59 protein-coding genes (1 of these 59 only partly in view) are annotated in these 54,104 nt (G+C 65.5%); 31 read left to right on the top strand and 28 right to left on the bottom strand.

Annotated features, from left to right (window positions below):
- The 13 genes from FHP89_RS07145 to FHP89_RS07085 all read left to right on the top strand — a co-directional run.
- Window positions 1-1,092, top strand: partial view of a carboxyl transferase domain-containing protein gene (locus FHP89_RS07145; RefSeq protein ID WP_144174818.1) — the 3' portion only. It extends 516 nt beyond the left edge of the window; only the last 1,092 of its 1,608 coding nucleotides appear in the window; its start codon lies off the left edge, out of view; the stop codon is at window positions 1,090-1,092.
- Between the two features lie 3 nt (window positions 1,093-1,095).
- Window positions 1,096-1,731 carry an FMN-binding negative transcriptional regulator gene (locus tag FHP89_RS07140; RefSeq protein ID WP_144174820.1) on the top strand — a complete coding sequence of 212 codons (636 nt, stop codon included), beginning with the start codon at window positions 1,096-1,098 and terminating at the stop codon, window positions 1,729-1,731.
- An 11-nt stretch (window positions 1,732-1,742) separates the two neighbouring features.
- A complete protein-coding gene (locus tag FHP89_RS07135) occupies window positions 1,743-2,531 on the top strand; it encodes an enoyl-CoA hydratase/isomerase family protein (protein ID WP_144174822.1) in 789 nt (262 codons plus the stop codon).
- A 12-nt stretch (window positions 2,532-2,543) separates the two neighbouring features.
- Window positions 2,544-3,200: a DUF4126 domain-containing protein gene (locus FHP89_RS07130; RefSeq protein WP_186300218.1), complete on the top strand. Its 657-nt coding sequence runs from the start codon at window positions 2,544-2,546 to the stop codon at window positions 3,198-3,200.
- Window positions 3,197-3,841 carry a VOC family protein gene (locus tag FHP89_RS07125; RefSeq protein WP_144174824.1) on the top strand — a complete coding sequence of 215 codons (645 nt, stop codon included), beginning with the start codon at window positions 3,197-3,199 and terminating at the stop codon, window positions 3,839-3,841. Before FHP89_RS07130 ends, FHP89_RS07125 begins: the two co-directional genes overlap by 4 nt.
- A gap of 21 nt (window positions 3,842-3,862) precedes the next feature.
- On the top strand, window positions 3,863-5,863 hold the full coding sequence (locus FHP89_RS07120) for an acetyl/propionyl/methylcrotonyl-CoA carboxylase subunit alpha (RefSeq protein ID WP_144174826.1): 2,001 nt from the start codon (window positions 3,863-3,865) through the stop codon (window positions 5,861-5,863).
- A gap of 102 nt (window positions 5,864-5,965) precedes the next feature.
- On the top strand, window positions 5,966-6,880 hold the full coding sequence (locus FHP89_RS07115) for a hydroxymethylglutaryl-CoA lyase (protein WP_186300219.1): 915 nt from the start codon (window positions 5,966-5,968) through the stop codon (window positions 6,878-6,880).
- Entirely contained in the window at window positions 6,877-7,068 is a 192-nt protein-coding gene (locus tag FHP89_RS07110) for a DUF1289 domain-containing protein (protein WP_144174830.1), read from the top strand. Before FHP89_RS07115 ends, FHP89_RS07110 begins: the two co-directional genes overlap by 4 nt.
- 96 nt (window positions 7,069-7,164) lie before the next feature.
- A complete protein-coding gene (locus tag FHP89_RS07105) occupies window positions 7,165-8,115 on the top strand; it encodes a sodium-dependent bicarbonate transport family permease (RefSeq protein ID WP_144174832.1) in 951 nt (316 codons plus the stop codon).
- A gap of 3 nt (window positions 8,116-8,118) precedes the next feature.
- Complete coding sequence (locus FHP89_RS07100; RefSeq protein ID WP_144174834.1) at window positions 8,119-8,430, top strand: P-II family nitrogen regulator; 312 nt, start codon at window positions 8,119-8,121, stop codon at window positions 8,428-8,430.
- A gap of 30 nt (window positions 8,431-8,460) precedes the next feature.
- Window positions 8,461-8,646, top strand: a complete 186-nt coding sequence (locus tag FHP89_RS07095) for a DUF1289 domain-containing protein (RefSeq protein WP_144174836.1) — start codon at window positions 8,461-8,463, stop codon at window positions 8,644-8,646.
- Window positions 8,643-9,554 carry an MBL fold metallo-hydrolase gene (locus tag FHP89_RS07090; RefSeq protein ID WP_144174838.1) on the top strand — a complete coding sequence of 304 codons (912 nt, stop codon included), beginning with the start codon at window positions 8,643-8,645 and terminating at the stop codon, window positions 9,552-9,554. The genes FHP89_RS07095 and FHP89_RS07090 overlap by 4 nt, the downstream gene beginning before the upstream one ends.
- Before the next feature lie 173 nt (window positions 9,555-9,727).
- Window positions 9,728-10,195, top strand: a complete 468-nt coding sequence (locus tag FHP89_RS07085; RefSeq protein WP_144174840.1) for a hypothetical protein — start codon at window positions 9,728-9,730, stop codon at window positions 10,193-10,195.
- Between the two features lie 286 nt (window positions 10,196-10,481).
- On the opposite strand, the gene FHP89_RS07080 is transcribed toward FHP89_RS07085, so the two are convergent.
- From FHP89_RS07080 to dctP, 3 genes are all read right to left on the bottom strand, one after another.
- Complete coding sequence (locus FHP89_RS07080; RefSeq protein ID WP_144224967.1) at window positions 10,482-12,014, bottom strand: TRAP transporter large permease; 1,533 nt, start codon at window positions 12,012-12,014, stop codon at window positions 10,482-10,484.
- Between the two features lie 3 nt (window positions 12,015-12,017).
- Window positions 12,018-12,707, bottom strand: coding sequence for a TRAP transporter small permease subunit (locus tag FHP89_RS07075; RefSeq protein WP_144224966.1), 690 nt, complete (start codon window positions 12,705-12,707; stop codon window positions 12,018-12,020).
- An 82-nt stretch (window positions 12,708-12,789) separates the two neighbouring features.
- A complete protein-coding gene (gene dctP / locus FHP89_RS07070; protein WP_222105330.1) occupies window positions 12,790-13,938 on the bottom strand; it encodes a TRAP transporter substrate-binding protein DctP in 1,149 nt (382 codons plus the stop codon).
- A gap of 298 nt (window positions 13,939-14,236) precedes the next feature.
- Between dctP and rapZ the strand changes: the two genes are divergently transcribed.
- From rapZ to FHP89_RS07050, 4 genes are all read left to right on the top strand, one after another.
- Window positions 14,237-15,106, top strand: a complete 870-nt coding sequence (rapZ, locus tag FHP89_RS07065) for an RNase adapter RapZ (RefSeq protein ID WP_144174844.1) — start codon at window positions 14,237-14,239, stop codon at window positions 15,104-15,106.
- Window positions 15,103-15,492 (top strand): NusG domain II-containing protein, encoded by a 390-nt coding sequence (locus FHP89_RS07060; RefSeq protein WP_144174846.1) that lies wholly within the window; start codon window positions 15,103-15,105, stop codon window positions 15,490-15,492. Before rapZ ends, FHP89_RS07060 begins: the two co-directional genes overlap by 4 nt.
- Window positions 15,473-16,009, top strand: a complete 537-nt coding sequence (locus tag FHP89_RS07055; protein ID WP_144174848.1) for a Gx transporter family protein — start codon at window positions 15,473-15,475, stop codon at window positions 16,007-16,009. Before FHP89_RS07060 ends, FHP89_RS07055 begins: the two co-directional genes overlap by 20 nt.
- Window positions 16,010-16,086: 77 nt before the next feature.
- Window positions 16,087-18,153 (top strand): AsmA family protein, encoded by a 2,067-nt coding sequence (locus FHP89_RS07050; protein ID WP_144174850.1) that lies wholly within the window; start codon window positions 16,087-16,089, stop codon window positions 18,151-18,153.
- A gap of 2 nt (window positions 18,154-18,155) precedes the next feature.
- Here FHP89_RS07050 and FHP89_RS07045 read toward each other — a convergent pair whose 3' ends face one another.
- Both FHP89_RS07045 and prpF read right to left on the bottom strand, forming a co-directional pair.
- On the bottom strand, window positions 18,156-19,022 hold the full coding sequence (locus FHP89_RS07045) for a dienelactone hydrolase family protein (protein ID WP_144174852.1): 867 nt from the start codon (window positions 19,020-19,022) through the stop codon (window positions 18,156-18,158).
- A gap of 81 nt (window positions 19,023-19,103) precedes the next feature.
- Window positions 19,104-20,246, bottom strand: coding sequence for a 2-methylaconitate cis-trans isomerase PrpF (gene prpF / locus FHP89_RS07040; protein WP_144174854.1), 1,143 nt, complete (start codon window positions 20,244-20,246; stop codon window positions 19,104-19,106).
- Window positions 20,247-20,451: 205 nt separating this feature from the next.
- Between prpF and FHP89_RS07035 the strand changes: the two genes are divergently transcribed.
- Window positions 20,452-21,159: a mobilization protein gene (locus FHP89_RS07035; RefSeq protein WP_144174857.1), complete on the top strand. Its 708-nt coding sequence runs from the start codon at window positions 20,452-20,454 to the stop codon at window positions 21,157-21,159.
- Here the strand turns inward: FHP89_RS07035 and FHP89_RS07030 are convergent.
- Together FHP89_RS07030 and FHP89_RS07025 are read right to left on the bottom strand one after the other, a co-directional pair.
- Window positions 21,129-21,584 (bottom strand): hypothetical protein, encoded by a 456-nt coding sequence (locus tag FHP89_RS07030; protein WP_144174859.1) that lies wholly within the window; start codon window positions 21,582-21,584, stop codon window positions 21,129-21,131. The two genes, FHP89_RS07035 and FHP89_RS07030, sit on opposite strands and share 31 nt — an antisense overlap.
- Before the next feature lie 9 nt (window positions 21,585-21,593).
- Window positions 21,594-21,869: a hypothetical protein gene (locus FHP89_RS07025; protein ID WP_144174861.1), complete on the bottom strand. Its 276-nt coding sequence runs from the start codon at window positions 21,867-21,869 to the stop codon at window positions 21,594-21,596.
- Window positions 21,870-22,026: 157 nt separating this feature from the next.
- Between FHP89_RS07025 and FHP89_RS07020 the strand changes: the two genes are divergently transcribed.
- Together FHP89_RS07020 and fghA are read left to right on the top strand one after the other, a co-directional pair.
- The gene (locus FHP89_RS07020; RefSeq protein WP_144174863.1) at window positions 22,027-23,142 is read left to right on the top strand and encodes an S-(hydroxymethyl)glutathione dehydrogenase/class III alcohol dehydrogenase; all 1,116 of its coding nucleotides are present in this window, start codon (window positions 22,027-22,029) and stop codon (window positions 23,140-23,142) included.
- Window positions 23,143-23,155: 13 nt separating this feature from the next.
- Window positions 23,156-24,016 carry an S-formylglutathione hydrolase gene (fghA, locus tag FHP89_RS07015; protein ID WP_144174865.1) on the top strand — a complete coding sequence of 287 codons (861 nt, stop codon included), beginning with the start codon at window positions 23,156-23,158 and terminating at the stop codon, window positions 24,014-24,016.
- Here the strand turns inward: fghA and arfB are convergent.
- Window positions 24,006-24,410: an alternative ribosome rescue aminoacyl-tRNA hydrolase ArfB gene (gene arfB / locus FHP89_RS07010; protein ID WP_144174867.1), complete on the bottom strand. Its 405-nt coding sequence runs from the start codon at window positions 24,408-24,410 to the stop codon at window positions 24,006-24,008. The genes fghA and arfB overlap by 11 nt on opposite strands.
- A 129-nt stretch (window positions 24,411-24,539) precedes the next feature.
- Here arfB and FHP89_RS07005 point away from each other — a divergent pair, with 129 nt between their 5' ends.
- Entirely contained in the window at window positions 24,540-25,271 is a 732-nt protein-coding gene (locus FHP89_RS07005) for a S1 family peptidase (protein WP_144174869.1), read from the top strand.
- 34 nt (window positions 25,272-25,305) lie between these two features.
- On the opposite strand, the gene FHP89_RS07000 is transcribed toward FHP89_RS07005, so the two are convergent.
- From FHP89_RS07000 to FHP89_RS06985, 4 genes are all read right to left on the bottom strand, one after another.
- Entirely contained in the window at window positions 25,306-25,491 is a 186-nt protein-coding gene (locus tag FHP89_RS07000) for a hypothetical protein (protein ID WP_144174871.1), read from the bottom strand.
- A gap of 102 nt (window positions 25,492-25,593) precedes the next feature.
- Window positions 25,594-25,956, bottom strand: a complete 363-nt coding sequence (locus FHP89_RS06995; RefSeq protein WP_144174873.1) for an RNA recognition motif domain-containing protein — start codon at window positions 25,954-25,956, stop codon at window positions 25,594-25,596.
- A 360-nt stretch (window positions 25,957-26,316) separates the two neighbouring features.
- The gene (locus FHP89_RS06990) at window positions 26,317-26,514 is read right to left on the bottom strand and encodes a hypothetical protein (RefSeq protein ID WP_144174875.1); all 198 of its coding nucleotides are present in this window, start codon (window positions 26,512-26,514) and stop codon (window positions 26,317-26,319) included.
- Window positions 26,515-26,526: 12 nt separating this feature from the next.
- On the bottom strand, window positions 26,527-26,766 hold the full coding sequence (locus tag FHP89_RS06985) for a VF530 family protein (RefSeq protein ID WP_144174877.1): 240 nt from the start codon (window positions 26,764-26,766) through the stop codon (window positions 26,527-26,529).
- Between the two features lie 92 nt (window positions 26,767-26,858).
- Here FHP89_RS06985 and FHP89_RS06980 point away from each other — a divergent pair, with 92 nt between their 5' ends.
- Window positions 26,859-27,200, top strand: coding sequence for a zinc ribbon domain-containing protein YjdM (locus FHP89_RS06980; protein WP_144174880.1), 342 nt, complete (start codon window positions 26,859-26,861; stop codon window positions 27,198-27,200).
- Between the two features lie 43 nt (window positions 27,201-27,243).
- Here FHP89_RS06980 and FHP89_RS06975 read toward each other — a convergent pair whose 3' ends face one another.
- The 7 genes from FHP89_RS06975 to FHP89_RS06945 all read right to left on the bottom strand — a co-directional run bounded on the left by FHP89_RS06975 (window position 27,244) and on the right by FHP89_RS06945 (window position 35,550).
- Window positions 27,244-27,918 carry an FKBP-type peptidyl-prolyl cis-trans isomerase gene (locus FHP89_RS06975; RefSeq protein WP_144174882.1) on the bottom strand — a complete coding sequence of 225 codons (675 nt, stop codon included), beginning with the start codon at window positions 27,916-27,918 and terminating at the stop codon, window positions 27,244-27,246.
- 146 nt (window positions 27,919-28,064) lie between these two features.
- A complete protein-coding gene (locus FHP89_RS06970) occupies window positions 28,065-29,966 on the bottom strand; it encodes a sigma-54-dependent Fis family transcriptional regulator (RefSeq protein WP_186300220.1) in 1,902 nt (633 codons plus the stop codon).
- 215 nt (window positions 29,967-30,181) lie between these two features.
- On the bottom strand, window positions 30,182-31,621 hold the full coding sequence (aldA, locus tag FHP89_RS06965) for an aldehyde dehydrogenase (protein ID WP_144174886.1): 1,440 nt from the start codon (window positions 31,619-31,621) through the stop codon (window positions 30,182-30,184).
- Window positions 31,622-31,698: 77 nt separating this feature from the next.
- The gene (locus tag FHP89_RS06960) at window positions 31,699-32,166 is read right to left on the bottom strand and encodes a DUF1097 domain-containing protein (RefSeq protein ID WP_144174894.1); all 468 of its coding nucleotides are present in this window, start codon (window positions 32,164-32,166) and stop codon (window positions 31,699-31,701) included.
- A gap of 53 nt (window positions 32,167-32,219) precedes the next feature.
- Entirely contained in the window at window positions 32,220-33,068 is an 849-nt protein-coding gene (locus tag FHP89_RS06955) for a transporter (RefSeq protein ID WP_144174899.1), read from the bottom strand.
- 96 nt (window positions 33,069-33,164) lie between these two features.
- On the bottom strand, window positions 33,165-34,886 hold the full coding sequence (locus FHP89_RS06950; RefSeq protein ID WP_144174901.1) for a methanol/ethanol family PQQ-dependent dehydrogenase: 1,722 nt from the start codon (window positions 34,884-34,886) through the stop codon (window positions 33,165-33,167).
- 55 nt (window positions 34,887-34,941) lie between these two features.
- Window positions 34,942-35,550 (bottom strand): QcrA and Rieske domain-containing protein, encoded by a 609-nt coding sequence (locus FHP89_RS06945; RefSeq protein WP_144174903.1) that lies wholly within the window; start codon window positions 35,548-35,550, stop codon window positions 34,942-34,944.
- A 405-nt stretch (window positions 35,551-35,955) separates the two neighbouring features.
- On the opposite strand from FHP89_RS06945, the gene acuR reads away from it, so the two are divergent.
- The 8 genes from acuR (at window position 35,956) to putA (ending at window position 45,991) form a co-directional block, all read left to right on the top strand.
- Entirely contained in the window at window positions 35,956-36,591 is a 636-nt protein-coding gene (acuR, locus tag FHP89_RS06940; protein ID WP_144174905.1) for an acrylate utilization transcriptional regulator AcuR, read from the top strand.
- Window positions 36,592-36,670: 79 nt separating this feature from the next.
- Window positions 36,671-37,654 (top strand): acrylyl-CoA reductase (NADPH), encoded by a 984-nt coding sequence (acuI, locus tag FHP89_RS06935; protein WP_144174907.1) that lies wholly within the window; start codon window positions 36,671-36,673, stop codon window positions 37,652-37,654.
- 60 nt (window positions 37,655-37,714) lie between these two features.
- Window positions 37,715-38,296 (top strand): peroxidase-related enzyme, encoded by a 582-nt coding sequence (locus tag FHP89_RS06930; RefSeq protein ID WP_144174909.1) that lies wholly within the window; start codon window positions 37,715-37,717, stop codon window positions 38,294-38,296.
- 81 nt (window positions 38,297-38,377) lie between these two features.
- Entirely contained in the window at window positions 38,378-39,265 is an 888-nt protein-coding gene (locus tag FHP89_RS06925) for a LysR substrate-binding domain-containing protein (RefSeq protein WP_260851511.1), read from the top strand.
- Window positions 39,262-39,855, top strand: a complete 594-nt coding sequence (locus FHP89_RS06920) for an acyl carrier protein phosphodiesterase (RefSeq protein ID WP_144174914.1) — start codon at window positions 39,262-39,264, stop codon at window positions 39,853-39,855. The genes FHP89_RS06925 and FHP89_RS06920 overlap by 4 nt, the downstream gene beginning before the upstream one ends.
- A 387-nt stretch (window positions 39,856-40,242) precedes the next feature.
- Window positions 40,243-40,674 carry a universal stress protein gene (locus tag FHP89_RS06915; protein WP_144174916.1) on the top strand — a complete coding sequence of 144 codons (432 nt, stop codon included), beginning with the start codon at window positions 40,243-40,245 and terminating at the stop codon, window positions 40,672-40,674.
- A gap of 56 nt (window positions 40,675-40,730) precedes the next feature.
- Window positions 40,731-42,242, top strand: coding sequence for an alanine/glycine:cation symporter family protein (locus FHP89_RS06910; RefSeq protein ID WP_144174918.1), 1,512 nt, complete (start codon window positions 40,731-40,733; stop codon window positions 42,240-42,242).
- A gap of 71 nt (window positions 42,243-42,313) precedes the next feature.
- Complete coding sequence (gene putA, locus FHP89_RS06905; protein WP_144174919.1) at window positions 42,314-45,991, top strand: trifunctional transcriptional regulator/proline dehydrogenase/L-glutamate gamma-semialdehyde dehydrogenase; 3,678 nt, start codon at window positions 42,314-42,316, stop codon at window positions 45,989-45,991.
- A gap of 50 nt (window positions 45,992-46,041) precedes the next feature.
- On the opposite strand, the gene FHP89_RS06900 is transcribed toward putA, so the two are convergent.
- The 3 genes from FHP89_RS06900 to FHP89_RS06890 form a co-directional block, all read right to left on the bottom strand.
- Window positions 46,042-46,494, bottom strand: coding sequence for an Lrp/AsnC family transcriptional regulator (locus FHP89_RS06900; RefSeq protein WP_144174926.1), 453 nt, complete (start codon window positions 46,492-46,494; stop codon window positions 46,042-46,044).
- Between the two features lie 287 nt (window positions 46,495-46,781).
- Window positions 46,782-47,774 (bottom strand): aldo/keto reductase, encoded by a 993-nt coding sequence (locus FHP89_RS06895; RefSeq protein ID WP_222105329.1) that lies wholly within the window; start codon window positions 47,772-47,774, stop codon window positions 46,782-46,784.
- Window positions 47,771-48,547, bottom strand: a complete 777-nt coding sequence (locus tag FHP89_RS06890) for a GDSL-type esterase/lipase family protein (protein WP_186300221.1) — start codon at window positions 48,545-48,547, stop codon at window positions 47,771-47,773. The genes FHP89_RS06895 and FHP89_RS06890 overlap by 4 nt, the downstream gene beginning before the upstream one ends.
- 100 nt (window positions 48,548-48,647) lie before the next feature.
- Between FHP89_RS06890 and FHP89_RS06885 the strand changes: the two genes are divergently transcribed.
- A complete protein-coding gene (locus tag FHP89_RS06885) occupies window positions 48,648-49,538 on the top strand; it encodes a LysR family transcriptional regulator (RefSeq protein WP_144174930.1) in 891 nt (296 codons plus the stop codon).
- Between the two features lie 164 nt (window positions 49,539-49,702).
- Here FHP89_RS06885 and FHP89_RS06880 read toward each other — a convergent pair whose 3' ends face one another.
- The 6 genes from FHP89_RS06880 to FHP89_RS06855 all read right to left on the bottom strand — a co-directional run bounded on the left by FHP89_RS06880 (window position 49,703) and on the right by FHP89_RS06855 (window position 54,090).
- Window positions 49,703-50,347, bottom strand: coding sequence for a LutC/YkgG family protein (locus FHP89_RS06880; RefSeq protein WP_144174932.1), 645 nt, complete (start codon window positions 50,345-50,347; stop codon window positions 49,703-49,705).
- A complete protein-coding gene (locus FHP89_RS06875) occupies window positions 50,344-51,753 on the bottom strand; it encodes a LutB/LldF family L-lactate oxidation iron-sulfur protein (protein ID WP_144174934.1) in 1,410 nt (469 codons plus the stop codon). The genes FHP89_RS06880 and FHP89_RS06875 overlap by 4 nt, the downstream gene beginning before the upstream one ends.
- Window positions 51,753-52,532, bottom strand: coding sequence for a (Fe-S)-binding protein (locus FHP89_RS06870; protein WP_144174936.1), 780 nt, complete (start codon window positions 52,530-52,532; stop codon window positions 51,753-51,755). Before FHP89_RS06870 ends, FHP89_RS06875 begins: the two co-directional genes overlap by 1 nt.
- A gap of 116 nt (window positions 52,533-52,648) precedes the next feature.
- Complete coding sequence (ruvC, locus tag FHP89_RS06865; protein WP_144174938.1) at window positions 52,649-53,203, bottom strand: crossover junction endodeoxyribonuclease RuvC; 555 nt, start codon at window positions 53,201-53,203, stop codon at window positions 52,649-52,651.
- A complete protein-coding gene (locus tag FHP89_RS06860) occupies window positions 53,200-53,757 on the bottom strand; it encodes a DinB family protein (RefSeq protein ID WP_144174940.1) in 558 nt (185 codons plus the stop codon). The genes ruvC and FHP89_RS06860 overlap by 4 nt, the downstream gene beginning before the upstream one ends.
- A 12-nt stretch (window positions 53,758-53,769) precedes the next feature.
- Window positions 53,770-54,090: a heavy metal-binding domain-containing protein gene (locus FHP89_RS06855; protein WP_144174942.1), complete on the bottom strand. Its 321-nt coding sequence runs from the start codon at window positions 54,088-54,090 to the stop codon at window positions 53,770-53,772.
- Between the last annotated feature and the right edge of the window lie 14 nt (window positions 54,091-54,104).

Below are 54,104 nucleotides of genomic sequence, written 5' to 3'. Positions count from 1 at the left end.
ATGTCGGCCAAGGGCATCCCGCAGATCGCCGTGGTGATGGGTTCGTGCACCGCCGGCGGCGCTTACGTGCCGGCCATGAGTGACGAGACCATCATCGTCAAGAACCAGGGCACCATCTTCCTCGGCGGCCCGCCGCTGGTGAAGGCGGCCACCGGCGAAGTGGTGACGGCCGAAGACCTCGGCGGTGGCGATGTGCACACCCGTATCTCCGGCGTGGCTGACCACCTGGCCGAGAACGACAGCCACGCGCTGAACATCGCGCGGCGCATCGTCGGCAATCTCAACCGCGTCAAGCCGGTCAGCCTCGCGCTGGGTGGCGGCGAAGAGCCGATCTACGATCCGTCCGAAATCTACGGCATCGTGCCCTCCGACACCCGCAAGCCCTACGATGTGCGCGAGATCATCGCCCGCGTGGTCGACGGTTCGCGCTTCGACGAATTCAAGGCGCGCTATGGCAGCACGCTGGTGTGCGGCTTCGCCCAGCTCTACGGCTACCCGGTTGGCATTGTCGCCAATAACGGCATCCTGTTCGGCGAGTCGGCACAGAAGGGCGCCCACTTCATCGAGCTGTGCGCCCAGCGCGGCATTCCGCTGCTGTTCTTGCAGAACATCACCGGCTTCATGGTCGGCCGCAAATACGAAAACGGCGGCATCGCCAAGGACGGCGCCAAGATGGTCACCGCCGTGGCGACCGCGCAAGTGCCCAAGATCACCGTGCTCATCGGCGGCAGCTTCGGCGCCGGCAACTACGGCATGTGCGGCCGCGCCTACAGCCCGCGCTTCCTGTGGATGTGGCCCAACAGCCGCATCTCGGTGATGGGCGGCGAGCAGGCAGCCGGTGTGCTGTCCACCGTGCGTCGCGACGGCATCGAAGCCAAGGGCGGCCAGTGGAGCGCGGCGGACGAAGAAGCCTTCAAGGCACCGATCCGCGACCAGTACGAACTGCAAGGCCACCCCTATTACGCCACCGCTCGCATGTGGGACGACGGCGTGGTCGACCCCGCCCAGACGCGCCGCATGCTCGGCCTGTCGCTGTCCGCCTCGCTCAACGCCCCGATCCAGCCGACCAAGTTCGGTCTGTTCCGGATGTAAGCCATGTATTCGCCCGCGCATTTCACCGAGACCGACGTGGCCCGGATGCATGCCCTGATGGGCGAGTATCCGTTGGCGGCCATCGTCACGCTCGGCGCCAACGGCCTCGACGCCAACCACATCCCGCTTCAGCTCGCCGAAGGGGCGTCGCCGTTTGGCGTTTTGCAAGGGCACGTTGCGCGCGCGAACCCGCTGGCAAAGGCAGCGGCGGATCTGGATGTGCTGGTGATCTTTCGGGGGGCTAACTGCTACATCAGCCCGTCGGGCTATGCCAGCAAAGCCGAGCATGGCCGGGTGGTGCCGACCTGGAACTACGCGGCGGTCCATGCGCACGGCCGTCTGCGTGTGATCGAGGATCCGCAGTGGCTGGCGCGGCAGATCGAAGCGCTGACGACTCGGCATGAAGCCGGGCAGGCGACGCCCTGGTCGGTCAGTGACGCGCCGGACGACTACATCGAGAAGATGCGCTCGGCCATCGTGGGGATCGAGATCGAGATCACCCGGCTTGCGGGCAAATGGAAAACCAGCCAGAACCAGCCCGCGGCAAACCGGCTCAGCCTGTCTGCCACCCTTGAGGCCCGGGGGGATGACGAGGCAAAGACAATGGCCGCGCTGATTCGTCAGCACGATGCCAAATAAGAGGAAGAGACATGTACGAAACCCTTGAAATCGAACGCGACGGCGCCATCGCCACGCTGTGGATGAACCGCCCCGATGTGCACAACGCCTTCAACGCGCAGCTCATCGCCGACCTCACCGCCGCCTGCCAGCAGCTCGATACGGATGCGTCGGTGCGGGTGGTGGTGTTGGCCGGGCGGGGCAAGAGCTTCTCCGCCGGCGCCGACCTGAACTGGATGAAAGCCGCCGGCGAGGCAAGTATCGAAGCCAACGTGGCCGATGCGCGCAAGCTCGCCGGCATGCTGCGGGTGCTCTCCGAAATGAATACCCCGACCATTGCCCGCGTGCAGGGCGCCGCGCTGGGCGGCGGCATGGGTCTGGCCTCGGCCTGCGATATCTGCGTGGCCAGCGAGAAGGCCATTTTTGCGACCTCCGAGGTCAAGTTCGGCATCATCCCCTCGGCGATCAGCCCCTATGTGATCCGCGCCATTGGCGAGCGTCAGAGCTACCGTTATTTCCAGACCGCCGAGCGCATCAGCGCCGCCCGGGCCGGCGAGCTGGGGCTGGCGCATGAAGTGGTCGCGCCCGAGGCGCTGGATGACAAGGTCGCCGAGATCGTCGCCGCGCTGATGCAGGGCGGCCCCAAATCGCAGGCCGCGGCCAAGGACTTGATCCGTGCGGTGGCCAACAAGCCGGTCTCCGACGCGGTGGTCGAAGACACCTCACAACGCATTGCCCAGCTGCGCAGCACGCCCGAAGCCAGGGAAGGCCTGAGCGCCTTCCTCGACAAGCGCCCGGCCGCCTGGGTGCCGCAGGCCTGATCGGCCACCGCCATGGATGAACTGAGCACCCTGCTCACCAACGTGCAGCCCATGCTCGACTGGCGCGACCTGCCGGTCGACATGGCCTCGCTCGCCGCGCTGGCGGCCGGGCTGGGCTGGGCGAGCGGTTTGCGCCTGTATGCGCTGGTGTTCGTGCTCGGTGCGGTGGGGCGTTTCGGTGGCGTGCAACTGCCGGGTGAGCTCGATGTGCTTACGCATCCGCTGGTGCTGGGCCTGTCGGGCCTGATGCTGCTGGCCGAATTTTTTGCCGACAAGCTGCCCTGGCTCGATTCGGTGTGGGACGCGGTGCACACCTTCATCCGCATTCCGGCCGGTGCCGCCTTGGCGGCAGCGGTGATGGGTGATCAGTCGGGCAGTGCGCAGATGCTTGCCGCCTTGCTCGGCGGTTCGCTGGCGGCGGGCACTCACCTTGCCAAAGCCGGCGCGCGGGCCGCCATCAACACCTCACCCGAACCGGTGAGCAATGTGGTGACCTCTTTTGGCGAAGACGCGTTGTTCGCCGGGGGCGTGTGGACCTTGTTCAACTACCCGCTGGTCTTTCTGGCGGCGCTGGTGGTGTTCATGGTGCTGGCGCTGTGGCTGATCGTGAGTCTGTGGCGCTTCGTGCGGCGTCTGCTGCGGCCGCGTTCGGGCCAGGTGGCGGCATGAAGCGTATTGATCATCTGGTGATCACCGCGCCTACGCGAGCCGCCGGTGTGGCGTGGCTTGAGGCGCAGTTGGGCGTCAGCTTGCAGACCGGTGGCGAGCATGCGCGCATGGGCACACACAACGCTTTGCTGTCTTTGGGCGAGGGCGTGTATCTCGAAGTGATTGCGGTTGATCCGGCCGCGCCCGCACCGGGGCGACCCCGCTGGTTCGGGCTGGATGTGGTCGCGGCCGACGCTGCGCCACGGCTCGCCACCTGGGCAGCCCGCAGCGACGACATCGCGCGCGACGCGGCTTTGGGTGGCGCGGCGATGGGCGAGGTGATCGCCATGTCGCGTGGCGCGCTGGACTGGCGCATTACGGTGCCGGCCGATGGACAGCCGGGTTTTGGCGGCGTGCTGCCGGCGCTTATTCAGTGGTCGGGCAACACCCACCCGGCGGCGCAGTTGGTCGATGTGGGCTGCCGCTTGAAGCGCTTGCGCGGTGCGCATGCCGAGTTGGTCGCGCTGCGTGCGCTGATGGCGTCGCTCGGGCTCGACGACAGTATCGAATGGCAAGAACTCAGCCGGGGCGAGGCCCCGTGGCTGAGCGCGGAAATCGAAACACCGACCGGCACTGTGGTGCTCGGCGGACAAGAACAATGAACGAAATCGTGGAGAAGAGACATGTTTGACAAGATTCTGATTGCGAACCGTGGCGAGATCGCCTGCCGCGTCATCAAAACCGCGCGGCGCATGGGTATCAAGACCGTGGCCGTGTATTCGGAAGCCGACGCCAACGCCCGCCATGTGCGCATGGCCGACGAGGCGGTGCTGATCGGGCCGGCAGCGGTCAAGGAAAGCTATCTGGTGATCGACAAGATCATCGGCGCGGCCAAGCAGACCGGCGCGCAGGCGATCCACCCGGGCTACGGTTTTTTGTCTGAAAACGAAGATTTCTGCCACGCCTGCGACGAGGCTGGCATCGTCTTCATCGGCCCGCCGGTGGCGGCGATACACGCCATGGGCTCCAAGTCTGAAGCCAAGAAGATCATGGGCGCGGCCGGTGTGCCGCTGACCCCGGGCTATCACGGCGACGATCAGGACCCCGACCTGCTCAAGCGCGAGGCCGACGGCATCGGTTACCCGGTGCTGATCAAGGCCGCTGCGGGCGGTGGCGGCAAGGGCATGCGTCTGGTTGAGAAGAGCGAAGACTTTCTCGATTTGCTCGGCTCGTGCAAGCGCGAGGCCATCTCCAGCTTTGGCGACGAGCATGTGCTGATCGAGAAGTATCTGACGCGCCCGCGCCACATCGAGATCCAGGTGTTTGGCGACACCCAGGGCAACTGCGTGTATCTGTTCGAACGCGACTGCTCGGTGCAGCGCCGCCACCAGAAAGTGCTCGAAGAAGCCCCCGCGCCGGGCATGACGCCCGAGCGTCGTGCGGCCATGGGCAAGGCGGCGGTCGATGCGGCCAAGGCGGTCGGCTATGTCGGCGCCGGCACGGTCGAGTTCATCGCCAACCAGGACGGCACCTTCTACTTCATGGAGATGAACACCCGTCTGCAGGTGGAACACCCGGTCACCGAGATGATCACCGGCCTCGACCTGGTCGAGTGGCAATTGCGTGTCGCCTCGGGTGAGCCGCTGCCGCTGGCCCAGGAGCAGTTGCAGATTCGCGGTCACGCGCTCGAAGCGCGGATCTACGCCGAAGACCCGGACAAGGGCTTTTTGCCCTCTACCGGCAAGCTGCTGCACCTCTCGCCGCCGGCCGAGAACCTGCATGTGCGGGTCGATACCGGCGTCGAAGAGGGCGACGAGATCAGCCCGCATTACGACCCGATGATCGCCAAGCTCATCGTCTGGGACCAGAACCGCGACCGCGCGCTGGCGCGCATGCTGCAGGCGCTGGCCGAGTATCGCGTGGCCGGCGTGTCGAACAACATCAGCTTCCTGTCGCGGCTCACCGCCTGCCCGGCTTTTTCGGGCGCCGACCTCGACACCGGCCTGATCGAGCGCGAAAAGGCCTATCTTTTCCCCGAAGCCAAGGCCACGCCGATCGAGGTCTGGCAGGTGGCGGCACTCGCCGAGCTGCTGCGCGAAGCCAATCGCGGCGCGGCCAAAGCCCGCCGTGACGAAGACCCGCTCTCGCCCTGGCATGCCCGCGACGGCTGGCGTCTGAACGCCTCCGCCAAGCGCGACCTGATCTTCCGCCACGGCGAAGAACAGCAGACGGTGAACGTGGCCTACCGCGCCGACGGCTACACGCTGACGGTGAACGGCCAGTCGGTCGAAGCGCGCGGCGAGCTGAATGATCGCGGCCTGCTGCGCGTCGAACTCGACGGCATGCGCATGGACGCCACCGTGGTGGCCGCCAACGAGAAGCGCCACGTGTTCTCCCATGGTCGCGCCTGGCAGCTGTCGAATGTCGACCCGCTGCATTACTCGGGTGAAGGCGGCGGTGCCGAAGGTGGCCTGCTGGCACCGATGCCGGGCAAGGTGATTTCGCTCATCGCAGCGGAAGGTGCGGCGGTCGAGAAGGGCGCACCGCTGCTGATTCTCGAAGCCATGAAAATGGAGCACACCATCAACGCGCCGGCCGCTGGCACGGTCAAGGCCTTCCGCTTCATGGTGGGCGACCAGGTCGGCGATGGCGACGAGTTGGTCGAGTTCGAGGTGAAGGCGTAGGGCCGGATTCATCCGGCCGCGGTAGCTGCAAGCGTCGCGGCGGGTTGAAACCCGCCCTACGTCCGACTGAATGGATTGGATGAGATGACAAAGGAAAAACCGATGACCATGCCAACCCAGGTTCGCATCGTTGATGTCGGCCCGCGCGACGGGCTGCAAAATGAAAAGCAGATCATCTCGACCGAGGTCAAGGTCGAGCTGATCGCCCGCCTTGGTGCGGCCGGCCTCAAAACCATCGAGGCCGCCTCGTTTGTGTCGCCCAAATGGGTGCCGCAGATGGCCGACAACAGCGAGGTGATGGCGCGCATCAATCGCCTGTCGGGCGTCGGCTACCCGGTGCTCACGCCCAACCTCAAAGGTTTCGAGGCCGCGCTGGCGGCCGGAGCCACCGAGGTGGCGGTGTTTGGCGCGGCCTCCGAGTCCTTCAGCCAGAAGAACATCAACTGCTCCATCGCCGAATCGCTGGCCCGTTTTGAGCCGGTGATGGCCGCGGCCCAGGCGGCGGGCGTGAAGGTGCGCGGCTATGTCTCCTGCGTGCTCGGCTGTCCCTACGAAGGCGAGATTGCCCCGGCTGCCGTGGCCGAGGTGGCCGCCACGCTGTTCGACATGGGCTGCTATGAAATCAGCCTGGGCGACACCATCGGCACCGGCACGCCGGGCAAGACGCAACGCATGCTCGAGGCGGTCGCCGCGCGCGTGGCGATCGACAAGCTGGCCGGTCACTATCACGACACCTACGGTCAGGCGCTGGCCAACATCTACGCTTCGCTGGAGATGGGTGTGGCGGTGTTCGACGCCTCGGTCGGCGGGCTGGGCGGCTGCCCCTACGCGGCCGGCGCCTCGGGTAACGTGGCGACCGAAGACGTGGTCTATATGCTCAACGGCCTCGGTCTGGAGACCGGCATTGATCTGAACACGCTGGTCGACACCGCGGCCTGGATCAGCGCGCAACTGAACCGCGAGCCGTCGTCCAAAGTGGCGCGCGCGGTGCTGGCCAAGCGGGGCGCTTGCGTATGAGTGTGGCGTCACCGTGCATCGACATCTGTAAAATGGACCCCCGCACCGGCCTGTGCGAGGGCTGTACCCGCACGATCGACGAGATCACCGCCTGGAGTCGCATCGGCGATGACGAGAAGCGGGCGATCCTGGCGCGGGTCGCCGAGCGCGAAGCGGCGCTCGATGGGTTCGAGTCCGGCGAGCGATAGAACCTTTTCGCCAGAACGCAGTCTGTTCGCCGGGCTGTATCGCGCTCGCGCGGTGTGGCCCGGGGGCGTCTCGCCCCACCTTGCCTGAGAGCGACCATGAATCCGATCGATCCGATCATCCTGTTCTTCCTGCTCGGGCTGTTTGCCGGGCTGGCGCGTGCAGAGCTGCGTCTGCCCGCCGCGATCTACGATTTTGTGAGCATCCTGCTGCTGCTGGCCATCGGTCTGAAGGGCGGCATCGAGCTGGCCAAGCAACCCTTTGGCGATCTGTTGCCGCAGATCTTGGCGGTGCTGGCCATGGGCTTCTTGCTGCCGCTGGTGGCGTTTCCGGTGCTGCGCTACCTCGGCCGATTCAAGCGCGCTGACGCCGCGTCGATCGCCGCGCACTACGGCTCGGTCAGCGTCGGCACCTACGCCGTGGCGGTGGCCTATTTCGGCACCCGCGAGATCTTTTTCGAAGCGCACATGCCGTTGCTGCTGGTGGTGCTCGAAGTGCCGGCCATTCTGGTCGGCATCGTGCTGGCGCGTGGTATCTCGAACGAGACGCGCTGGGGCGCGGTGATGCACGAGGTCTTCCTCGGCAAGGGCATCGTGCTGCTGCTCGGCGGTCTGCTGATTGGCTGGATTGCCGGGCCGGAAGGCGTGGTCTCCATCAAGCCGCTGTTCTTCGATCTGTTCAAGGGCATCCTCGCCATCTTCCTGCTCGAAATGGGTCTGATCACCGCCGCGCAGGTCGGCTCGCTGCGCCAGTACGGCCTGTTCCTGCTCGGCTTCGGCGTGGTCATGCCGGTGTTTTCGGCGGTGATCGGCGCGGTGCTGGGTTGGGCGCTCGGCCTGTCGGTCGGCGGCACGGCGGTGCTCACCACGCTGGCGGCCTCGGCCTCGTACATCGCGGTGCCGGCGGCCATGCGGGTGTCGGTGCCCGAGGCCAACCCCACGCTGTCGCTCACTGCCGCGCTGGGCATTACCTTTCCGTTCAATGTGCTGGTCGGCGTGCCGCTTTATCATGTGATGGCCGAGCGCACCCACGCCTTCTTTGGAGCCTGAGCCATGAGCCTGGCCAACGACCATCTCCGCAAGCTGCTCACCATCGTCACCGAAGCGGCGATCGAGAGCGTGCTGGTGCGCGATCTTGACCGCCTCGGTGCACACGGCTACACCATCACCGAGGCGCGCGGCAAAGGCAATCGCGGGGTGCGCAACGCCGGCTGGGACGCCAGTAGCAACATCCGCATCGAAGTGGTGTGCAACGACGACACCGCCGCCGCCATCTCCGCCCACTTGCAGGCGCAGTACTACGACAACTACGCGATGATCATGTGGGTCAGCGAGGTCGAGGTGCTGCGGCCCGAAAAATTTTGAGCCCCAGCGGCTCGCCATACAGGAGCGCGCATGTCTGAATGCATCGGCATCTGCGAGATCGACCCCGATTCCGAAACCTGCACCGGCTGTGGCCGCTCGGCCGACGAGATCTTCGGCAACGACCACACTGACGACCCGACCGACGCCGAGGCCCAGCCGCCCGCGGCAGACCATGTCGCGATCACGCCGGACGACGACCTGCCGGACGCGACATGAGCCGCCTGCCCGCGTCCATCCATGTCCTCGAGCGGGGCTGGCTGTCGTCCAACAACATCCTGCTCTTCGAGGGCGACAGCGCCGTGCTGGTCGACACCGGCTATGTCAGCCACGCCGATCAGACCGTCGCCCTGGTGCGCAGCGCGCTCGACGGCTGCCCGCTCACCGACATCGTCAACACCCACTCGCACTCCGACCACATCGGCGGCAACGCCGCGGTGCAGCGCGCCTTCGGCTGCCGCATCACCGTGCCCGCCGGCATGCACGACGCCGTGCAGCAATGGGACGAAAACGCCTTGCTGCTCTCCGTCGCCAAGCAGACCGGTGAGCGCTTTTCCGCCGACGCCAAGATCCACCCCGGCTTTGAGCGCGACATGGGCGGCATGCACTGGCAGGCGCTCGCCGCGCCCGGCCACGACATGGACGCGCTGATGTTCTTCAATCGCGAGCATGGCGTGCTCATCTCCGGCGACGCCCTGTGGCGCGAGGGCTTCGGCATTCTGTTTGCCGACGTGCTCGGCACCGGCGACGGCATCGGCGAAGCCCGTCGCACGCTCGACGTCATCGCCCGCCTGCCGGTGCGCCATGTCATCCCCGGCCACGGCGCGCCGTTTGTTGAAGTCGACGAAGCCCTCGCCGCCGCCTACGCCCGCCTGCGCGCCTTCGAAGAAGACGGCAGCCGCATGGCCCGCAACGCCATCCGCGGCTGCGTCACCTTCTCACTCCTCGACATGCGCCGCATGCCCCTCGCCGACCTGCCCGGCTGGCTCGACAGCACCCCGCTGTTCCGCATCGCCAACCAACGCTTCCTCAACGAAACCCCCGAACGCCTCGCCGACTGGCTGGTCGACAGCCTCGTCAAAGCCGGCGTGGCCCGCCGCGAGGGTGAATGGCTGGTCGCGGCCTGACGATTACCTCGGCCGCCGCAGACCCGTAGCCCGGAAAAGCGCAGCGCATCCGGGAGCAGTCGCTGTGCGCGCAACATGCAATGCGGGTCGGTCAAACACCCATCCCGGATTCCGGCCTTGGGCCTGTATCCGGGCTACACTCGCTAGCATCCCTCGTTCTGATAGGTATCTCCATGGCCACACTCGACTTTCACCTCGTACGAAAGCGCATACGTATCAAGTCGATAGAGACTCGCTTTGACACGACGATTTCATTTGAAATACGCATGCCGAGGCGAGAATCTCTGCTAACGGTGGCAGGTGAAGAGGTGAGGCAAGGCTACGTAGAGTTCACAGAGGAGAATTCAAAATTTCCAAGACCGGAGCTGCACTTCATTGGGGCGTGGCTCGATAGTGAGACCAAAGAGCAGGTTCGCCCGTCCATCACTTTTTATGCGGATCTTCCTGCCCAACTGTTTGAGCTTATCCGTGATCTAGATCCTGCCGTTGAGATACGTATTCGGATCTTTACCCAAGATGTTGTTGGGTCTATCCGCTACGGCGACGACCCAGACGGATACGTAAAAATTTGGGATACAACAAGCGAAAATCCAGTTTTCCCTGTTTCATTTGAGCTTGATGTGTCTTATTCGAGTGGATGAGAGCGCGGTAGGTTGGGTTGAGCAACGCGAAGCCCAACATCCACCTCTCAAAAAATAGGACTTCGCTTCACCCACCCCAGATCACATGGCGCGCATCGCCATGGCAGCGGCAGTCTCCCGGATGCCGCGCGCGTAATCTGGGCGCAGTCCGTAGGCGTAGGGTGGTCAGCTTTGCTGCCCACCATTCATCGGCCGTTTTGGGTGTCGATGGTGGGCAGGCAAGCCGCCCACCCTACGGCGCCAAGCGGTGAAGTGGCGGAGTAATGCGTCACTTGTTGTATCCCTATCACCCATAAACCAACCCCGGCAAAAACGTCACGATCCCCGGCAGCAAAATGCACAGCGTCAGGCCGAGTATCTGCAGGCCAAGAAAGACCAGCGCCGAGCGAAAGATGGTGGCCATGCTGATGGAGTCGGGGGTGACGCCGCGCATGTAGAACAGGGCGTAGCCGAAGGGTGGGCTGAGGAAGCTCATCTGCATGTTGACCAGGTAGATCACGCCGAACCACAGCGCCACCTTGTCGCCGGGCACCGGGGGCAGGCCGAGCAGGCCGTCGAAGGTGAGTGACTTGATGATGGGCACGAAGATGGGCACGGCGAGCAGCAGGATGCCGACCCAGTCGAGGAACATGCCGAGGATGACAAGCAGCACCATCATCAGGAACAGGATGCCGTAGGGCGACAGGCCCGTGCCGAGGATGGCGTCGTTGATGAAGGCCTGGCCGCCTTGCAGGATGTAGAAGCCGACGAAGATCGAGGCGCCGAAGATGATCCACAGCACCATGGCCGAGGCCTTGACGGTGCTGACCGAGGCCTCGCGCAGCGCGATGAGGTTGAAGCGCTTGTGCATGATGGCGACGATGATGGCGCCAAACGAGCCGATGCCGGCGGCCTCGACCGGTGTGGCGATGCCGGCGAAGAGCAGGCCGAGCACCAGCACCACCAGAATGAGCGGCGCGACCAGCTTGAGCAAAAGGCGCAGCTTCTGGCCGAGGTTGAGGCGCTCTTCGCGCGGCACGGCGGGGCCGAGTTCGGGCCGCAGCCAGGTGCGCAGCAGCACGTAGGCCACATACAGGCCGGAGAGCATCAGCCCCGGCAGCAGCGAGCCCAGGTACAGCTCGCCGACCGATTGCTGCGCCACCACGGCGTACAGAATGGCCAGAATCGACGGCGGGATCAGAATGCCCAGCGTGCCGCCGGCCATGATCGAGCCGATGGCGATTTCGGGGTCGTAATTGCGCTTGAGCATCGCCGGCAGGGCGATGATGCCCATGGTGACCACGGCCGCGCCGATGACGCCGACCATGGCGGCGAGAATGGTGGAGGCGATGATGGTGGCCGCCGCCAGGCCGCCACGCAGGCCGCCCATCCACTGGTAGATGACGTCGAACATCTCCTCGATCAGCCCGGCGCGTTCGAGCATGGAGGCCATGAAGATGAACAGCGGAATGGCCGCCAGATCGGAGTTGGTCATCATCGGGAAGATGCGCGAGGGGATGATGTTGACCATCACCTGACCGCCGATGAGGTAGATGAACACCACCCCCAGCCCGCCGGTCACGAAGGCCAGCGGCAGCCCGAGCATGAGCAGCACCAGCAGGGAGCCGAACATGATGTAGGTGAGCTCCTTGATCTCCACGTCTTCGAGCAGGCCGGCGGTGGTGAACAGGAAGTGTTCGTCGCCCCAGGGGTCGTAGAACAGCACGTTGATCAGCTCGATGCCGAAGATGAACAGCGCGGTGCCGGTGGCGAGGATGAGTGCGGCGGTGCCGAGGCGGCCGCTGAGCGAGGGGTTGCGTTTAGCGTTTGAGGTGGTCATGGGTCAGCCCTCCCGACCCATGCGCTGGAACAGCACAATGTCTTTGGCCAGTTTGGAGATGCCCGCCAGCAGCAGCAGGATCGCGCCCAGCACCATCATGCCCTTGACCGGCCAGTACTGGATGCCCCAGGTCTCGACCGTGGTTTCGCCCATGCCGTAGGACGACATGAAGAAGCCCCAGGAGGTGCCGAGCAGGGCGATGGCGAAGATGAAGAAGAACACCGAGGTGAAGATGTCCATGCCCACCCGGCCGCGCGGCGGCAGCTTGATGTAGAGCACGTCGACCCGCACATGGCCGCCGGTGAGCAGGGTGTAGGCGCCCGCCAGCAGGTATTGCATGCCGAACAGCAAGAAGCACGACTCATGCACCCAGATGGTCGGCTGGTTGAAGATGTAGCGCATGATCACCTCGTAGAAGTAGGCGACCACGGCATTGACCGTCCAGAACGCAACGAAGATGCCCGACCATTTGCTGATGGTGTCGAGCACGCGGGTGAGGCCGTTTTCGACATGCAGCGCGGGGTCTTCCTCGGCCAGCAGGCTGGCGGCGAGTTCTTCGTCGGGCGTGGTGGCGGGGGGCTGGCCGTGTTCCTGCCAGCGCGCCCAGAAGATGAAGATCAGCGGCATGATCGCCAGCCAGCCCCAATACACCATATGGGGCAGCACGAAGCCAAAATCGGGTTCTGTGTTCATGGGCACATCTCCTTGGCGCTGCGCATGCAAACCGCACCGCGCGGTCGGGCCGGGCGGTGCGGAGGCGCTTGCTGGATGGCGGTTAGAGGCTCAGGCCCTTGATGTCGGCCGCCGAGACGTAGCCCATGATCGGATTCATCATGTAGTCGAGCTGCATCTTGAACACCTCGGCCGCCGCCTGATCCTTTTTCGCCCACTTGAACCAGATCGGGATGGCCGCCTTGCGGAACTGATCCAGATCGTCCTGACTCATGCGGTTGATGATGCTGCCGGCCTTTTCGAACTTGACCAGCGCCTCGACGTTGCGCTTCTGGATCGACACGAAGTGCTTCACCGAATAGGTCTTTACCCGGTCTTCGACCATCTGCTGCATCAGCGGCGACAGGCTCTTCCAGGCGCGCATGTTGACCGTGAAGTCCATCAGGTCGACCGGCTGGTAGACCGACATCAGGCCCGGCGGGCCAAACAGGATGTACTTGGTCACCTGCGCAAAGCCCAGGTCCCAGTTGACCGCCGGCCCCACATAGTCGGCCGCGTCGATGGTGCCTTTTTCGAGCGCGGGGAAAATGTCCGATCCTGGCAGGCTCACCGTGCTCGCACCAAAGGCCTGGAACACTTCCGACACCATGCCGCCGGGCACGCGCAGCTTGAGGCCCTGGAAGTCGGCCACGCTCTGCACCGGCTTTTTCGAGTGGATGATGTTGGCGTCATGCTGGATCGGGCCGACATACACCAGGCCGAACTTGGCGTAGATCTCGCGCACCTTCTCGAGCAGGCCGAGGCCGTAGAACATGGTGTCCCATTGCGCTGGCTGGTCTGGCCCGACCGGGTAGGACGACAGGAACACGCTGGCCGGCATCTTGCCCGCCCAGTACAGGGTGAAGGGGTTCATGCCATCGAGCACGCCGGTCTGCACCGACTCGAACAGCGCGTTGTTGTCGGCCGCCACGGCCTTGGCGCCAAAGGGCTTGATGCTCAGCTCACCGCCGGTGGCCTCCTGAAAGCCGTTGCACCATTCTTCGAACAAGGCGTAGCCGGTGGTGCCAGCGTCCCAGGTCGATTGCACTTTCCAGGTTTTGCCCTTGGCCGCCTGGGCATTGCTGATGAAGGGCGCGCCGGCGATCAGCGCGCCGCCCGCGGCGGCGGATTTCAGGAAGTGGCGTCGTGTCGGCGGGTGGTCGGTGGTGGATGTGGATTGCCGTGATGCCATGGACTGGTCTTCTTTTTTCACAAAGGTCTCCTCCAGATCTGTCACGAAACCGGACGCGTCGTGAGTGCACCCGCCCGGCGGCCGTGGCGATGTTTGCCGCAGCCGGGGGTTGATCGAACACCTCGCGTGGGTCGTTGCCCACGTCAGGGTATTCGCAGCATCAACTTCTTAAGGTTAGAACGAGAATGCGCTTTTTGCTGATGCGATTTTTCTAATATGCCGCGCCAGTGCTGCGTTGCAGCGCAGCACGGGGTGGGCGGTGGGTGTCATCAAACGGCCGTTCGCTATACACTCGACGCATTCAGTTACGAGCCAGACCATGCAGATCGTCCTCATCAGCGGCTTGTCCGGATCGGGCAAGAGTGTCGCGCTCAATGTGCTCGAAGACGCCGGCTACTACGTGGTCGACAATCTGCCGGCCACGCTGCTGCCGCAGTTGGTGACGAACCTGCGCGGTGCGGGTTACCGGCGGGTGGCGGTGGCGGTGGATGTGCGCTCGGGCATGTCGATTGCCGCCTTGCCGGGCGAGGTTGAACGCCTGCGCGGCATGATTGCCGATGTGCGCTTCATCTTCCTCGATGCGCGTGATGACACCTTGATTGCCCGCTTCTCCGAAACCCGTCGGCGGCATCCGCTCGCGGAGGACAACGTGACTTTGGCCGAGGCGATCGCCCGTGAGCGCGAGGCGCTCGACCCGATCGCGCGGCTGGGTTACCGCATGGACACCAGCGACACCCAGGCCAACACCTTGCGCGCGTGGATCAAGGACTACATGCAACTGGAGGCCACCGACGGCCTCACCTTGCTGTTCCAGTCCTTCGGCTTCAAGTACGGCATTCCGGTCGATGCCGATCTGGTCTTCGATGTGCGCTGCCTGCCCAACCCGCATTACGACCCCAAGCTGCGTCCGCTCACTGGCAAGGACCAGCCGGTGATCGATTTTCTCGAGCGCATCCCCGAGGTCGGTCGCATGGCGGAAGACATCCGCGTCTTTGTGGCCAACTGGCTGCCGGCCTACATCCGCGACAATCGCAGCTATCTCACGGTGGCCATCGGCTGTACCGGGGGGCAGCATCGCTCGGTGTATTTCGCCGAATGGCTGGCCAAGGCGTTTGGCGACAACGTGCGCGTCATGGTTCGGCATCGCGCTTCGGCGCGTCGTTCGCGGGACGGTCAGAGCGCTTCATGAAGCTGGCCTGGCACGAATGGCGGGCCGGCTTTCGTCCGGGCGATGTGTTGGTGATTCTTGGCGGGCTGGCCACCTGCGTTTTCTTTGCACTGAGCTTCTGGCAAGGCGGCGTCGCGCGCTGGGCCGAGGTGCGCGCCGGCGGCAAGGTGGTCGCCCGGCTGAGCCTCGACCGCCCCGCGGCGGTCGACGTCGATGGCCCGCTGGGGCAGACCCGGGTGCAGGTCGAACCGGGCCGCGCGCGGGTATTCAGCGACCCCGGTCCGCGCCAGTATTGCGTGCTGCAAGGCTGGCTGACCCGCGCCGGCGCGGTCGCCATCTGCGCGCCTAACGAAGTCAGCCTGCGCCTGCTCGGCGACAGCAGCGCCTATGACACGCTCAACTACTGAACTGCCGGTCACCAACGCCGACGTGCGCATTGCCCGCTATGCGGCGGCGGCCATCGCGCTGTCGGTGGCTGAGGCGGCGATTCCGCTGCCGCTGCCGGGGGTCAAGCCGGGGCTGGGCAACATCATCACCCTGGTGGTGCTGGCGCGCTGGGGCTGGCGCGAGGCGGCCTGGGTGGCCTTGCTGCGGGTGTTTGCGGCGTCCCTGGTGCTCGGCCAGTTTCTGGCGCCGGGCTTCTTTTTGAGCCTCAGCGGGGCGCTGATCAGTCTGGTCGTCTTGGCTTTGGCGCAGCACTTGCCCAAACGCTGGTTCGGCCCGGTCAGCCATAGCGTGCTGGCGGCCTTCGGCCATTTTGCCGGCCAGATTTTGATTGCCCGGCTTTGGCTGGTGCCGCATGACGGCATTTTCTATCTGGTGCCGGTGTTCGCGCTGGCGGCGGTGGTGTTTGGTACGGTCAACGGACTGGTGGCCGACTACCTGTTGCGTCACTCGCCACCGCGCGCCACCTCGTCCAACTGAGCCCGGATCGGCCAGACGCTGCGCCCGTATTGGCGCTAAGATGACGGCGTATCCACGCAATCCCTCCCGGATCGGTCATGCGCCTGTTCAAAAACCTCGCCATTTTTCTGTTGTGCCTGCTTTTGCTGGCCGCGGGGGCGATCTGGTATCTGACCGAAACCTTCGATAGCGACCGGGTCAAAGCCGAGCTGGTTCAAGCCGTCGCCGAGCGACACGACCGCGCGCTGCGCATCGATGGCGAACTCACCCTGTCCTTCTGGCCGCGGCTGGCGCTCGACGCCAGCCAGGTCAGCCTGTCGGCGCGCGGTGCGCCGGCGCAGCTCGCCGCGCACATGGCGCGGGTGCGGGTGCATGTCGGCTTGCTGCCCTTGCTGTCGCGGCAGGTGGATGTTCAGGAGATGCGCTTCGAGGGCTTGAATATTCACCTCACGCGGGATGTCCTCAAAACTCTCGAATCGCTGGATGGTCTGCGCGATGCGACCTCGATCAAGGACCGCAAGGTGGCCTTCAACGTGCGTCGGGTGACGGTCACCGGCGGCGCGCTTGAGGTGGTCGACCCGATCAATGGCGTGACGCTGCAGTTGTCGGATGTGACCGCCTTCCTTGGCCCGGTGGGTAAGGGCGTGCGCGGCGGCCTTGGGGTCGAGGGCGATGCCAGGGCGGTCGGCGCCTTGCCAGCCGCCGGGCGCTTCCGGATGACCGCCGGTTTCGACATCAATGGCGACGGCGTGGTCAGTCTGAATATTGCCGGCGTGGATTTTTCCGGCGAGGCGCTGGGCTATCAGCAAGCGGGCCTGGGGCTCAGTCTGGGGGGCGTGACGGCCGACGCGCAAGGCCGCTGGCAAGGGCGGGACGTGGCACTGCGCATGACCGGAAAGGGGCGTAGCGGCACCAGCGAGATTGCCGCCGACGTGGCCGAGTGGCAGTGGCAGGACGGCCTGCATCTGGCGCTGGCCACGGCGAGCTTCAAGCGCGACGGCGAGCGCGGTGGCGCCTTGGCCGGACGCGTGAGCAATCTGCGCACGGGGGGCGAGGGCTGGACGGCCGACAGCCTGGCGCTGGAGGGCAACCTGCGTCGTGACGGCCGCAGCCATGGCGTGAGCGTGCAGGCGGTGCCGGCCTGGCGCAGCGAACCCGCCGAACTCATGCTCAATGGTCTGGATGCCCAAGTCGGCTGGCCGCGCGCCGACGCGGCGCCGGCCCGCAAGCTGCAGATCACCGGGCAGCTCGCCTGGCAGCCGCTGGCCGGTGTGCTCGCGTCGGAGCTGGCATTCAGTGATGGCACGCACCGGCTGGCCGGTGCGGTGAGCGTTCGTCCCGAGACCACGCCGGCGCTGGAGTTTGATCTGCATACGCCGCTGTTGTCGCTGGCGGCCTACCGCGCGGAGCTGAGGGCGCTGTGGTCCGCGCCCACATTGCCGCCGTTTGCGGGGCGACTCCGGGCCGATCGGCTGGAGGCCGATGGCTGGCGCTTTGAGTCGCTGGTGCTGCCCGTGGCGAGCGATGGCTCAGACTTGCGGTTGGGGCCGTTTGATGGGGCGGTGTTCAATGGCCGGGTGTCCGGACAGCTCGCGCGCGATGCGGCGGGTGCGGGCACGCTCAGTCTCAAGGCGACCGGCGTGGCGATCGAGCAATGGCCGATGGCGGCCGAGGCGACGCCGATGCTCGGCGGTGGTCTGAATGCCGATGTGCGCCTCGAGTTTGATGCCCGCGCGGCCGACCCGCTGGCGACGGCACAGGGGCCGATGCGCTTTCAACTCAACGGTGGCGCCTGGCGCGGCACCGCGCTGATCGACGCGCTGCGGGCGCAGGATAGCGTGCTGGCGGCGGCGCTGCCGGGCGACGCGGTGGCAGACAATCTGCCCATTCGCGCGGCCAGCGCCGAGGTGCAGGTGGCCGCGGGCGTTGCGCAGGTCGAGACGCTGTCGATTCGCGGTGCGTGGCTGCAGCTGAGTGGTCAGGGTCAGATCGGGCTGGGCGACGGTGCGCTCGATCTGTCACTGACGGCGGCGTTGGCCGAGGCGCCCAAAGGCATGAGCCGCAAGCTGTACCGAAAACTGAAGACGCAGACCCAGTCGATCCGCCTGGGCGGCAGTGTCGCCGCGCCGGTGTGGCGCACCGAGGCGGCGAGCGCCGCCCCCTGACACTACACTCCGTTGGCCTTGAGCCAGGCCTGAAGCCGCTGCCAGCCATCCTGCGCCGGGCCTTCGCGATAGCTGGGTCGGTAGTCGGCATGGAAGGCATGGCCGGCGTCGGGGTAGATCACCACTTCAGCTTTTTTACCCGCCGCGTTGACTGCGTCCCGCATGGATTCAACGTCGGCGGCCGGAATGCCTTGATCCTGCGCGCCGTACAGCCCAAGCACCGGCGCCTTGACTTCGCCGGCGAGGTCGATGGGGTGGCGCGGTTGCAGACTGGTGGCTTCGCCGCGAATCCGGCCATACCAGGCGATGCCGGCCTTGAGCTTTGGGTTGTGCGCGGCGTACAGCCACACGATGCGTCCGCCCCAGCAGAAGCCGGTGATGCCGAGTCGGGCAGTGTCGCCGCCGTGGCCGGCCGCCCAGGCGACGCTCATGTCGAGGTCTGACATGACTTGCTCGTCAGGCACCTTCGAGACGATCTCCTTGAGCAGCGTGGGGATGTTGTCGTACGTGCCCGGGTCGCCCTGACGGAAATACAGCTCGGGGGCGATGGCCAGATAGCCGAGTCGGGCGAGGCGGCGGCACACATCGCGGATGTGCTCGTGCACGCCAAAGATTTCCTGCACCACCAGCACCACCGGGTGCGGCCCGCCCTGGGCGGGCGCGGCGTAGTAGAGCGGCAGGGGGCCGGTGCCGGTGTCGAGCCTGTCGGTGCCGGTGCGCAGGCCGGCGTCATCGGTATGGATCATGGTTTGAGCACTCACGGGATGGGTGGCCAGGGCAAAACCGGCGGCGGTGGCGGTGAGCAGAAAGCCGCGGCGATCGAGTCGGTTGGCGGGGAGCAGGCTGTCGAAATCGAGATCGCTTTGCATCGCAAGTCTCCAGGGGCAGGGGCCGGCGGACGGCTGTCCGCCGGAATATCATCGCGTGTGACCGTTGCCCGGCGGTCGCGTTCAACCCGGCAGACAGGTCCAGCCATCCATCAGCATCCGGGCGCTGCGCCGCAGCACAGCGGCCTCCAGCATCCATTGGCCCTGCCGGGTGTGGGTGGTGGCGCCGACTTCGCTACGGCCCGAGGGGTGGCCGATGCGCAGTGGGCCGACCGGGTCATTGAGCAGTTGGCGTGACACCAGCGAGCCGGGCACGCCGGCTGCGGCCGCCACGGCGATGGCCGCGGTGCCGGGGATGGCGTGATGGAAGCTGCCCATGGATAGCACGCGGGTGAGCAGATCGAGATCGCTGGCGGCAAAGCGTTTGCCGTCGACGGACTGGCACTGGGCCGGCGGGGCGACAAGGGCAAGCTTGGGCGTGTGCTGGCGGCGCGCAGCGGCCTCGGCCGAGTCGGCCAGGCCCATGGCCAGCGCGCCGGCGATGCGCAGTTGCTCGCAGCGTGCGCGCAGTGCTGCATCGGCGTTGAGTTCGGCCTGCGAGGCGGTGCAGTCGGCGCCGAGCGCATGGGCCGAGACAAACACCATCGGGTTGCCGGCGCTGACCAGGGAGGCGTCGACCGGGGTGCCGTCATCCAGCGTGAGTGTGTCGACCGGGTTGCCGGTGGGCAGAATGCCGCCGCCCTCGGCGCTGCCGGGGTCGAGAAAGGTGAGGGTGATCGGCGCCGACGGGAAGGCCACGCCATCGAGCACGAACTTGCCGGCCTCAAGCGGCAAGCCGTCGAGTACCGGTACGCGGGCGTGAATCCGCTTGCCCACGTTGGCTTGCCACAGGCGGATGTTGGCTTCGCCATTGGCCGGTGCCGGCACCAGCTCGCGCCACAGCGCAAAGGGGCCGACGGCGGCGGTGAGGTTGCCGCAGTTGCCCGACCAGTCGATGGCGGGCTGGTCGATCAGTACCTGGCCGAAGAGATAGCTCACATCGCACTCGGCTTCGCTGGCGGGCGAGACGATGACTACCTTGCTGGTGCTGGAAGTGGCGCCGCCCAGGCCGTCGATCTGCTTGCCGTAGGGGTCGGGGCTGCCGAGCAGGCGCACCAACAGGGCGTCGCGTTCGGTGGGGTCGGCGGGCAGGTCGCTGGCGAGGAAGAACACGCCTTTGCTGGTGCCGCCACGCATCCACGCGGCGGGAATTCGGGTCTGGGGCATGGATACGCGCTTGTCGATCGAGAAAGGAGCGGTGACGTCGCAGAAGCGGGCCGGTGCAGAGTGTTCTTTATAGCGGCCTTGCTTGCGCCTGTCATTGTCCAGGCTTAGTCTGGCGGCTCGGTTGGTGCACGGTTTTTGTTATGTTGTTGGCTCATTCCCGGATAATCAGTCGTTTGGCTGGATCATCGAACCACAGGACAGACTCATGAGTTCTCTCAATCTCATCGGCGGCGAGAAAGGCGGTGTTGGCAAATCCGTGACGGCACGGGTGTTGGCGCAGTATTTCATCGACAAGGGGCGGCCGTTTACCGGTTTCGACACCGACCGTTCGCACACCTCCTTCACCCGTTTCTATGCCGATTACGCGTCGCCGGTGATCGTCGACACTTACGAGGGCCTGGACCTGATCGCCACCGTCTTCGACGAGCCGCCGCCGGACGAGGGCGAGGCGCCGAGCGTGATCGTCGACCTGGCCGCGCAAACCGCCGCACCGCTGGCACGCTGGATCAAGGATTCTGACCTGCTCCCGCTGCTGGCCGAGATGGGCATTACGGTCAATTACTGGCACCTGGCCGACGCCGGCGCCGACTCGGTGAGCCTGCTCAATCGCCTGATCAACACCTATGGCGCCGAGCTGAATTACTTTGTGGTGAAGAACCTCGGTCGTGGCACGGACTTCACCCAGCTTGAAGCCTCGTCGGCCCTGCAGGGCGCCAAGGCCCTGGGCGCCCGCGTCATCAGCTTGCCGGAGTTGCATGAAGCGAGCATGCGCAAGATCGACCGTCAGAGCGCCAGCTTCTGGGCGGCCAGCAATACGCGTGGCGGCCCCGACGCGCTCGGCATGCTGGAGCGTCAGCGGGTCAAGACCTGGCTGCGCGCGATCTACGCGAGCTTCGACGAGCTGCCGCTGTAAGGCGACCTGAGCCGGTGGACGAGGGGTGGCGCAATCGCCACCCACAGCGGAATCAGCGGCCACAGGCGGCCGGCGGCGAGATTGTAGTTGGCCAGCAGCGCCGACCACGAGTGGCCGGCGACGAAGTGGCCGAACAGGAACTCAAACGCGAGCGTCATCGCCAGCCACAGGCCGCCGAGCGCGGCGGCCTGGCGCGCTGAGTGTGGCCGCAATCGCGGCATCACCCACCAGATATAGACGCCAAATAAAGCGATGGCGCTCAGCGTCGAGACTTGCTGCGCGCGCGCTTCGCCCAGTGGCGCGAGCAGCCAGGCTTCGCGTGCCACGCCATTGACGATGGCGATGAGCACCATCGGCAGCCAGGCGATGGCCCAGCCGGCGAGTGCGGCAGGGCGTATCGGCGAGGCAGGTGTTACGCCGGGCATGGCCGCGGTTTACTTCTCGGCGAGCGCCTGGCCCAGCAACTCGGTCATCAGGCCATTCAGCCCGCCTTCATGCGCGGCACCGCGTTCCTGCAGTTGCTTGACCAGCGTGATCGGCAGTTTGCAGGCGAAAGGCACCACGCCGAGGGCGCGCTCTTGCTGGCGTTGTTCGCGCTTGTCGGCGCCTTGCTCCGCGCTGCCAAAGCGTGCGGGGTTGGCGGCTGCACCGAGCTTGTTGTTGATCTTGAGCCCGCGGCTTTTCGCGAGGTCGGAGGGTTTCATCGTCATGGGTGTTCCTTGTGGCCCGATGCCGGCATGGACGCCGGCGCGGCATTATCGCGCAATGTTGCCTGTGTGGCGCGTCGCGCGCCGAATGGCCGTTCACGAAGCGTTTGAAAATGATTCTCTATACTGTCGACTCATCGTCAGTCCGGAGTGAAATGTCATGACCATCAAGTCGCGCGCCGCCGTCGCTTTTGCCGCTGGCAAGCCCCTGCAAATCGTTGAAGTGGACGTGGCGCCGCCCCAGGCTGGCGAGGTGCGGGTGCGCATCGTCGCCAGCGGGGTCTGTCACACCGACGCCTTCACCTTGTCGGGCGACGACCCCGAGGGTATTTTTCCGGCGATTCTCGGTCACGAGGGCGGCGGCATTGTCGAGTCGGTGGGCGAGGGCGTGACCTCGCTGGCGGTGGGCGATCATGTGATTCCGCTCTACACGGCCGAATGCCGCGAGTGCAAGTTCTGCAAGTCGGGCAAGACCAATCTGTGCCAGGCGGTGCGCGCCACTCAGGGCAAGGGCCTGATGCCGGACGGCACCACGCGCTTCTCTTATCAGGGCAAGCCGATCTACCACTACATGGGCACCTCGACCTTCTCCGAATACACCGTGGTGCCGGAGATTTCGCTGGCCAAGATCCCCAAGGAGGCGCCGCTCGAGAAGGTGTGCCTGCTCGGTTGCGGCGTGACCACCGGTATCGGCGCGGTGCTCAACACCGCCAAGGTCGAGGCGGGTGCGACGGTGGCCATCTTCGGCCTCGGCGGCATCGGCCTGGCGGCGATCATCGGCGCGACCATGGCCAAGGCCGGGCGCATCATCGCCATCGACATCAATCCGTCCAAGTTCGAGATCGCCCGTGCGCTGGGCGCGACTGACTGCGTGAACCCGAAAGACTTCGACAAGCCGATTCAGGACGTCATCGTCGAGATGACCGATGGCGGGGTGGACTACTCTTTTGAGTGCGTCGGGAATGTGAATCTGATGCGCGCCGCGCTGGAGTGCTGCCACAAGGGCTGGGGCGAATCGACCATCATTGGCGTGGCCGGCGCGGGGCAGGAGATCTCCACCCGCCCCTTCCAGCTCGTCACCGGCCGGGTGTGGCGCGGCTCGGCCTTTGGTGGGGTGCGCGGGCGCACCGAGCTGCCGGGTTATGTGGCCAAGGCGCAGCGCGGCGAGATTCCGCTCGACACCTTCATCACCCACACCATGGGGCTGGACGAGATCAACACCGCCTTCGAGCTGATGCATGAAGGCAAGAGCATCCGCAGCGTGATCCATTTCTGAGCGGGGCGCGCGCATGTCAATCGAATGCCTCTCCAGCCAGCGCAGCTTCGGCGGCTGGCACAAGCGCTATCGTCACCGCGCCGCCAGCCTTGGCTGCGACATGGTGTTTGCGGTGTATCTGCCGCCACAGGCCGAATCCGGGCAGCGCCTGCCGGTGGTCTATTGGCTCTCGGGCCTGACCTGCACGGATGAAAACTTCATGCAGAAGGCCGGCGCGCATCGCGTGGCGGCCGAACTCGGCATGATTGTTGTGGCACCCGACACCAGCCCGCGCGGCGAGGATGTGCCGGGCGACCCCGACGGCGGCTGGGACTTCGGCCACGGCGCCGGTTTCTATGTGAACGCCGCCGAAGCGCCCTGGGCCGAGCACTACCGCATGTACGACTATGTGGTGGACGAGTTGCCGGCGCTGATCGAGGCCAACTTTCCGGCGTCTGATCAGCGCGGGATCAGCGGGCATTCGATGGGGGGGCATGGCGCCTTGATCTGCGCGCTGAAGAACCCCGGCCGCTACCGATCGGTGTCGGCGTTTTCGCCGATCTGCCATCCCATGGACTGCCCCTGGGGCGAGAAGGCGCTGTCGCGCTACCTGGGCGCCGACCGGGCGGCGTGGCGCGCGTGGGATGCGACCGAACTGATTGCCGACGCGCCCGAGCGCTTGCCGATCCTCATCGATCAGGGTGAGGCCGACGGCTTTCTGGCCGAGCAGCTTAAGCCCGAGGCCTTGCAGGCGGCGGCCGACGCGGCGGGGTATCCGTTGACGCTGCGCCTGCAGCCGGGCTACGACCACAGCTACTACTTCATCGCCAGTTTCATCGAATCGCATTTGCGCCATCACGCGCAGGCCATGGCGGTGTCGGTGGCTATTCGCTGACCCGGCCGCGGCCGGCCTTGATGGCGCTGCGCCGGGTCTTGCTCTCCAGGCGTTTTCTGACCGCGCTGCGGGTGGGCCGTGTGGCGCGGCGGGTCTTGGGCTCGACCGCCGCACTGGCGATCAGGTCTTCGAGCCGGCGTATGGCTTCGGCGCGGTTCTTTTCCAGGCTGCGGAACGCCTGCGCCTTGATGATCACCACGCCGTCCTTGCTGATGCGCTGGTCGCCGCGCGCCAGCAAGCGCGCCTTGACGGCATCGGGCAGCGATGAGGCGCCGATGTCGAAGCGCAGATGCACTGCGTTCGAGACCTTGTTGACGTTCTGCCCCCCCGAGCCTTGCGCGCGGATGGCGGTGATTTCGATCTCGTCGGGCGGAATCTGGATGGGTGGGTGCATGCGCGGAATGAGTGGGGGGCGAGGTGCTATTGTAGAAAGGATTCGCCATGCGATGCGTCCTGCATTGCATGGGTTGCTTCGACGCCGTGTTGTTCGGGCCGAATGCAGGACGTTCTTTCGGGTGTCACCATGATCGAAACCATTCTTCTGACCACCCCGCGCATTCTGACGTTCGACGGAGATTGCGGTCTGACCAATGCCACCGGTTTCTACTTTGAACGCGACGACCGCCTGTTCCTGGTGACCAGCCGCCATGTGATGTTCGACGAGCCGAGCGGGCATTTTCCGAACCGCATCGAGATCGAACTGCACACCAACGCGGCCAACAACGCGGAGTCGACCGGCTTCTCGATGCTGCTCTACCGCGATGGCAAGAGCGCCTGGCGGCAGGCCGAGGACTCGGCCGGGGAGGTGGATGTGGCGGTGCTTGAAATCGACCGCGCCGCCCTGCCGAAAACCACCTCGTTCAGAGCCTTCACGCCCAAACACCTGCTGAGCCAGCTCGATCAGGTCGAGGTCGGCTCATCCTTGCTGGTGGTGGGGTTCCCGCTGGGCTTTCACGACACGCTGAACCACATGCCGGTGGTGCGTCAGGCGATCATCGCCTCGTCCTTCGGCTTGCGCTTTCAGGGCAAGGGCTATTTTTTGACCGATGCCCGCACCCATCGCGGCACCAGCGGCGCGCCGGTCGTCATGCGGGTGGCTAAACCCGCCGCCGAACTCGGCGATCTGCCGTGGATGCTGCTCGGCGTGCACTCGGCCCGGCTTGATGTGGGCGAGCGTGATCTCGAAGTGGACGAGGCGCTAGGGCTCAACTGCGCCTGGTACGCCGACATCCTGATGACGCTGACCCAAGACTGAGCGCCGCTCGCCACGCGTGCGCCACGAGTCAGGGTCAGGCGTTCGGCGGGTTCGTGTCGCCTGCGTTGGCGCCAGCGTTGTCGTCCGGGCCATTCTGATCGTTGTTGCTACCGTCGCCGGCGGCCTTGTTGGCCAGCTTTGCCTGGCGCTTTTCGTCTTGCTTGCGCTTCTTGGCCAGATCGCGCTGGCGCTTTTCGAATTGATAATTGGGTTTTGCCAAGAGGTCATTCTCCTTGTGTCGGCCGGATGGCCGGTGAGTGATAGGGAATCAGAACACACGCTGGCGGCTGCTCGGCGCACCGAGACCGCCAGCCTGTCAGGCTCAGTAGCGGTTGCCACCACCGCCGCTGCGGCCAAAGCCACCGCCGCCGTTGCGACCACCACCGCCGCCACCCGGGCCGCGGCCACCAAAGCCGCCGCCACCGCCGGTACGCGGCGCTTGCGGGCGCGCTTCGTTCACGATCAGGCTGCGGCCGCCGGCATCCTTGCCGTTGAGCGCCGCAATCGCTGCTTCTGCTTCCTGGTCCGAATTCATTTCGACGAAGCCGAAGCCCTTGGAGCGGCCGGAGTCGCGATCCATGATGACCTGGGCCGAGCTGGTGGCGCCAAAGGGCGCAAACATTTCTTCGAGGTCGGTATTGGTGACCGAGTAGGCCAGGTTGCCGACATAAAGCTTCTTGCTCAAGGGAGTTCTCCACAAATAGAAAAGGCATGACACCCGGCTTGACCATGGGAGGATTCCCGCGGGCGAATGGCACGACAAAGGTCAAGCACTCGAGGGCCGCGCGGGGCGGTGTCACATGCCTCGTTCTTTTGCGCCAGGCTGGAACATGAAACCGGTTCTGGCCTTGGTGCTACACCTCGGAGCAGACATTGGATCAGAGGGGCCGGGCTTTGGCAAGGCGAGCCGCTTGGCGAATGTCTCGCCCATGTGCAGGCCTGGGCCCGCGGGCCGACATGCCGCGAGCGCGGCGGTGCGTTGTGGGGAGTCGTCGCCTCAGGCGCCGGGCGGGTATCGGCTCGCCACGGTTGGCCGGCGCTGAGCCTATTGATACTTGGCGAAGATGGCTTTGGCGTCCTGGTGGGCGCGGTCCAGCGTGCAGATCGATTCATCGTCGTCATGGCCGACAAAGAATTCGTCGTCCTGGGCGCGCATCACCATCGCGATGGCCGCCTCGTCTTCGAGTTCGTATTTTTCGACGATCAGCGTCGTGACTTCATCCAGGTGTTCTTCGTAGGTCATGCTGTCAATCTCTTATCTGTCCGAGGTGTTCTGGTCGCGCAGCATATCCACATACAGCGCCTCGACCTGCTCACGCGCCCATGGCGTGCGGCGCAAAAATTTCAGGCTCGACGCAATGCTCGGGTCGTGCGTAAAGCATCGGATGCTCACCGCCTGGCCGAGCTGGGCCCAGCCATAATAGGCCTCCAGTTCGGTCACGATGCGTTCGAGGGTGATGCCGTGCAGCGGGTTGTTGGCCTGGGTGTCTGCCATTGTGCTTACTCTTCAAGGGCGGGCGGCGCTTGCCCTGTGCCGTGCCAGCGCCTACCCTGTCGGCCAATTCTACCTTTTCGCCGGACGCCGCCATGAACGAACTGCCCCCTTGCCCACAATGCGCCAGCGCGCATACCTACCCTGATCGCGAGTTTCTGGTCTGCCCCGAGTGCGGCCACGAATGGTCGCCGGATGAGGCCGCAACGGCCGAGGCGAGCGGCGATGGCGAGGTCAAGGATGCCAACGGCACCGTGCTGGCCGATGGCGACTCGGTGGTGCTGATCAAGGATTTGAAGGTGAAGGGCTCCTCCACCACGCTCAAGGTCGGCACCAAGATCAAAAAAATCCGCCTCGTCGGCGGTGATCATGAAGTCGACTGCAAAACCGACGCCGGCAGCTTCATGCTCAAGGCCTGCTATCTGAAGAAGGCCTGAAGTCATTGAATGGCCGCCCGCCCACAGCGGACGGCCACCGGGATTACTTCACCGAAATCAGCTCAACGTCGAAGATCAGCGCAGCGTTCGGGCCGATCTTGCCGCCTGCGCCCGAGGTGCCATAGGCCAGCTCGGACGGAATCACCACCTCGTAGCGCGCGCCTTCCTTCATCAACTGAAGCACTTCGGTCCAGCCGCTAATCACCTGGCTCACCTGGAAGCTCGCCGGCTCGCCGCGCTCGCGCGAGCTGTCGAACACCGTGCCGTCGAGCAGCTTGCCGGTGTAGTGCGTCACCACCGTATCGTCCTTGCTCGGCGTCTTTCCCGTACCCGCCTTGAGCACCTTGTACTGCAGGCCGCTCTTCGTGGTGATCACGCCCTTTTCCTTGCCGTTTTTTGCAAGGTAGGCGAGGCCTTCGTCCAGGTTCGCCTGACCGCGCATGATCTTCTTCTGATCCGCCTTCTCCTGCCCGATCACGAAGGCCTCGCGCATGTCACGCCCCGACAGGCGCGGATCGCGTCCGGCCAGCGCATCTTTCAAACCCTGAATCACCGCCGCCTCGTCCATGTCCATGCCGCTGGTGATCAGCGTCTGGCCCATCTGCATGCCGGCGCCGTAGCCGATCTTCTGCTCCAGCGTTTTCAGTTCGACGGTGTCGGCCGCGTGGGCGGTCAGGGCCAGGGTCATCAGTGCGGCGGAAAGCAGGGTGCGTTTCATCGGGGTTCCTGAGAGTGGTTTGATCAGCGGCGGATGTTAGCCGAGATTGGGCGTGAGGGCTTTGAGGTGGGCCAAGTGGGAGCGCCAGGGGTGTCGCCTCTTTTCGGTGCACGCCGCTGGTCGTGCCCTGCGAGTCGTGGCGCGGCTTATTTTGGTGGTACCTCGATGCCGTGTTCGTTGAGCCGTCGATACAGGGTAGAGCGCGACACGCCAAGGAAGCGGCTGGCGGCGCTCACGCACCACTGCGTTCGCTTCAATGCGCTCAGGATGATGTCGCTCTCCGAGGGCTGCCCACTCCCGCCGCTGCCGGGCAGATGGGCTCGCCGCCGGTCGTTCACCGTTTCAGGCACCTGCGCCCGGAAGTTCTCGGGGAGGTCTGCCCAGCCGACCTCTTCCGACGGACACACCGCGATGGCGTATCGGAGGACGTTGCGTAATTCGCGGATATTGCCTGGCCATTGGTACACCAGCAAACCGTCCTCGACGTGGGGCGACATGCTCAGCGAACGACTGGCGATTTTGCATTCTTCCGCGAAGACGCTTCGGATCAGTTCGGCGACATCGTCGCGCTCCCTCAATGGTGGCAGGCGAACGGTCGCGGCATTGAGTCGATAGTAGAGGTCCTCGCGGAACAGCCCGTCGCGCACCATCGCGGAAAGGTCGCGATGGGTTGCGCAGATGACGGAAATATCTACTGTTCTTGGCTTGTCTGCGCCAAGCGCAAGCACCTCGCCTTCGGCCAGCACCCGGAGCAGGCGGGTCTGCAAGGCCAGGGGCATGTCGCCGATCTCGTCGAGAAACAGGGTGCCACCGTCGGCCTGGGCAATTTTCCCCACGCAGCCTTTGGCTCGCGCGCCGGTAAACGCGCCTTCCCGATAGCCGAACAGCTCGCTCTCAATCAGCGTTTCCGGAATTGCGGCACAGTTGATGGCGATAAACGGCTGGTCCCGTCGGCGACTGCGGGCATGGATGATCTTTGCGTTGAACTCTTTGCCTGAGCCCGTTTCGCCGAGAAGCAGAATCGGCACCTTGGCGTTGAGTAGCCGCTCGAGACGACGAAGATCTTCGGTGGCATCGCCCGCGCCCGGGATGGTCCGCTTCACTTCCGGTGGGGCCGGCGTTGCCGATGATCGACGCGCCGCTCGTCTCGGCGCGTTGATCTGCGCAAAAAGCGCCCCGTCGCCGCCACTGGCGGCCACCCTCAGAGGGGTGCCGGGATGAGCGCATGCAAAATCGATCAACCCCTCAACCGAGCAATCGAGAATGTCCTCTATTCGCCATTCCTGCTGGCCGAGGCGCTGCTTGAGCCGCCAGCTCGCACCGACAACCCGTCCGCATTCGTCAAACGCGATGAGGTCATCCGGCTCGGCCTCCCAGTCGTCGAGTTGCCGCTTCACGCGAGCGATCCAGTACTCGGAATAGTGCGACATGAAGATGGACTGTTCGATCCTGGCCGCGGTCTGCAAGGTGAGCCGGTAGGCCAGCGCTTGACCAAATTTCTGGGCATCGTGCGTGCAGGCGGTGGCGTTGAGCACACCGAGCAGTTGCTGTGCCGGCCCGAACATCGGCACTGCCGCGCAACTGATGCTGTGGTTTTGAAGCAGGTAGTGCTGATCGCCGTGCACCAGAACGGGTGCCTTGTCGGCGATGGCGGTACCGACGCCGCAGGTGCCTTGATTCGGCTCTGACCAGCACGCCCCTTCACGCAGTCCCGCTGAAGAGAACTGATCTACGCGTTGGCCGCTTGCGCGCACCTCAAGGGTTGCCCCGCCAAAATCGGTGAGCAGCAGGCAATAGCCCAGGTCGCCCAGTTGCTGGTGCAGCCAGTCGATGCCAGGCACTGCGGCGCGTAACAGGTGCTCGTTGCTGTCTTTCAGTTGGGACAGTTCTGAGCGTGACAAAACCTGTTCGGTACTGCGCGCCCCCGCGTCCAGACGGTACTCGTGGGTCGAGCGTCGGCGCGATCGCGCCAGTCGCTCTGCCATGTTTGGCAATGCAACGGCGGCCATGTCGTGGCCACGGTGCGTTGTGTTGAATAGCGAATGCATTGTTGTGGTCTCCCCACCTTGGAGCATTGACCGTAGCCATGTCCGTTATATTTCTTTCGATGTGTCGGTGAATGGTAGGTGCCGTCCCTGGCGGCATCAAGCAACTTTGTGGATGTTGTAGCTAAAAGCCGGTTTGCGCGAGAAAAAGCGGCGGCTGCGCGGACGCAGCCGGCCAAAGGAGGAGGTCGTGCTCTGGGCGGTCCGTCGCCGGGTGATCAGCCGTGCTGCATGTACACGACTTGCGTCTCGGTGTATTCGAGCAAACCGTGTTTGCCGTCGGCGCCGCCGATGCCGGAGTGGCGTCGACCCGCGTGAAAGCCCTGCATGGCCTCAAAGTGCTCGCGGTTCACATAGGTCTCGCCGAATTGCAGGCCGTTGCAGGCGTGCATGGCTTCCTTCAGATCACGCGTGAAGATGGACGAGGTCAGACCGAAATCGGAGTCGTTGGCGTAAGCGATGGCTTCGTCGAGGCTATCGACAATCTGGATCGGCAACACCGGGCCGAAGATCTCGGCGCGCATGATCTCCATCTCGTGCCGGCAGTCGACCAGAACCGTAGGCAAATAGTGATAGCCCTTGTCGCCCGGCGCCACGCTGCCGCCGAGAATGACCTCGGCACCATCGCCACGGGCGCGGTTGACCATGGCGGCAATCTTGTCCAGGCCCTGCTTGTTGACCAGCGGTCCCATATGCACGGCGGGGTCCGCGATGGGGTCGCCAAAGCGCACATCCGCCATCAGCCGGGTCACTTTTTCGGTGAACTCCCTGGCAACGGCCCGTTCGACATAGACCCGTTCGGCGCAGTTGCACACTTGCCCGGTGTTGATCACCCGGGAGTCGCAGATCGCCTTGGCAGCCAGATCGAGGTCTGCCTTGGCGGTGACGATGGCCGGTGCCTTGCCGCCGAGTTCCAGGTTGACGCGTGTCAGGTTCGGGGCGGCGGCGGCCATGATGCGTTTGCCGGTGGCGACGGAGCCGGTGAAGCTGATGAGATTGACCTCACGGGACGCGGTCAGGTGTGCACCGGCCCCTGCGCCATCGCCCCCGACGAGGTTGAACACCCCGGGTGGCAGTTCGGCCTGTTCGACGAGTCGGGCGAAGTCGAAGGCGTTGATCGGTGTCTCTTCGCTGGGTTTGATGACGATCGTGTTGCCGGTCACCAACGCCGGCGCCATCTTCCGGGCGATGAGGAAGAAGGGGAAGTTCCAGGGCAGGATGCCGACCGTGACACCGATGGGGCGGCGCATCAGGAAAATGGTTTCGCCAATGCGGTCGCTGGGAATCACCTCGCCTTCGATGCGACGCGCCCATTCGGCCATGTAGTCCATGTAGTCGGCCGTGAAGCCGACCTCCACCCGGGCCAGGCCGAGGATCTTGCCTTGCTCGCGAGTGATGGTGTCGGCCAGTGATTCGGCATTTTTGCGAATGAGGCTGGCGATCTTGCGCAGATAGCCGGCCCGCTGGATGGCCGGCAAGGCCGCCCAGGCCGGCTGCGCACGCCGCGCCGCGAGCAAGGCTTCTTCGGTCACGGCTTCGCTCGAGAGCGGAAAATGTGCGAGCACGTCGCCGTTGGCGGGGTTGCGGACCTCGATGTGTTCAAGTCCGTCGCCGCTGACAAAGCGGCCATTGATGAAATTTTCCAGTTTCCTTGTCATGTTTTTCTCCAAAGAAATACAAGTTCGTTCGTTGTTCGACAGGGGGTTTGCAGCTTGAGTCGGCGATGGGAGGGCGTTCAGGCCGGGCGGGCGAGGCGTTTTCCGATCTGCTCGGACATCAGGCCGAACAGCACGCCGAGGCACCAGGTCAGGCCGACGAACACCGCGCTGACATCCAGCTTGGCGCCCGACCCGAAGAAGCACGCGGCGCCCAGGAAGGCGGCGGGCGTGTAGGCCAGCAGGGGGATGTCGGCCATCGCGACCAGGACAAAGGCCAGGATCGCGACCAGGCCGATCAGGACGACCAGGCTGCCACCGAGCGCCTGAACGCCGAACAGCGTGACAGCGGTCAGCAGCGCACCGGCCAGCCCGGCGGCGATCGACTTGCGCACCCCGTCCGCGCCACCACCGGCGGCGAAGTAGGCGGCCCAGGCGACGAAGCCGATCCAGGGGGTGAAGCGCAGTTCCGGGTTGCCGACGCTCAGGTAGACCCAAAGCGCGACCAGCAGGGCAATGCTCAATGCAAGGGCGTGAAGGAATTTCATGGTTGTCTCCTTGGTGATCTGGATGTCAGGCCGGCCAGGGCCGGCCTGCGCGCTTACCAGACGTAGGCGTACTTGAGGTTGAGGCTGTTGTTGGCGGCATGGTTTTCACCGCTGACGCTTTTGGAATAGCGCACGGTGATGGACTGGTTGTCGAAGGTATGCAGCATCAGGCCCACGCCAGCGTCGAGCACATGGCTGCCGGCCACCGTCGAGGTCTTGGCCGTGCGTTCGTAGTCCAGCGCCACGAAGGGCTCGACCAGATAGCTCACGCGGTAGCCCAGACGATGGTTGGTGTGGAAGGACGTGCCGGGTTTTGTACCGTTGGTCTTTTCGCCCTGGAACACAAAGCCGGCGTCCGCCGTCCAGCCGAGACGATCCGTCAGGCGAACATCCCACAGCACGCTGGAGAGGTTCTTCCAGTTGGTGTCGCTGACCGCGGAGCTGCCGGCAGGGATCTGGATGAAGGACTGGAAGCCGAGCGTGCTGTTGGGCGTGGGCTTGTACCAGATGGCGAAGCCGGTCAACGGGTCGCCGAGACCGCTGGTCTGCGTATTGGCGCTGTGATCGCGCACGCTGATTTCGGGGACGATGACCTCGTAGGCGAGACCGATGTTCGGGTTCGATTCCGGGGTCCAGAAGCGGACGTATTTCGACAGGCCCACGATGGCGGTGCTGCCGGAGCCTTTGACGCGGTCGCCGTCAGTGTTGAATGTCCGGTTGTTGCGCTGAACATAGGCGTATTGCACAAAGACGTTGAACGGGTCGAAGCCAACCGGCAGCTCGTACTCGTGCGGGCCGATCACGTCGAAGGTGGTCTGTGCCTGGGCGACACCCGACAGGCCGGACAGGATCAGGGCGCTGCCGACCAGCAGGTGGCGCACGTGTGATGAGTGTTTAGTCATGATGTTTTCCTTTGTCTTATTCGGATTTTTTGGCGACAGTGATCCCGCGATCCGCCTTTTGGCGGATCGGGATGCGTTACGAAGCGGAGAAACGGATTAGCGGGAGAGCTTGAACACCATCAGCACGCCGCCCTGAGGAACGACGGTCTTGTGGGGCAGCACGGCATCGAATGCGCCTTGCATGCGCTGGGCATCCACGCCCCAGCCGGCCTGAACGGCGATGTACTGCTCGCCATCGACTTCGAAGCTCGACGGCACGCCGGTGACGCCGGACGGCGCCGGGAATTGCCACAGCTGTTTGCCGCTGGTGGCATCAAAGGCGCGGAATTCGCGGTCGTTGGTGCCGCCGCCGAAGAGCAGGTTGCCGCCGGTGGTCAGCAGCGGGCCCCAGTTCATCTCGGGGTAGGTGTGGGTCCACACCTGCTTGCCGGTCTTGATGTCCCAGGCCTGCACTTCACCCACCGACTTTTTCGCTTTCTCGCCCATCCTCACGTTGGTGAGAATCCCCTGGATCGCGACGCCGATGTAGAGCTGCCCTTCCTGATACTTGGTCGGCTCACCGGTGAGCTCAGAGCACAGGTGGTTGTTGGCCGGGATGTAGAGCAGGCCCGTTTTCGGGTTGTAGGCCTCGGGCGGCCAGTCCTTGCCACCCCACAGCGACGGACAGAAATTCACCGTCTTGCCGGTGCCGGGCGTGTGCGCCGGGTCGTAGGTCGGCCGGCCGGTTTTCGGATCGATGCTCTTGAACACGTTCTGTTCAACGAACGGCCAGGCGTCCACGAAGCCGATCTTGCCGCCCTTTTCGCGGTCGAGCACCCACAGGTAACCGTTGCGCCCGGCATGCACCAGGGATTTGATATTGCGGCCCTTGTACGGCATGTCGATCAGCAGCGGGGCGGACACCTCGTCCCAGTCCCAGGCATCGTTGTGGTGATACTGGTGGTAGCCCTTGAGCTTGCCGGTGTCGACGTCGAGTGCAATGGTGGAGTTGGCGTACAGGTTGTCGCCGGCGCGGGTGTCCGGCATCCACGGCCCGGCGTTGCCGACGCCCCAGTAGGCAATGTTGGTGTCGGCGTCATAGGTGCCGGTGATCCACACCGAGCCGCCGCCGTGTTTGTAGGTATCACCCGGCCAGGTGTCGCCGCCCGGCTCGCCCGGCGCGGGGATGGTATAGGTGCGCCACGCTTCCTTGCCGGTCTCCGCGTCGAAGGCTGCGACAAAGCCGCGGATGCCGTATTCACCGCCGGACGAGCCGATCATGATCTTGCCCTTGGCGGCCAGCGGCGCGAGCGTCATGTAGTAACCCTTGCGCCAATCGGCCACCTGAGTGCGCCACAGCTCCTTGCCGGTCGTTGCGTCCAGCGCCACCAGGTTGGCATCGGTCGTCGCCAGATACACGCGATCACCGTACAGCGCCACGCCGCGGTTGGTCGGGTGCAGCTGCTGCAGTTCCTCGGGGATCGCTTTCTTGTAACGCCAAAGCTCCTTGCCCGTCGCGGCTTCCATCGCGATCACCTGGTTGTTTGGTGTCGTGATGTACATGTAGCCGTTGTTGACCATCGGCGGTGACTGGTGTCCTTCTGTCATGCCGGTCGAGTATTGCCAGGCCAGCGTCAGCTTGCCCACGTTCTCCGGGGTGATCTGGCTCAATGGGCTGTAGCCCCAGCCCGCGTAGTTGCCGCGGTAGGACAGCCAGTTGTGTGGCTCGGGTTTGTCGAGGCGCTGGTCGGTCACGGCGGAGTAGGGCGGCAGCGCGGCCAGCGCGACCGCCGGTGCGAGCATGAGTGCGGCGACGAGGGGTTTCAGATGCTTGTGCATGTAGTGTCTCCTGCAGTTCTTCTTGGTGGGTCGAGCAAAAAACGCGGCGGTTTCCTTACGAGGTGACGCCGGGTCGGGAAGTGAAGGTGTCGGCAACGACCAGTTGGCTACCTTCAAGACGGAGCGGCAACATCGGCAGATTGCGTGGCGCGGGGCCCCCGACAACTTCTCCGCCATGTGCCGGATGAAATTTCGAAAAATGGCAAAAGCAGAACAGGACGTTCTCGTCCGGGTTGTACTCGGTGACGTCGCAGCCTTGATGCGTGCAGACGGCCGAATAGGCGAGGACGCCATCGGCGGACCGGCCGCGGGTGCGCTCATCCAACCCGGCCGGATCCAGCCGGATCAGCACAACACGGTTGAGCCGGGAGCCATCGCGCAAGGTGCCGGTGGCGGGGTCAAACGGATAGGCGAACAGCGGCTTGTCGCCTACGGCGATGCCGGCCAGATCCAGCGGGGTCGTGGCGCCCGAGTCACCATCGGCCAGGACCAGTCGGTCGCCGGCCTGAGGCCGGCTCGTGGCCGCGTCGTTGGCGTACGCGCTGTCCTTGCCGGTGGCCACCAGTCCGATCACCGCCCCTGCGCACAATTTCAGCGCGGCTCGTCTGGCCTGGTTGCACGTGGCACCGCAACCGGCCGCCTTGTCTGGGTGGTCACACTTCATTCATGTCTCCTTCGCGTGGTTGAAATTTTTCTTTTCCGCTCTTTTGCAACAAGCGGGCCACTCTTCTGGATTATGCGAACGGATTTTTGCTGGCCGGCGTCATCGCTTTTGTCGGCGGGCGTTCCGGCCTTGGTGGGTGTCGTACCCCGGAAATTTCGGTGAGCCGCGGTGCGGCGCAGCAATTCGCTTCAATCAAGAAAGCCAGGACAGCGCTGAAACAGTTGTGCGACATGATCGGGACACGCGAATCGTCATGCCGATGGCGGTGCCGGAGGCTGGCCGTGGTCGGTTGAGCCTGTGCCGGAGCGTCAGAATGTCGACTTGCGAAACGATGTTCGGGGGATGGAAGTTGTCGGAAAGAAAAAATATCTTGCTTTTCTAGACGGTCGGTCTAATATTCACTCCATGACCGAACACACCACCGAGCCGCGCCGTCGCGGCCGCCCCCCAAAACGACAGGATGATCAATTCGACACCCGCGATGCGCTGGTGCGTTGTGGCATGGCGACGCTGACGGAGAAGGGGTTTTCGGCGACCGGGATTGAAGAAGTCTTGAAGAAGGTGGGCGTGCCCAAGGGCTCGTTCTATCATTACTTTGAGAGCAAGGAAGCCTTTGGCCATGCGGTGATCGCGGCCTACGCCGACTACTTTGCACGTAAGCTGGACCGCTGGTTTCTGGCGGCGGATCGGCCGGCCTTGTTGCGGATTTCGGATTTTGTGGATGACGCGGCGGCGGGGATTGCGCGGCATGAGTTCCGACGCGGTTGCCTGATTGGCAATCTGGGGCAGGAGATGAGTGCCTTGCCGGAGTCGTATCGCGATCGGCTGGAGGCGGTGTTTGCCGACTGGCAGGCGCGGTTGGCGCAGTGTTTGCGCGCGGCGCAGGCGGAAGGCACGTTGGCGCCGGAGCTCGATTGCGAGCACTGGGCGGCGTTTTTCTGGGTGGGTTGGGAGGGCGCGGTGCTGCGGGCGCGCCTGATGCGTAGCGACACACCGCTGCGCTGTTTTACCGACGGCTTCTTTACCGCAGTCACACGGTGACATTTTTTTGACCGGAAATAGACGATCGGTCTAATTGGTTTGGCCCCAACGATGGGTCGCAAAGAGAGAGGAGAACACTATGTATAAAGCAATCGTGATCAACAAGGACGAGGCCGGCTACCGCGCCGAATTGAAGGACCAGAACGACGAGGATCTGCCCGAGGGCGACGTGACCGTCAAGGTCGCGTACTCGACCCTGAACTACAAGGATGGTCTGGCGATTACCGGCAAGGGGCCGGTGGTGCGTCGGTTTCCGATGGTGCCGGGCGTGGATCTGGCCGGTTCGGTGATGGCCAGCTCGCATGCTGACTTCAAGGTCGGCGATGCGGTGGTGCTCAACGGCTGGGGTGTGGGTGAAGTCCATCCGGGCGGTCTGGCGCAGAAGGCGCGCTTGAAGGGCGACTGGCTGGTGCCGCTGCCCGCAGCGTTCTCCCCCGCGCAGGCGATGGCGATCGGCACCGCCGGTTATACCGCCATGCTTTGCGTGATGGCGCTTGAGCGCCATGGCGTGACGCCGGACAAGGGCGAGATTCTGGTCACTGGCGCGGCCGGTGGCGTGGGCAGCGTGGCGGTGGCGATTCTGGCCAAGCTGGGCTACACCGTGGTGGCCTCGACCGGCCGCCCGGCCGAAGGCGAGTATCTGAAGACGCTGGGCGCCGCCGAGATTGTGGATCGCGCCATGTTCACCGAGCCGGGCCGTCCGCTGGGCAAGGAGCGCTGGGCCGGTGCCGTGGATACCGTCGGCAGCCACACCCTGGCCAATGTGTGCGCCACCACCAAGTACCGCGGCGTGGTCACTTGCTGCGGTCTGGCGCAGGGCATGGACTTCCCGTCCTCGGTCGCGCCTTTCATTTTGCGGGGCGTGACGCTGGCGGGGATCGACAGCGTGATGGCACCCAAGGCTGACCGTATTGACGCCTGGAACCGTCTGGCGACCGATCTGGATGTGAGCAAGCTGGAGCTCATCACCCGCGAAATCGCGTTGTCTGAGGCGATCGACGCGGCGGGCGAGCTGATGGCTGGCACCATTCGCGGTCGTGTCGTGGTGGATGTGAATCGCTAAACCCGTGCCGGGCGGCTCATACCGCCCGGCGTGTTTGATGTGTGACTCTGGAGTGTTCCCATGTCTGACCGTATCAGCCGTTTTCCCGTGCCCGAACTCACCGACCTGGCCGACGATGTGCGCGAGCGCATCCTCGGTGTGCAGGAGAAGGCCGGCTTCATCCCCAATGTGTTTCTCATGCTGGCGCATCGCCCGGCCGAGTTCCGCGCGTTTTTTGACTACCACGATGCGCTGATGGAAAAGAACGAGGGCCTGACCAAGGCTGAGCGCGAGATGATCGTGGTGGCCACCTCGGGTGCCGGCAACTGCCTGTACTGCGTGGTGGCGCACGGTGCCGTGCTGCGCATTCGCGCCAAGAACGCGCGTGTGGCTGACCAGCTCGCCACCAACTATCGCAAGGCCGAAATCACCGACCGCCAGCGTGCGATGCTCGACTTCGCCATGAAGCTGTCGACCAACGGCGGCGCGGTTGAGGACGCCGACATGGCCGCATTGCGCGAGCATGGCTTTGACGACGAGGCGATCTGGGACATTGGCGCCATCACCGCCTTCTTTGCCATGAGCAACCGCCTGGTGCACCTCACCGGCACTCCGCCGAACGAGCCCTTCTATTTGATGGGGCGCCTGCCGAAGGGCAGTTGATCGGTCGCTGGCGCCGGCCGCACATCGTCCGCGCCGGCAATTTGTGGTGCAATGGCCGGATTCCGTCAGACGAGTCCTGCCGTGAGCACCGAACCCCTGTTTCGCCGCGTACCGCCCATGCATGCCCTGGCCGCTTTCGAGGCCGCGGCGCGTCTGGGCGGTTTTGCGCCGGCGGCTGAAGAGTTGTGCGTGACGCCCAGCGCGGTCAGCCATCGCATCCGTCAGCTTGAGCAGCAATTGGCGATGCAGTTGTTCGAGCGCAGCTCGACTGGCGTGCGTCTGACCACCGGCGGGCGCATGTACCTCGCCCAGGTGCGCGAAGCCTTCACCGCGCTGGCCCATTCGGGCGGGCGCATTGCCGCGGGTAGGGTGCGCCTGCGGGTGTCCGCCCCGCCGACCTTCGCCCGCCAGTTGCTCATGCCGCGCCTGCCCGCCTTTTTGCAGGACCGCGACGACATCGATCTGGAAGTCCACGTCGGCAACCCCTTACTCGCCGAAGTCACCGAGCCGGCCGATGTGGCGATTCGCTGGAGCGATGGCAAGGAGCTGAGCGGCGTGGTTCATCGTCTGTTCGAAGACCGTCTCGGCCCCCTGGCCGCACCCACCTACATCACCGCCCACGGGCTGCGCAGCGTGGCCGATGTGGCCGCTGCCACCTTGCTGCGTTCGCCGCTGTTGCCATGGGGCGCGTGGCTGCAGGCGGCCGGCTTGCCGGCGTCCGAGCCCGAGCGCGGCGCGGTCTTCAACGACCTGGGCATGCTGCTCGAAGCGGCCAGTGCCGGCCTCGGCGTGGCGATCAGCCCGCGCCGCCTGGCGGCGGCCTGGCTCGATTCGGGCCGACTGGTGCCGATCACCGAGGTGACCACCGTCTCGCCCCTCAGTTACTACGTCACCTGCGCCACCGCCGATCAGGGGCGCCCCGAAGTGGCCGAGTTCATGGACTGGCTGCGCGAGGGGCTGGCGGAGTGAATTTTCTCGCCCACCTGTGGCTGGCCGGGCCGGACGAAGGCGCGCGGCTGGGCGCGGTGGCGGGCGACTTTGTGAAAGGCGCGCTGCCCGGCGATCTGCCGGCCGACATCGCCGGCGGCGTCGCGCTACACCGTGCGATCGACGCCTTCGCCGACAGCCACCCGGCCTTCCAGCGCTCCCGCGAACGCGTGACCGGCCCGCACCGGCGCTTTGCCGGGGTGATGGTCGATATGTTCTACGATCATTTTCTGGCCGCCGAGTGGCCGATCTGGCATCCCGGTGAAGCGCTGCCCGACTACGCCGCCCGGCAGTACGCCCTGCTCGCGGCGCACCGCCATCGGCTGCCCGCGCGCGCCGCGCCGGTGGTTGCCCGCATGGCCGAGCACGACTGGCTGAGTTCCTACCGCGAGGTGGACTCCATCGTCTACGCGCTCGATCGTATCGCCCGCCGTCTCAAACGCCCAGACGCCTTCCTCGGCTGCGGCGAGGCGCTGCGGACGCACTACGCCGGCTTTGGCGAGGATGCGGTCGCATTCCTGGCCGACGCACAGGCGTTCGCCAGGCGTTTCAAGACGCCGCAGGGCGGATAAGCCGCAGGCGCATCCGCCATCGGTGCCGCGTCGTAGCGTTGTTCGGTGGATGCACTGCGCTTATCCGCCCTGCGTTTGGCGCGGTGTGGCCCGACGGGCGCCCGGCCCTGTGCGTTCTCCGCGGTGCTTTCGCCCCTGATGGCTGAACGTCTCCGACCGAGTGATCGGCGGTGGGCTCAGTGCCGCCCCGCGGCGGGGGCTGGCGATGAGCGCTGCACTTGTTACGCATTGCAGGCTAAACGTCTGAATTTCGAAAAAAAACAAAACTATATGGTCTTATAAATGGAGATTATGGAGCCATTGGCTGCGATTATCGAACCATAATTGGTTCGTCGGCCTGTTCAGAAAAACCGGGGCCGGCACTCACTCAAGAGGAGGAGCCGAACCATGATCAAGACATTCATCGTCGGATACGACGGAACCAAACCATCCGAGCGTGCGCTCGAGTTTGCCTCCAGGGCGGCCAAGGGGCGGGGCGCTGCGGTGCTGGTGGTCCATGTGCTGGAGTGGTCGCCCTACAGCTTTCTGACCATGGAAGAGATCGCCGAGCGACACAAGCTGCGCGAAAAAGAGGTGATCCGCGCCAGAGCGGTGGTCGATCCGGTGTGCGAGAAGCTGCGCACCGACGGGCTGAGCGTGAGCAGCGAAGTGCGCTATGGCGACCCGGCCGAGATCATGTGCGAGATCGCGGGCAAGTACCCTGACTCGATCATTGTCGTCGGCCGCAAGGGCACCTCGAACCTGGCGTCGCGCTTCATGGGCACGCTGGGCATCTCGCTGATTCAGGCCTCGCCGGTGCCGGTCACGGTCGTGCCCTGAGTCTCGTGCGTCCGATCGACGCGCACCCCATTATAAAAATACGCAGGAGACAATCCATGTCCATTTTCAAGCTGGGCGCCGCCATCGTGGCCGCGCTGACGCCCGCGCTCGCGCTGGCGCAAGAAGGCGGCGGCATCGACGCGGCGATCAATGCTGCGGTGGCCCCCGTATCCAACTTCATCGTGAGCATCATTTTCTACTCGGTCCAGATCGGCGACGTGTCGTTTCCGCTGATTGTCGGCTGGTTGATTACCGCGGCGGCGGTGTGCTCGATCTACTTTGGCTTTATCCAGTTTCGCGGGGTCAAACACTCGCTCGATCTGGTGCGTGGGCGCTATGCCGACCCCAACGATGCGGGCGAGGTGTCGCACTTTCAGGCTCTGACCACCGCGCTGTCGGCAACGGTCGGGCTGGGCAATATCGCGGGTGTGGCGGTGGCCGTGTCCATCGGCGGCGCCGGCGCGACTTTCTGGATGATTCTGGCCGGCCTGCTCGGCATGGCCTCCAAGTTCACTGAATGCACGCTGGGTGTGAAGTTTCGGCGCGAGAACGCCGATGGCACCATTTCCGGCGGCCCGATGTATTACCTGTCGCGTGGCTTTGCCGACCTCGGCAAGCCGGGCCTCGGGCGTGCACTGGCAGCGATCTTCTCGGTGTGTTGCATCGGCGGCGCGATCGGTGGCGGCAACATGTTCCAGGCCAACCAGGCGGCGCAGCAAATTGCCAACGTCACCGGCGGCGACGCCAGCTTCTTTGCGGACAAGGGCTGGTTGATCGGTCTGGTGCTGGCGGTGGTGGTGGGCATGGTGATCATCGGCGGTCTGAAGTCGATCGCCCATGTCACCGAGAAAATCGTGCCCTTCATGGCGGCCATCTATGTCGGCGCCGGCATCGTCATCATGATCTCCAACTACGACAAGATCGGTTGGGCGTTTGGTCAGATTGTCTCCGGCGCGTTTACCGGCGAAGGGGTGGCCGGCGGCGTGCTCGGCGCGCTGATCCAGGGCTTCAAACGGGCGGCGTTCTCGAACGAGGCCGGCATCGGCTCGGCGGCCATCGCCCACTCGGCGGTGCGCACCAAGGAGCCGGTGACCGAAGGCTTCGTCGCGCTGCTCGAGCCCTTCATCGACACCGTGGTGATTTGCACCATGACGGCCGTGGTGATCGTGGTCAGCGGTACGCTGGACTCCGGCCTGACCGGTGTCGAGCTGACCTCGGCCGCGTTTGCGACCGCCTTCCCGTGGTTCCCGGTGGTGCTGGCGGTGGCGGTGGTGTTGTTCGCCTTCTCGACCATGATCTCGTGGTCCTACTACGGCCTGAAGGCGACGACGTATCTGTTCGGCGAGAACAAGACGGTCGAGAACATCTACAAGCTGTTCTTCTGCATCTGCGTGGTGATCGGCGCGAGCATGAGCCTCGGCCCGGTCATCGACTTCTCCGACTCGATGATCTTCGCCATGGCCATCCCCAACGTGATCGGCCTCTACCTGCTGATGCCCGTGGTCAAGCGCGAACTGGCGCAATACCAGGCCAAGCTGGCGTCCGGCGAGATCAAGCGTTTCCACTGAATCCACTGGCCTTTCGATACCTCCCGGCCGGTGCACCCCGCCCCGGCCGGGCAAGATTGGAGTTCTGATCCATGACTATCGCTACGATGAACCCGGCGGCCGCCGCGCTGCCGAGCACGCCGCGCAACGCGCTGCGCGAGCGCATCACCGCCCACTACCGCAGCCCCGAGCCCGAATGTGTGCCGCCGCTGGTCGAGGCCGCGCGTCTGGCGCCCGAGCTGCAAGACAAGGTCCATGCGCTGGCCGGCCGGTTGGTCGCCGGCCTGCGCGGCGACCGCAGTCGCTCCAGCGGCGTCGATGCGCTGATGAAGGAATTTTCGCTGTCGAGCCAGGAAGGCGTGGCCCTGATGTGTCTGGCCGAAGCGCTGCTGCGTGTGCCCGACAAGGCCACCGCTGACCGCCTGATCCGCGACAAGCTGTCGGACGGCGACTGGCGTGCCCACCTCGGCAACAGTCCCTCGTTGTTCGTCAACGCGGCCACCTGGGGGCTGCTGGTGACCGGTCGGCTGGTGGCCACCAGCAGCGAGCAGAGCCTCGGCACCGCGCTGACCCGGCTGATGCAGCGTGGCGGCGAACCGCTGATCCGCAAGGGCATGGATCTGGCCATGCGCATGCTCGGCGAGCAGTTCGTGACCGGTCGCGATATCGACGAAGCGCTGACGCGCGGCAAGGCCACCGAGAAGCGCGGTTACCGGTACTCTTTTGACATGCTGGGCGAGGCGGCCATGACGGCTGAAGACGCCCAGCGCTATTTGGACGCCTATGTCGGCGCCATCGAGGCCATCGGCAAGGATTCAAAGGGCCGCGGCGTGGTCGACGGCAATGGCATTTCGATCAAGCTCTCGGCGCTGCACCCGCGCTATGTGTGGTCGCAGCCCGATCGCGTCATGGCCGAACTGCTGCCGCGGGTCAAAGCGCTGTGCCTGCTGGCGCGCTCCTTCGATATCGGTCTGAACATCGACGCCGAAGAGGCTGACCGCCTCGAGCTGTCACTCGACCTGCTCGAAGCCCTGGCCATGGATGATGAGCTGGCCGGCTGGGCCGGACTCGGTTTTGTGGTTCAGGCCTACCAGAAGCGGGCGCCGTTCGTGCTCGATTTCATCATCGACCTGGCCGAACGCAGTGGTCAGCGGCTGATGGTGCGCCTGGTGAAAGGCGCCTACTGGGACGCCGAGATCAAGCGCGCCCAGATTGACGGGCTCGACGGCTATCCGGTGTTCACCCGCAAGGTGTTCACCGATGTGTCCTACCTCGCCTGCGCGCAGAAGCTGCTCGATGCGCGCGCGCGCATCTACCCGCAGTTTGCCACCCACAACGCCCAGACCATGGCGGCGATCATGCACATGGCCGGGCCCGACTACACCAAAGGCAGCTACGAGTTCCAGTGCCTGCACGGCATGGGCGAGCCGCTCTACGATCAGGTCGTGAGCAGCCGCGAGATTGCCCGCTTGGTGCGCATCTACGCACCGGTGGGCAGCCACGAGACGCTGCTCGCCTATCTGGTGCGCCGCTTGCTCGAAAATGGCGCCAACACCAGTTTTGTGAATCGTATCGTCGATGAGAATGTGCCGATCGAAGAGCTGATCGCCGATCCGGTCGAAGAGGCCGCCCGACTGAGCGGCGCGCCACATCCGAAAATTGTTCTGCCGGCCGAGCTGTATGGTGCCGGGCGCACGAATTCCGCTGGCTATGACCTGTCGAACGAAGGCGTGCGCGCGCGTCTTGCCGAGGCGCTGGCCAAGAGCGCCGGCCGGCGATTTGAGGCCGCCCCCATGCTGGCCGACGCCTTGCCGAGCGCGTCCGCCGATGCGGCGCGCCCGGTGCTGAATCCGGCCGATCATTCGGACACCGTCGGGGCCGTGCTCGAAGCGACGCTCGCCGATGTGGATGTCGCGCTCGCCGCGGCCGACGCGGTGGCCGACCCCTGGGCCATGCGTGCGCCCGCCGAGCGCGCGGCCATCATCGCGCGAGCGGGCGACCTGATGGAACGCGACGGCCCGGCCCTGATTGCACTGGCCGTGCGCGAAGCCGGCAAGTCGTGGCTCAACGCCGTGGCCGAGTTGCGCGAGGCGGTCGACTTTTGCCGCTACTACGCCGCGCAGGCTGCCGAGTTCGACAATGGCGCCCATCGCCCGGTCGGGCCGGTGCTGTGCATCAGCCCGTGGAATTTCCCGCTGGCCATCTTCTCCGGTCAGGTGGCTGCGGCCCTGGCCGCCGGCAACCCGGTGCTCGCCAAACCGGCCGAGCAGACGCCGCTGATCGCCGCCGCCGCGGTGCGCCTGTTCCGCGAAGCCGGCGTGCCGGACGCCGCGCTGCAACTCCTGCCCGGCCCCGGCGAAACCGTGGGCGCCGCGCTGGTGGGCGATGCGCGGGTGCGCGGGGTGATGTTCACCGGCTCCACCGAGGTGGCCAACATCATCAATCGCACCGTGGCCGCGCGTGGCGGAGATGTGCCGCTGATCGCCGAAACCGGCGGTCAGAACGTGATGATCGTCGACTCCACCGCGCTGCCCGAGCAGGTGGTGGCTGACGTGGTCGCCTCCAGCTTCGACTCCGCCGGCCAGCGCTGCTCGGCGCTGCGCGTGCTGTGTCTGCAAGCCGACATTGCCGACCATGTGCTGGAGATGCTCGCCGGCGCGACCCGCGAGTTGTCGATCGGCAACACCGCCGATGTGCGCATCGACATCGGCCCGGTGATCGATGCCGAGGCGCAGGCCAATCTGGAGCGCCATGTGGCCGACATGCAGGCCAAAGGCGCCCGCGTGACCCGCATGCCGCTCGGCGCTGAGTGCGCCAAAGGCACCTTCGTGGCGCCGACGGTGATCGAGATCGGCTCGCTGGCCGATCTGACGCGCGAGCAGTTCGGCCCCATCCTGCATGTCATGCGCTTCAAGGCGCGCGACATCGACAAGGTGGTCGAGCAGATCAACGCCTCGGGCTATGGCCTCACGCTGGGCGTGCATTCGCGTATCGACGAGTGCATCGAGCGCATCGCCGAGCGCGCCCATGTGGGCAATATGTATGTGAACCGCAACATGATCGGCGCGGTGGTGGGCGTGCAGCCTTTCGGCGGCGAGGGGCGCTCCGGCACGGGGCCGAAAGCCGGCGGGCCGCTCTACCTGCACCGCCTGCTGCGCCGCACGCCGGGTGCCGTGCTCAGCCGGAGCGCGGCGGTCATCGACGATCCGGCGCCCTTCCAGGCGCTGCTCGACTGGATTGACGGCGGCGGGCGCGCCATTCTGGAAGGCGACGATGTGCAAGTGCTGCGCGATCGCGCCGATGCCTACCGGGCGCGCCGGCTGTCGGGGCTCAAACTCGATCTGCCCGGGCCCACCGGTGAGGACAACAGCCTGCGCTTCGTCGCCCGTGGTCGGGTGGCCGGCGTGGCCAGCAACCAGGTGGCGCGGGTGCATCAGCTATTGGCGGCGCTCGCCAGCGGCAACCGCATCGTCTTCGCCGCCAATGCCAGCGCCCAGGCGCTGCTCGGGCTGCTGCCAAAGACGCTGACGGCCTGGGTGTCGGTCGAGGACGACTGGCTCGGCGCCGGTGTCGATGCCGTGCTTTTCGATGGCAAGGATGCCGACGCCGACGCCTGGCGACAGCGCCTGGCCGAGCGCGACGCGCCGATTACCTCATTGGTACGCGCCGAGCCGGAGTACGACCTGGCCCGGCTGGTGCATGAGCGTACGCTGAGTGTTAACACCGCCGCGGCCGGCGGTAATGCCAGCCTGATGACGATGGGCGCCTGAGGCAGCGGGCTGGCGGCGAATGCGCCGCCTGCCCGCTGAGTGAGGAGGGGTCAAAGCGGCAGCGTGTGCGCGTCCTTGACCATCTCCATCACCACATAGGTGTGCGTCTGGCGAACGCAGGGCAGGGCGGAGATCTTGTCGCCCATCACCTCGCGATAGGCCGCAATGTCGCGGGTTCGGACCTTCAGCAGATAGTCAAAATCGCCTGCGATCATGTGGCAGGACTCGATCTCCGGGATCTCCCGGGCGGCCTCGTTGAAGCGCTTGAGATCATGCCCGGTGGTGCTGCTCAGCAACACCTGCACCATCACCACATGGCCGACATCCAGCGCCTCGGGGTCGAGCTCGGCGTGGTAACCCCGAATCACCCCACTCTTTTCCAGCCGGCGAATGCGCTCGGCGCACGGCGTCTTGGTCAGGCCGACGCGGCGCGAGATCTCGACGACCGACAGCCGGGCGTCGTTCTGCAACTCGGCGAGAATTTTCAGATCAATCCGGTCCATGGGGGTAGTGCAGGCGCTTCGCCTGGCGCTCCTGTTTGACGTGGGCTATTCGTCTTTTAGACCGAAGTGAGGTTCACTTCAAGCGCCCGTGCGCGCTTATCCGCCCTACGACAATCATTCGGACGTCAGCGTGGCGGGTGCTGGCCGCGTTCGAGGCGGGCGATTTGGCCGTTCTGTAGGGTGGTCAGCTTCGCTGCCCACTATCGCGCCGCACGGTAAAGGTGGGCGGCGAACCGCCCGCCCGGCGAGCGTCCCATTCGTGGCACACCGGTTGCCGATGTCTTCCCTTACGTGCGTTCAATGCCCGTCCAGCCGGCCGCCGGATAGCGTTCGCCCGCCACGGCGGCGGGGTCGAACAGCGTGTCGAGCTCGGCGATCTCGGCGGTATTGAACGTCAAAGCGGCGCCGGTCAGGTTTTCGTGCAAGCGCGAGATCTTGCGCGTGCCGGGGATGGGCACCACGTTCGGGTGCTTGTTGATCAGCCAGGCCAGCGCAATCTGTGCCGGCGTGGCGTCGCGCACGGTAGCGAAGGCGGCGAGCGCGTCGACCAGCCGTTGGTTGTGCGCCATGGCGTCCTCGGTAAAGCGCGGGCTGCGGCGACGGAAGTCGTCGTCCGCCAAGGCGTCGGTGGAGCCCAGTGCGCCGGTCAGAAAGCCGCGGCCGAGCGGGCTGTAGGCGACCAGCGTGGTGCCCAGTTCGTGGCAGGCGTCGAGCAGGTCGCGCTCGGGCTCGCGGCTCCATAGTGAATACTCGCTTTGCACGGCGGTGACCGGGTGGATGGCGGCGGCACGGCGAAGGGTGTCGGCGCTCACTTCTGACAGGCCGATGGCTCGCACCTTGCCTTCGGCCACCAGCGCCGCCAGGGTCTCCATCAGCGTCTCGATGGGCACCGCCGGATCGCGGCGGTGGCAGTAGTAGAGGTCGATGGTGTCGACGCCGAGCCGCTGGCGCGAGGCGTCGCAGGCGCGGCGGATGTAGTCGGGCTGGTTGTTGATGCTGCGCGCGTATTGCCCCGGCTCGCGCGCGATGCCGAACTTGGTGGCTACACAGATGCGCTCGCCGTGGGCGGCGATCAGCGGGGCGAGCAGGCGCTCGTTGTGGCCGAGGCCGTAGGTGTCGGCGGTGTCGAATAGCTGGATGCCGGCCTCGACGGCGGCCTCAAGCACGCGCCGTGATTCGACATCGTCGCTCGGGCCATAGAACTCTGACATGCCCATGCAGCCGAATCCGAGGGCGGATAGCGTGGGCCCATTGGGGCCGAGCGTGCGGGTGGGGATCATTGCGGTGTCTCCGTGGGGGTGGGGAGGCCGAGGGCGCGGCGCACGACTGGCGCCAGCGCCTGACCAAGCATGGCATGTTGGGCGGCGCTGAGGTGGACGCCGTCGATACCGGCGAGGGGGCCGGTGGCTTCGGTAGCGTCGAAGACGGGTGTGCCGGCCAGCGCACGCTGCACGGCGGGGGCGAGGGCATGCGACTTGGCCGCCATGTCGGCAAAGAAGTCGCGCAGCGGCGTGCGCGAGACATCGCCCAGCGGCGGAGGAATCACCACCAGCACGGTGGGCGGCGCATAGGGGGTGGCCACGCCGTGACCGAAGCTGCGCGTCTGTTCGACAAGTGTGCGCAGGCCGTGGGCGATGGCGTCGGGCGTGCGGCCGAGATCGGCGCGCAGGTCGTTGGTGCCGAGCATCACGATCAGCAGATCCAGCGGCGTCTCGCGCGCCAGCGCTGCGGGCAGGCTGCGGTTGGCGTTGAACAGGGCGCCGGGCAGGCCGACCAGCGCTTCGGGGTAGTCGGCATCCACGGTACGGCCGGAGAGTCCATCGACGAGAACGGTGGCCTGGCCTGCGAGGGCGGCGCCGAGCACGCCCGGCCAGCGCGCGGCGTCGTTCAGCCGTTGCGCGGGGAAGCCCTGTGGCGAGGCGATCCAGCCCCAGCTATTTGAATCTCCGAACACCAGAATGCGGGGCAGGCGCTCGGCCTGCGCGGCGTGTGCGGCAACCAGCAGCGCGAGATAGCACAGCGCTTTGGTGGCGCGGGCGAGAAGCTGAGACATCGGGTACTCCGAAAAAATTGGGATGCGGAGCAGCATCGCGCGGATCGATTGTTCAAACAATCCGATGTTTTCTTGATGTCGTCATGAGTAAAATTCAGCAATGAAACGAAGTGACTACGGCGAGCTGGCCGCTTTTGCCAGCGTGGCGCGACTGCGCAGCTTTCGCCGGGCAGCCGACGAGATGGGCGTGTCGGCCTCGGCGCTGAGCCATGCGGTGCGCGGGCTCGAAGAGCGGCTGGGCGTGCGCTTGCTCAATCGCAGCACCCGCAGCGTGATGCCGACCGAGGCCGGTGCGCGCCTGCTCGACCGGCTCGACCCGGCGCTGAGCGATATCGCGCTGGCGCTCGACGAGCTCAACGCCTTTCGCGACACGCCACGCGGCGCGCTTCGGCTGAACGTGCCGCGCATCGCGATGAGGGCTGTGTTGCTACCGATCCTGCGCGTGTTTCGGGCGCGCTACCCGGCGGTGGTGGTCGAGGTGGTGGCGGACGACGGGCTGGTTGATATCGTGGCCGAGGGTTTCGACGCGGGCATCCGCTTTGGCGAACGTCTCGCCGCCGACCGGGTGGCACTGCCGATTGGTCCGCCGCAGCGATTCATCGTGGTCGCCTCGCCGGCCTATCTGGCCACCCATCCGGCGCCGCGCACGCCGGAAGATGTGCTGGGGCATGACTGCGTTGGTCAGCGCTTTCCGAGTGGCGTGGTGTATCGCTGGGAATTCGCACGGGCCGGCGTGAGTCGCGCGGTGGAGGTGAAGGCCAGCCTCATTGTTAACGATCACGCTATGGCGCTCGACGCCGCGCAGGCCGGCCTCGGCCTGGCCTATGTGCTCGCTTCGCTGGCCACCGACGCGATCGAAGCGGGCGCCCTGGTGCCGGTGCTGGACGACTGGATGCCGCCGGCCGAACACTTCTACCTCTACACCTCGGGTCGCCGCCAGATGCCCGCACCGCTGCGCGCGTTTATCGATCTCGCCCGCGAGCTGTCGTAGGGCGGATAAGCCGCAGGCGCATCCGCCGTGCCCCTTGCTATCACCGATGGCGGATGCGCTGCGCTTATCCGCCCTACGATGGCCGTGATGCCGCTGCCCACCATCGTGCCCCGCGGTAAATGTTCCGGGTGGGCGGCGAGCCACCCACCCGGAGTGGGGCGGCTTTACCCCAGAATCAGCACATGCATCCGCCGTGGTCCATGCGCGCCGAGTTCGATGGTCTGTTCGACGTCGCCGGTGCGGGAGGGGCCGGAGATGAAGTTCATGGCGCGCGGGGCGCCCTGGCCGCGTTCGCGCAGCGCCACCCAGCAGTCTTCGTAGTGGCGGACGATGTGTTCGACCGGCAGCACGACGACATGGGTTTCGGGCACGAAGTTGTGGGTGATCGGGCAGTCGGGGCCGGAGAGCATGAGAATGCTGCCGGTCTCGGCGATGCCGCGCCAGGCGAGCGAGACGCCGAGCATGACGTCGATGGTCGCGGCCCCGTGGTCGATCTGCCAGCCGTCGGGCCAGCTGAGTTCGCCCAGGGCGGTGCCGACGACGGCCGACGGGGCGATGGCATAGCTTTCGGCCAGTGCCGCGACGGCGGCGGGCACGTCGGCCAGGCTGGCGATGCGCTCGGTGGTGCCGGAGCGCGATTCAAAGCGCTGGGCGAAGCGGGTGATCAGGTCGGCGTCATCGACCGTGGCGCGGATGTGCTGCGGTGGGTTGGCGATGCGCGCGTCGAGTTGGCTGCGGGCGGCGTCGTCGAGCGGGCCGCGGCCGAGGCCCTGACGGATGGCTTTGAAGATGCTGTCGCGGCTGCTCATTTGTCACCTCGCTTGGCTTGCCACAGTTCGAGGAAGGTGCGTCCGGTGGGGGCGGGCAGGTCGCGCGCGCCGGTCCAGCCGGGGTCGAAGGGCAGGCTGCGCAGCTTGCCCTTGCCGTTGGCCATGCTGGCCAGGATGCGTACGCCGATGCGCTCGGCAAAGTGGTAGAGCTTGGGTCGCTCAGCCACGTAGCGCCACAGCTTGAGCGCCTGTTTCTGGCGCTTGGGCGTCATGTCCTGGCGGAACTGGTTGTGGCGGATTTCGCGCAGCAGGTCGGGCAGCGGGATGCGCACCGGGCACACCGACTTGCAGCGGCCGTTGAGCGTACAGGCATTGGGCAGGTCGTAGGTGCCGTCCATGCCCTTGATCAGCGGGGTGAGCACCGAGCCCATCGGGCCGGGGTAGACCCAGCCGTAGGCGTGGCCGCCGATCGAGCCGTACACCGGGCAGTGGTTCATGCAGGCGCCGCAGCGGATGCAGCGCAGCATGTCCTGGAAGCGGCTGCCGAGCATCTTGGAGCGGCCGTTGTCGAGCAGCACCACGTGGTATTCCTCGGGGCCGTCGATGTCGCCTTCGCGGCGCGGGCCGGTGGAGAAGGTGGTGTAGCTCTCGGTCTCCTGGCCGGTGGCGCTGCGCGCCAGAATGCGCAGGAAGACGGACAAGTCGTCGAGCGTGGGGATCACGCGCTCGATGCCGCTGGTGACGATGTGCACCTTGGCCAGCGTCTGGGTCAGGTCGCCATTGCCCTCGTTGGTGACGATGACCGATGAGCCGGTTTCAGCCACCAGGAAGTTGCCGCCGGTGATGCCCACTTCGGCGGTGAAGTATTTCTCGCGCAGCACTTCGCGCGCTTCGGCCACCAGCTCGGCGCGGTCGGTCTTGCGCGGTTTGTTGTGCGCGGCGGCGAAGAGGTCGGCGACCTGGTCCTTGGTCTTGTGGATGGCCGGCGCGATGATGTGCGAGGGCGGCTCGTCGGCGAGCTGGATGATGTACTCGCCCAGGTCGGTCTCGACCACTTCGTAGCCGTCGGCGATCAGCGCCTCGTTGAGGCCCATCTCTTCGGACACCATCGACTTGCCCTTGGTGATCCGCTTGGCGTTGGCCTTCTTGCAGATGCCGAGAATGATGCGGCGCGCGTCTTCGGCATCGGTGGCGTAGTGCACATGGCCGCCGGCCGCAGTGACCGCGGCTTCGTACTTCTCGAGGTAGTGGTCTAGGTTGGCGAGCACATGGTTCTTGATCTCGGCGGCGGTGTCGCGCAGCGCCTCGAACTCGGGCATCTCGGCGGCGGCCTGGGCGCGCTTGACCACAAAGCCGGCCTTGGTGTTGCTCAACGCCTTTTGCAGGTTGGCGTCATGCAGGGCATGCACCGCGCGGGTCTTGAACTCGGGGGAGCGGAATTCCATTATCGGTTCTCCTCGCCCAGGCTCGGGCCATCAGCCAGGCCGGCCAGCACTTCGGCGGTGTGATAGACCTTGACCGGCGAGCCCTTGCGGCGCAGGCGCCCGGCCAGATGCAGCAGGCAGCCGAGGTCGCCGCCGAGCAGCGTGTCGGCGCCGGTGGCCGCGGCGTTGGCGAGCTTGTCGTCGGCCATCTTTTCGGAGATCTCGGGGTACTTGACGCAGAAGGTGCCGCCAAAGCCGCAGCACACGTCGGTGTCTTCCATCTCCTTGATCGTCAGGCCTTTCACGCTGCCGAGCAGCTGGCGCGGCTGGCCCTTGACACCCATGCTGCGCAGCCCGCTACAGGAGTCGTGATAGGTGATGGTGCCGTGGTATTCAGCGTCGACCTCGGTCACGCCCATCACATCGGTGAGGAAGGACAGCAGCTCGTAGCTCTTGGCCGCCAGCGCCTCGGCGCGCTTGCGCCAGTCGGCCATGTCGGCGAACAGATTGGGGTAGTCGTGGCGGATGGTGGCCATGCACGAGCCGGAGGGGCCGACCACGTAGTCGTAGTCTTCAAAGGCCTCGATGACTTGTTTGGCCAGGGCGCGGGCGCTGTCTTCGTCACCGCTGTTCAGGCCGGGCTGGCCGCAACAGGTTTGGGCCGCGGGCACGCTCACATGGCAGCCGGCGTCTTCGAGCAGCTTGGCGCTGGCAAAGCCGATGCTCGGCCGGAAGGCGTTCATCACGCAGGTGGCGAACAGGCCGACGCGGGGGCGCGGGTTGATGGGGGTGTCGGACATTGCTTGCCTCCAAAGTGCGCGAGCCGTTGCTTGGCGGTCGCATCGTGAGTCTGATAGTAGTCAGTGCGCACCGCCTGCCACAAGCGAAAGCTTTTCAGGGCGGGGGTGAAGCAGATTCAACGCGCGCTCATGCGCCCGCCCCGGCGCCGCATGCCGGCCGTGGCCAGCGCGCCCATGCCGAGGCCGCCGTGGGCATGGCAGATGGCGCAGGCCAGCGCGTCGGCGGCGTCGGCCTGCGGGGCGGCGGACAGTTCGAGCAGGCGCTGGACCATGTGCTGCACCTGATCCTTGTGTGCCTTGCCGTGGCCGACCACCGCCTGCTTGACCTGCAGCGCGGTGTATTCGAGCACTGGCAAATCGCAGGACACCGCCCCGCAGATCACCGCGCCGCGCGCCTGACCGAGCAGCAGGGTGGATTGCGGGTTCACGTTCACAAACACTTTTTCGACCGCGACCTGATCGGGCTGGTAGGTGGCGATCACTTCGCGCACGCCGTCGAGCAGGGTCTTGAGCCGGCCGGGCAGCTCGCCGTCTTTGGTCTTGATACAGCCGCTGGCCACATAGCGCAGCTGCTGGCCGAGGGTGTCGATGACGCCGAAACCGGTCACCCGCAGGCCGGGGTCGAGCCCGAGGATGCGGGTGGCGGTGATGGCCGAGGCGGTGCCGCTCACGGCGTGGCGACCGGCGGGTCGTTGAGATCGGGGAGGAGCAGCAACAGATCGGTCGCGCCCATGTCGACGCCGGACTGCGACAGCAAGGTGGTGGCCTGGCCGCGGTGATGCGTCTGGTGATTGAAGAAGTGCATCAGCAGCGCGAACACGTTGCGGGTGGCCGGGATGCCGCGCATGTTCTGATAGGGCAACACGGCATCGAGATCGGTGTCGGTCAGCGTGCTCGCCCAGTCGGTGATCAGGGCATCGAGTTTTTCTCGGTGCGCGGTGAGTGCCGGCAGGTCGGGGCAGCGCGGCGCGTCGAGGGCCGCGGGTTGCGGCTCATCGCGCAGCGGTGCGAGCGTGGTGAGGCAGGCCGGCAGCGTGGCGAAGCGCTTGAGCCACACGGTGTCGGCCACCACGATGTGGTTGAGTGTGCCAAACAGCGAGCCAAAAAAGGCGCCGCGGTCGGCATGCAGCGCGTCGTGGTCGAGCGTGGCCGCGGCCGCGTACAGGCGCTCGTTCATCCAGCGGTTGTAATGCGCCATTGCGCGCACATGAGCGATCCGGTCCATGGCGGCGCCCCGTCAGCCGATGACCACGGCGGTGCCGCTCACACAGACCATCAGCATGCCGTTGTCGGAGCCGAGCACTTCGTAGTCGACATCGATGCCAACCACGGCGTTGGCACCGAGCTTGGCCGCCGCTTCCGCCGCTTCTTCGAAGGCAATGTTGCGCGCGTCGGCCAGCGTGCGCTCATACGCCCCGGCGCGACCGCCGACCACGTTACGCACCGCGGCGAACATGTCCTTGAAAATGTTGGCGCCAATGATGGCTTCGCCATTGACCACGCCGAGATAGCGGGTGATGGTCTGGCCTTCGAGGGTGGGGGTAGTGCTCATCAGCATGGCGATACTCCGTC

Origin of the sequence: Denitromonas ohlonensis (assembly GCF_007625205.1) — a bacterium.
Classification (GTDB): Bacteria; Pseudomonadota; Gammaproteobacteria; order Burkholderiales; family Rhodocyclaceae; genus Nitrogeniibacter; species Nitrogeniibacter ohlonensis.
The sequence above is the reverse complement of the archived record's forward strand: the minus strand, read 5'-3'. Positions and strand labels throughout refer to the sequence as shown.

Bases quoted from the DNA above. Each gene is read 5' to 3' on its own strand.
- FHP89_RS07115 (WP_186300219.1), top strand. From the start codon at position 5,966: ATGACCATGCCAACCCAGGTTCGCATCGTTGATGTCGGCCCGCGCGAC.
- FHP89_RS06945 (WP_144174903.1), bottom strand. From the start codon at position 35,550: ATGAAGTGTGACCACCCAGACAAGGCGGCCGGTTGCGGTGCCACGTGC.
- FHP89_RS06855 (WP_144174942.1), bottom strand. From the start codon at position 54,090: ATGCTGATGAGCACTACCCCCACCCTCGAAGGCCAGACCATCACCCGC.
- FHP89_RS07120 (WP_144174826.1), top strand. From the start codon at position 3,863: ATGTTTGACAAGATTCTGATTGCGAACCGTGGCGAGATCGCCTGCCGC.
- FHP89_RS06975 (WP_144174882.1), bottom strand. From the start codon at position 27,918: ATGAAACGCACCCTGCTTTCCGCCGCACTGATGACCCTGGCCCTGACC.
- FHP89_RS07080 (WP_144224967.1), bottom strand. From the start codon at position 12,014: ATGACCACCTCAAACGCTAAACGCAACCCCTCGCTCAGCGGCCGCCTC.
- FHP89_RS07125 (WP_144174824.1), top strand. From the start codon at position 3,197: ATGAAGCGTATTGATCATCTGGTGATCACCGCGCCTACGCGAGCCGCC.
- FHP89_RS06875 (WP_144174934.1), bottom strand. From the start codon at position 51,753: ATGGAATTCCGCTCCCCCGAGTTCAAGACCCGCGCGGTGCATGCCCTG.
- FHP89_RS07135 (WP_144174822.1), top strand. From the start codon at position 1,743: ATGTACGAAACCCTTGAAATCGAACGCGACGGCGCCATCGCCACGCTG.
- acuR (WP_144174905.1), top strand. From the start codon at position 35,956: ATGACCGAACACACCACCGAGCCGCGCCGTCGCGGCCGCCCCCCAAAA.
- acuI (WP_144174907.1), top strand. From the start codon at position 36,671: ATGTATAAAGCAATCGTGATCAACAAGGACGAGGCCGGCTACCGCGCC.
- FHP89_RS06950 (WP_144174901.1), bottom strand. From the start codon at position 34,886: ATGCACAAGCATCTGAAACCCCTCGTCGCCGCACTCATGCTCGCACCG.
- rapZ (WP_144174844.1), top strand. From the start codon at position 14,237: ATGCAGATCGTCCTCATCAGCGGCTTGTCCGGATCGGGCAAGAGTGTC.
- putA (WP_144174919.1), top strand. From the start codon at position 42,314: ATGACTATCGCTACGATGAACCCGGCGGCCGCCGCGCTGCCGAGCACG.
- FHP89_RS07140 (WP_144174820.1), top strand. From the start codon at position 1,096: ATGTATTCGCCCGCGCATTTCACCGAGACCGACGTGGCCCGGATGCAT.
- FHP89_RS06890 (WP_186300221.1), bottom strand. From the start codon at position 48,547: ATGTCTCAGCTTCTCGCCCGCGCCACCAAAGCGCTGTGCTATCTCGCG.
- FHP89_RS06980 (WP_144174880.1), top strand. From the start codon at position 26,859: ATGAACGAACTGCCCCCTTGCCCACAATGCGCCAGCGCGCATACCTAC.
- FHP89_RS07005 (WP_144174869.1), top strand. From the start codon at position 24,540: ATGATCGAAACCATTCTTCTGACCACCCCGCGCATTCTGACGTTCGAC.
- FHP89_RS07130 (WP_186300218.1), top strand. From the start codon at position 2,544: ATGGATGAACTGAGCACCCTGCTCACCAACGTGCAGCCCATGCTCGAC.
- FHP89_RS07025 (WP_144174861.1), bottom strand. From the start codon at position 21,869: ATGACGATGAAACCCTCCGACCTCGCGAAAAGCCGCGGGCTCAAGATC.
- FHP89_RS07035 (WP_144174857.1), top strand. From the start codon at position 20,452: ATGAGTTCTCTCAATCTCATCGGCGGCGAGAAAGGCGGTGTTGGCAAA.
- FHP89_RS07055 (WP_144174848.1), top strand. From the start codon at position 15,473: ATGACACGCTCAACTACTGAACTGCCGGTCACCAACGCCGACGTGCGC.
- FHP89_RS06910 (WP_144174918.1), top strand. From the start codon at position 40,731: ATGTCCATTTTCAAGCTGGGCGCCGCCATCGTGGCCGCGCTGACGCCC.
- FHP89_RS07050 (WP_144174850.1), top strand. From the start codon at position 16,087: ATGCGCCTGTTCAAAAACCTCGCCATTTTTCTGTTGTGCCTGCTTTTG.
- FHP89_RS07110 (WP_144174830.1), top strand. From the start codon at position 6,877: ATGAGTGTGGCGTCACCGTGCATCGACATCTGTAAAATGGACCCCCGC.
- FHP89_RS06885 (WP_144174930.1), top strand. From the start codon at position 48,648: ATGAAACGAAGTGACTACGGCGAGCTGGCCGCTTTTGCCAGCGTGGCG.
- FHP89_RS06915 (WP_144174916.1), top strand. From the start codon at position 40,243: ATGATCAAGACATTCATCGTCGGATACGACGGAACCAAACCATCCGAG.
- FHP89_RS06960 (WP_144174894.1), bottom strand. From the start codon at position 32,166: ATGAAATTCCTTCACGCCCTTGCATTGAGCATTGCCCTGCTGGTCGCG.
- FHP89_RS06860 (WP_144174940.1), bottom strand. From the start codon at position 53,757: ATGGACCGGATCGCTCATGTGCGCGCAATGGCGCATTACAACCGCTGG.
- FHP89_RS07075 (WP_144224966.1), bottom strand. From the start codon at position 12,707: ATGAACACAGAACCCGATTTTGGCTTCGTGCTGCCCCATATGGTGTAT.
- fghA (WP_144174865.1), top strand. From the start codon at position 23,156: ATGTCAATCGAATGCCTCTCCAGCCAGCGCAGCTTCGGCGGCTGGCAC.
- FHP89_RS07090 (WP_144174838.1), top strand. From the start codon at position 8,643: ATGAGCCGCCTGCCCGCGTCCATCCATGTCCTCGAGCGGGGCTGGCTG.
- FHP89_RS06985 (WP_144174877.1), bottom strand. From the start codon at position 26,766: ATGGCAGACACCCAGGCCAACAACCCGCTGCACGGCATCACCCTCGAA.
- FHP89_RS06990 (WP_144174875.1), bottom strand. From the start codon at position 26,514: ATGACCTACGAAGAACACCTGGATGAAGTCACGACGCTGATCGTCGAA.
- FHP89_RS06900 (WP_144174926.1), bottom strand. From the start codon at position 46,494: ATGGACCGGATTGATCTGAAAATTCTCGCCGAGTTGCAGAACGACGCC.
- FHP89_RS06895 (WP_222105329.1), bottom strand. From the start codon at position 47,774: ATGATCCCCACCCGCACGCTCGGCCCCAATGGGCCCACGCTATCCGCC.
- FHP89_RS07100 (WP_144174834.1), top strand. From the start codon at position 8,119: ATGAGCCTGGCCAACGACCATCTCCGCAAGCTGCTCACCATCGTCACC.
- FHP89_RS07020 (WP_144174863.1), top strand. From the start codon at position 22,027: ATGACCATCAAGTCGCGCGCCGCCGTCGCTTTTGCCGCTGGCAAGCCC.
- arfB (WP_144174867.1), bottom strand. From the start codon at position 24,410: ATGCACCCACCCATCCAGATTCCGCCCGACGAGATCGAAATCACCGCC.
- FHP89_RS07030 (WP_144174859.1), bottom strand. From the start codon at position 21,584: ATGCCCGGCGTAACACCTGCCTCGCCGATACGCCCTGCCGCACTCGCC.
- FHP89_RS07105 (WP_144174832.1), top strand. From the start codon at position 7,165: ATGAATCCGATCGATCCGATCATCCTGTTCTTCCTGCTCGGGCTGTTT.
- FHP89_RS06930 (WP_144174909.1), top strand. From the start codon at position 37,715: ATGTCTGACCGTATCAGCCGTTTTCCCGTGCCCGAACTCACCGACCTG.
- FHP89_RS07095 (WP_144174836.1), top strand. From the start codon at position 8,461: ATGTCTGAATGCATCGGCATCTGCGAGATCGACCCCGATTCCGAAACC.
- FHP89_RS07085 (WP_144174840.1), top strand. From the start codon at position 9,728: ATGGCCACACTCGACTTTCACCTCGTACGAAAGCGCATACGTATCAAG.
- FHP89_RS06880 (WP_144174932.1), bottom strand. From the start codon at position 50,347: ATGAGCAGCCGCGACAGCATCTTCAAAGCCATCCGTCAGGGCCTCGGC.
- FHP89_RS06970 (WP_186300220.1), bottom strand. From the start codon at position 29,966: ATGCATTCGCTATTCAACACAACGCACCGTGGCCACGACATGGCCGCC.
- FHP89_RS07060 (WP_144174846.1), top strand. From the start codon at position 15,103: ATGAAGCTGGCCTGGCACGAATGGCGGGCCGGCTTTCGTCCGGGCGAT.
- aldA (WP_144174886.1), bottom strand. From the start codon at position 31,621: ATGACAAGGAAACTGGAAAATTTCATCAATGGCCGCTTTGTCAGCGGC.
- FHP89_RS07045 (WP_144174852.1), bottom strand. From the start codon at position 19,022: ATGCAAAGCGATCTCGATTTCGACAGCCTGCTCCCCGCCAACCGACTC.
- FHP89_RS06955 (WP_144174899.1), bottom strand. From the start codon at position 33,068: ATGACTAAACACTCATCACACGTGCGCCACCTGCTGGTCGGCAGCGCC.
- FHP89_RS06870 (WP_144174936.1), bottom strand. From the start codon at position 52,532: ATGTCCGACACCCCCATCAACCCGCGCCCCCGCGTCGGCCTGTTCGCC.
- prpF (WP_144174854.1), bottom strand. From the start codon at position 20,246: ATGCCCCAGACCCGAATTCCCGCCGCGTGGATGCGTGGCGGCACCAGC.